Below are 57,671 nucleotides of genomic sequence, written 5' to 3' on the forward strand. Positions count from 1 at the left end.
AGGAGGGGTTTACGGCGACCCGGCGATCTGCCCGTAACGGTCGCCCCGTTCACGGATCTCACCGCGAAAAATCTCTGCACCATCAGATTAGCGATTATCCTCTGGCAACATTTTGGCGCTGCATGTTTGGTGTCTGGCGTATCGGGTGCATCCGGAACGCGGACCCGCTGCCACATCCCTGTACGCTCGGCCTCGCACTTCCCTGTGCTCGGACGGTCCGCTTATCCGGATACCTCCGATTGCCTGCATGCTTTGGTGTTGCTGCTGGAAGAACTGATTTCATCTGGCAGCAACGCAATGATTTGAAAGGGGAACCGTGACGGGACAGGTTAGCCGGGTGTCTGCCGCAAGGATGCGGCAGCCAAGCCCCCAGGGAGGGGTTTACGGCGACCCGGCGATCTGCCCGTAACGGCCGCCCCTTTCACAGATCTCACCGCAACTTACAGCCCCAGCTTCGCAAAATCCGACGCATCATGCCGCTCGACCAGCTGCTGATCTTCCGGACCCCAGGTACGGTTCACGATCCGGCCGCGCTTCACCGCCGGACGCTGCGCAATCTCATCCGCCCAGCGCACCACGTTCTTGTACGACGCCGCATTCAGGAACTCTGCCGCCTCATATATCAGACCCTGCACCAGCGTGCCGTACCACGGCCAGATGGCGATATCCGCAATGCTGTACTCGTCACCCGCGATGTAACGATGTTCTCCCAGCTGCTTATCCAGCAGATCGAGCTGGCGCTTGGCCTCCATCGTAAAGCGGTCGATGGCGTATTCGATCTTCACCGGCGCATAGTGATAAAAGTGGCCGAAACCGCCGCCTACGTAAGGGGCGGCGCCCTGCAGCCAGAACAGCCAGTTCAGCGTTTCGGTGCGTCCGGCAGGATCTTTTGGCAGGAAGTGGCCAAACTTTTCCGCCAGATAAACCAGAATGGCACCGGACTCGAACACCCGGGTTGCCGGCGTGGTGGTCGTGTCCAGCAGCGCCGGGATCTTGGAGTTCGGATTTACCGCAACAAAACCGGATGAGAACTGATCGCCCTCACCGATGCGGATCAGGTGCGCATCATACTCAGCACCGTGTTCATTCAGTGCCAGCAGTTCTTCCAGCAGAATCGTGACTTTCTGTCCGTTAGGCGTGCCCAGCGAGTACAATTGCAGAGGATGTTTACCGATGGGCAGAGTGGCTTCGTGGCGTGCACCCGCCGTCGGGCGGTTGATGCTGCCCCATGTGCCGCCCAGTGCCTTATTTTCGCTCCAGACTTTTGCTGGCTGATAGTCGTTGGTGCTCATAACGCGATACCCTTGTTAAGAAGTGAGTCGGCTCTGATGCCGCAGGTGAAATAAAAATAGCGGACGGTCACGCTAAAAGCCAAATGCCGCATTTTTCTCTGCTTAGATATAGCATTGCTAACCGAACTGCATTTATCCGCAACGAGCACCGTAATGGAATGAGGTGAAGATGAAACACGAGAAGAACGATGCGCAACATGAAACGGGACTGATCGTTGATGCGCGAGGCCGCACCTGCTGCTACTGGCAGCCACAGATGCCCGATTACCACGACAGCGAATGGGGCAGGCCGGTCACTGACGATCGGCTGATTTTTGAAAAGGTCAGCCTGGAAGGTTTTCATTCCGGTATGTCGTGGCAGATGATCTACAACAAGCGAGAGAATTTCCGCCAGGCCTTTGCCGGGTTTGATTTCGAAATCGTGGCGGGCTTTAACGAGGCCGATATCGTCAGGCTGATGGTGGATAAAAGCATTGTTCGCAACCGGGCGAAGATCCTTGCCACCATTAATAATGCGCAGCGCGCGATTGAAATGGTGGCGGAAGCGGGGTCGCTGGCCGCCTGGTTCTGGCAGTTTGAACCGAAGCCGGAAGCGCGCCCGCAGACGGTCGATATTCACTACTGGCAGGGCAATAACACCTCGCCGGAAGCAGAAGCGATGTCGAAAGCGTTAAAAAAACGCGGCTGGCGCTGGGTTGGGCCAGTGACCACTTACGCGCTGATGCAGGCGCTGGGCTTGGTGAACGACCACCTGGAGGGATGCTGCGTGCGCGGTATCTGCGAGGCTGAAAGAGGGCGGCTTAAAAGGCCTGGTTGAGCAGCGGCGAGTCTTTCGGGCGATTAAGCGGCGTTCTGCATTGTTTCTGACGACAGAATCGGCGAAAATGCCGGCCATTAACGATTAATTGGCTCAGAAGAACTTCATGTCTAATGCACCCTTTATGCAAGAGGTGGCCCGCCGCCGCACTTTTGCCATCATTTCCCACCCGGATGCCGGTAAAACCACTATCACTGAAAAAGTGCTGCTGTTCGGACAGGCAATCCAGACTGCCGGTACGGTAAAAGGCCGCGGTTCTAACCAGCACGCGAAATCGGACTGGATGGAGATGGAAAAACAGCGTGGTATTTCAATCACCACCTCCGTGATGCAGTTCCCGTATCGCGAATGCCTGGTTAACCTGCTGGATACCCCGGGGCATGAAGACTTCTCGGAAGATACCTATCGTACATTGACGGCAGTGGACTGCTGTCTGATGGTGATCGATGCCGCGAAAGGTGTTGAGGATCGTACCCGCAAGCTGATGGAAGTGACCCGTCTGCGCGATACGCCGATCCTGACCTTTATGAACAAGCTGGACCGTGATATCCGCGATCCGATGGAAGTCATGGATGAGGTGGAAAACGAGCTGAAAATCGCCTGTGCGCCTATCACCTGGCCGATTGGCTGCGGCAAGCTGTTTAAGGGCGTTTACCACCTCTACAAAGACGAAACCTACCTGTATCAGACCGGTAAAGGCCACACTATTCAGGACGTTCGCATCGTGAAGGGGCTGGATAATCCTGAGCTGGATACGGCGATTGGTGAAGACCTGGCCGCGCAGCTGCGTGACGAGCTGGAGCTGGTGCAGGGCGCTTCCCACGAGTTCGATCGTGATGCTTTCCTTGAAGGCCAGCTGACGCCGGTCTTCTTCGGTACCGCGTTAGGTAACTTTGGCGTGGATCATATGCTGGACGGTCTGGTTGAGTGGGCGCCATCACCGATGCCGCGTGAAACCGATCAGCGCACCGTCACCGCTGCCGACGAGAAATTCAGCGGCTTCGTGTTCAAGATTCAGGCCAACATGGACCCGAAACACCGCGACCGCGTGGCATTTTTGCGTGTAGTGTCCGGCAAGTATGAAAAAGGCATGAAGCTGCGTCAGGTTCGCATCGGTAAAGATGTGGTGATTGCCGACGCACTGACCTTTATGGCCGGTGACCGCTCCCACGTGGAAGAAGCCTATCCGGGCGATATCATTGGCCTGCACAATCACGGCACCATCCAGATTGGCGACACCTTTACCCAGGGTGAGAACATGAAGTTCACCGGTATTCCGAACTTCGCGCCTGAACTGTTCCGCCGTATTCGCCTGCGCGATCCGCTGAAGCAGAAGCAGCTGCTGAAGGGGCTGGTTCAGCTGTCGGAAGAGGGTGCCGTTCAGGTATTCCGTCCCGTTCACAACAACGATCTGATCGTGGGGGCTGTGGGTGTGCTGCAGTTTGACGTGGTGGTTGCGCGCCTGAAAAGTGAATACAACGTCGAAGCGATTTACGAATCGGTGAACGTCTCTACCGCTCGTTGGGTGGAGTGCAGCGACGTGAAGAAATTCGATGAGTTCCAGCGTAAAAATGAAGTTAACCTCGCGCTCGATGGCGGTGACAATCTCACCTACATTGCACCGACGATGGTGAATCTGAATATCACCCAGGAACGCTATCCTGATGTGGTGTTCCGTAAAACCCGCGAGCACTAATCCCGGGGTTTACGCACCTGCTGGTTAGCAGGAAATGATATGAAAGGGGGGCGATCTGCACAGCAGGCCGCCCCCTTTTTCGTTACAGACTACTCCTAAAACCCCTTTATTTTGCTGTTTTAGCCATCAATTCCTCTGTCTTATCCGGTGAAATCCTGATTCCTGACTATATTCATTTCTACAGGACGCAAAAAGGACCGCAGCGACTGCTGCGATATTAACGGTGATGGACAACCGAAACTGAGAACTGTAGCTACGCCGTTTGTAGCTGAAAAGCTCACGGTTGTGAGTGATGAAGATAAAAGGAACGAATCGATGATGAAGACTAAGATTGCAAAAACTCTGATGGCTGTACTGGTAGGTTCTGCGCTGGTGTGCGGTTCTGCAATGGCAGAAGAGTCCATGATGAATAAAGTGCAAAGCTCAGCTGACAGTGCGGGTTCAAAAATCGATAGCTCTATGAAGAAAGTCGGTAACTACATGGATGACAGCGGCGTGACGGCGAAAGTTAAAGCGGCGCTGGTAGATGATGAAGCGATTAAAAGTACGGATATCTCCGTTAAAACCCATGAAGGCGTGGTGACGCTAAGCGGCTTTGTATCCTCTCAGGATCAGGCCGAAAAGGCAGTCGCGCTGGCTAAGGGAATTGAGGGCGTCAAATCCGTCAGCGATAAACTGCACGTAAAAGACAGCACCAAACAGAGCGTAAGCGGTTTTGCCGGTGATGCGGCAACGACCAGCGAAATTAAAGCTAAACTTTTAGCTGATGACATCGTGCCGTCACGCAATGTGAAAGTTGAAACCACCAACGGTGTGGTCCAGCTTTCCGGTACGGTGAAAACTCAGGCGCAGTCCGAGCGCGCTGAAGGAATCGCCAAAGCCATTGATGGCGTTAAAAGTGTGAAGAACGATCTGAGCGTTAAATAGCAAAAAGGATATTCAGTCAGCCTGTTGTTGCTGAGCTGAATGACATCCCGGACTGATTCCGGCGGAGGTTAGCCGATGCCGGATCGGGAAGAGATGCAAGCCGTTCGATTTCAACTTTGGTGGTAAGGAAAAGCTTATGTTTCGTTGGGGCATTATCTTTCTGGTTATCGCGCTGATTGCAGCTGCGTTAGGTTTTGGTGGTCTGGCTGGTACTGCGGCGTGGGCGGCAAAACTCGTCTTCGTTGTAGGTATTATTATCTTCCTGGTGAGTCTGTTTACCGGACGTAAGAAGCTCTAGTAGCCAAAACAATTAAATCGAATTGCAACAAAAAGCAAAAAGCGCCTTACGGGCGTGACTGAGACCAGGTATCCTCTGGGGTTCTTGTGTTAAGAGGATACCTGACTTGGGCAAACGCATCCCGATAACCCTCGGCAATATAGCGCCGTTGGGCCTTAAACCTTTCCGACCGGGCACCCTTGCCCTGGTGTGTGAAGGCGGTGGGCAGCGCGGTATCTTCACCGCTGGCGTACTGGATGAATTCCAGCGTGCTCACTTTAATCCTTTCGATCTCCTGCTTGGTACCTCCGCCGGTGCGCAAAATCTTTCTGCCTACGTCTGCGGCCAGCCTGGCTACGCCCGACGGGTGATCACCCGCTACACCACCAGCAGTCAGTTCTTTAATCCGCTGCGCTTTGTACGCGGCGGCAATCTGATTGACCTCGACTGGCTGGTGGAAATCACCCGCAAGGAGTTTCCGCTGGCGCTGGATGCCGGGGAAAAACTGTTCCGTTCCGGCCGTGAATTCTATATGTGTGCCTGCCGCAGCGACGATTACGCGGCGAACTACTTCTCGCCCGACGCCGACAGCTGGCATGATATTATTAAGGCTTCAAGTGCGATCCCGGGGCTGTATCGCAACGGTGTGGATCTGTCCGGCGTCAGCTATCTGGACGGCGGCATCAGTGATGCCATCCCGGTGCGTGAAGCCGCACGTCTGGGAGCTGATACCATTGTAGTGATCCGCACCGTGCCGTCGCAGATGACCTATACGCCGCAGTGGGTGAAGCGCATCGAGCGTTGGCTGAGCGACAGTGCGCTCCAGCCATTGGTGAACATCCTGCAGCTGCACGAGGATAGCTATCATCAGATCCAGAGCTTTATTGATTCCCCGCCCGGTGGACTGCGCGTTATTGAAATCTATCCGCCGCGCGCGCTTGCCAGTAACGCGCTGGGCAGCCGGGTGGTTTCACTGAATCAGGATTATCATCTTGGCCGTCGCTGCGGGCGTTATTTCCTCGCCACGCTCGGCCAGTGGCTTGGCGGCGGGCAGTTGCATCCTAAGGCCGTCGTTCCACCTGCTCCGGTGGCGAACGAACCCGATCGTCAGGGGATCGTTGTCGATCCGGCCGCGGGTTTTGACAGCGAACTGGATAAAGGGTCCCTGGCATGAGCCTGCAATTTGTTGATACCCACTGTCATTTCGATTTTCCCCCTTTTGTCGGCAACGAGCGGGAAAGCCTGCGGCTGGCGGCGGAAGCCGGCGTGGAGAAAATTATCGCCGTCAGCGTGTCGGCTGAGCGTTTCGATCGCGTGCTGGTGCTGGCTGCCGGTTATCGCCCGGTATATACCGCACTGGGGCTGCATCCGATGGCGATCGATGAGCATGACGATCGGGCGCTGGCTTCCCTGGAGCAGATCCTGCGCCAGCGGCCTGACAAGCTGGTCGCGCTGGGTGAGATGGGGCTCGATCTATATATCGATAACCCGCAGTTTGAGCGCCAGCAGATGGTACTGGATGCTCAGCTTCGCCTGGCGCGTGATTACGATCTGCCGGTCATCCTGCATTCGCGCCGCACGCACGATCGGCTGGCGCAGCATCTCCGCCGTCTTGAAGTACCGCGCCGTGGCGTCGTCCACGGTTTTGCCGGTAGCGAGCAGCAGGCGCTGGCGTTTATTCGTGCAGGCTATGCTATCGGCGTTGGCGGTACCATTACCTACCCTCGCGCCAGTAAAACCCGCAACGCCATCGCCCGTCTGCCGCTGAGTTCGCTGCTGTTGGAAACGGATTCGCCCGATATGCCGCTGCAGGGCTTTCAGGGACAGCCTAACCGGCCTGAACGCGTGAAAAACGTCTGGCAAAGCCTGTGCGAGCTACGTTCTGAATCCCCCGAGCTTATTGCTGAAACCATCAGAGAAAACACCCGCGCGCTGTTTGCCCTGTAACCACTATCCTGATAGCAGGGGCAGTGCAGTTCACTTTCCTTGTCACACTAAATGTTATTATTGTAACATTACAATGTTATGTTGCCCGAAACAGGCCGATAACAGGGATCGAACACGGATAATGCGTGATTTATCTAACATTAAATGCAATAATTCTGAAAGATAAAGCGCCTTATTGTGAGCCATGATACAAAAATCACTCTATCGTAGTGTTACTATTCTAACATTGCAGGGTGGTGGTTGCGTCAGGCCTGACCCTTAATCCCCCTTTTCTGGAGAGAACCATGTCCGATGTGAAAACGCAGGCGCTGCGCGCGCTGAAGCTGATGGATTTAACCACCCTGAACGAAGATGACACCGACGCGAAGGTCATTGCCCTTTGCCATCAGGCGAAATCCCCGGCGGGTAACACGGCGGCAATCTGTATTTACCCACGCTTTATTCCGGTAGCTCGTAAGGCGCTGCGTGAGCAGGGCACGCCGGAGATCCGCATTGCCACGGTGACCAACTTCCCGCACGGCAATGACGATATTGAGATAGCTCTGGCGGAAACCCGTGCGGCTATTGCCTACGGCGCTGATGAAGTCGATGTGGTATTCCCGTATCGCGCGCTGATTGCCGGTAACGAAACCGTCGGTTTTGAGCTGGTTAAAGCCTGTAAAGAGGCCTGCGTGGCGGCTGGCGTACTGTTGAAAGTGATTATCGAAACCGGAGAACTGAAAGAGGCAGAACTGATCCGCAATGCATCTTCTATTGCGATCGATGCGGGTGCTGATTTTATTAAAACCTCAACCGGTAAAGTGCCGGTGAACGCCACGCCGGAAGTGGCCGAGATTATGATGCGGGTGATTGCCGAGAAGGGCGTGCAGCAGCAGGTTGGCTTTAAGCCAGCGGGCGGCGTGCGTACTGCTGATGATGCGGCACTGTATCTGAAGCTGGCCGATGACATTCTGGGCAGCGGCTGGGCCGACGCGCGTCATTTCCGCTTTGGCGCATCAAGCCTGCTGGCCAGCCTGCTGAACGCGGCGGGTTTTGCCGGTGCGAGCAGCGATAGCAAATATTAATCGCGTATTCGTTTTGATGGGGCGGGTTTCGTTGGCGTAGCGGATACGGTTGGTCTTGGCTGTAGCGCTAAGGTTATTGGGTCGGAAGGTCGATTTAGTCGCTTTGGTTGCTGAGAGTGTTTCGTGCCTCTGCGGTGGCTTGATGGCGGTCCTCGCGCCGCGCTTTGCGCGGTGCCCTCGGCTCCGGCATCTGGCCTTACGGATCAGCAATGAGCGGGCGTCCTGCCCGCGCATCGCCTGACGTCAGCGTCCCTGCTGCCGTCTCCGGGCCAGCTGCCTTCGCCTCAGCGCTGCGGATTGCCATCAAGCCACCGCAGAGGCCCGTCACCATCACGCATCTCGGTTGCTGTTTTTCAAAGACGAAACCAGCGGAACAAAGCGGACTGACGGGTTCCTGGATCGAGTCAATCCGGTGTGCCGATCGTTGAGTGCATTAGAAATTCGATGCAGTAGACACAGCATGCAAACAAGCATCAGACCTGGTGTTTCACAAAGACGACACTAACGAAACAAAGCGGGCTGGCGGTGTCTGTGGCAAGGGCAATCCGCAGCGCTGAACGGAGAGAGGAAGCCAGGATGCGCCCGCAGGACGCGGGGGCAAGGCTCGGTCGGCACAAGGATGTGCCGTCTGAGCCGGTCCGACAGGCTGACGAGCGGAGTGAAGGCACCGCAAAACGGCGTGAGGACCGGCCCGGACCACAGACACCGCCAGCCAGCGTAGATCGCCATTCCGGCAGGCGACGCAATGTAATGTACACAACAAGCACCGAGCCGCCCGGCGGCCACACTAAACTTATTGGGGGTTACCGTGTTTCTGCCACAGGAAATTATTCGAAAAAAACGTGACGGACAGGTGCTGAGCGAAGAAGAAATCCGCTTTTTCATCAACGGCGTGCGCGATGATACCGTCTCTGAAGGGCAGATTGCCGCGCTGGCAATGACCATCTACTTCCACGATATGACACTGCCGGAGCGCGTGGCGCTGACCATGGCCATGCGTGATTCCGGATCGGTGCTGAACTGGAAGTCGCTGAACCTCAATGGCCCGGTCGTAGACAAGCACTCCACCGGCGGCGTTGGCGACGTCACCTCACTGATGCTGGGGCCGATGGTCGCGGCGTGCGGCGGCTATGTGCCGATGATCTCCGGCCGCGGCCTCGGCCATACCGGCGGCACGCTGGACAAGCTGGAAGCGATCCCTGGCTTTGATATCTTCCCGGCGGACGATCGCTTCCGTCAGATCATTAAAGAGGTTGGCGTAGCGATCATCGGGCAGACCAACTCGCTGGCACCGGCGGATAAGCGCTTCTACGCCACACGCGATATTACCGCTACCGTGGATTCGATCCCGTTGATCACTGCCTCGATCCTGGCCAAAAAGCTGGCCGAAGGGCTGGATGCGCTGGTGATGGATGTGAAAGTCGGATCGGGCGCGTTTATGCCAACCTTCGAACAGTCCGAACTGCTGGCGCAGTCCATCGTCGGCGTGGCGAACGGCGCCGGATGCAAAACCACCGCGCTGCTGACCGACATGAACCAGGTACTGGCTTCTACCGCCGGTAACGCGCTGGAAGTGCGTGAAGCGGTGCAGTTCCTGACCGGTGAATATCGCAACCCACGCCTGCTGAAAGTCACCATGGCGCTGTGTGCCGAGATGCTGATTTCCGGTGGCCTGGCCAATTCGGTGGAAGACGCTCAGACAAAACTGCAGACTGTACTGGATAACGGCCGCGCCGCGGAGATCTTTGCCCGTATGGTGGCCGCGCAGAAAGGCCCGACCGATTTTATCGAGCGTATGGACAGCTATCTGCCCGCACCGACGCTGAGCAAAGCGGTTTACGCCGATCGAGCCGGTATCGTCAGCGCAATGGATACTCGTGCGCTGGGCATGGCGGTGGTGTCAATGGGCGGTGGCCGCCGCAGCAGCAGTGACAGTATTGACTACAGCGTTGGTCTGAGCGACGTCGCGGCCCTTGGCACGGGGGTGGACGGCCAGCAGCCGCTGGCTGTGATCCATGCTTCCAGCGAAGAGAGCTGGCAGGAAGCGGCTACTGCTGTCAAAGCGGCGATCGCGCTGTCTGAAACGCAGCCCGAGAAAACACCCGTTATCTATCGCAGAATCTCGCAATAAGCGGTATTCTGTTCTGATCGCATTTTTTTAACGCTCATCGCGAAAATCGCGCAGGAGATCAGGATGAAACGTGCATTTATTATGGTGCTTGATTCCTTTGGAATAGGCTCCAGTAAAGACGCCGATAAATTCGGTGATAAAGGCTCGGATACCCTCGGACACATTGCCGAGGCGTGCTTCAAGGGTGAAGCAGATAAAGGGCGTAAAGGCCCACTCAACCTGCCTAATCTGACTAAACTGGGTCTGGGTAAAGCCGCAGAAGCCTCGACGGGGAAATTCCCGCTGGGTCTGGATAAAGACGCGGAAATCATTGGCGCTTACGGCTACGCCAGCGAGCTTTCCTCCGGTAAAGATACGCCTTCGGGCCACTGGGAAATCGCCGGTGTGCCGGTGCTGTTTGACTGGGGCTACTTCAGCGATCTGGAAAACAGCTTCCCGCAGGATCTGCTGGATCTGCTGGTGGAAAAAGCTAACCTGCCGGGCTATCTCGGTAACTGCCACTCTTCCGGAACGGTGATCCTCGACAAGCTGGGCGAAGAGCATATGAAAACCGGCAAGCCGATTTTCTACACCTCTGCCGACTCGGTGTTCCAGATTGCCTGCCACGAAGAGACATTTGGCCTCGACCGCCTCTACGAACTGTGTGAAATCGCCCGCGAAGTGCTGACCGAAGGCGGCTACAACATTGGCCGCGTGATCGCGCGTCCGTTTGTAGGCGATAAGGCCGGGCACTTTGAGCGTACCGGCAATCGCCATGATCTGGCGGTAGAGCCACCTGCACCAACCATCCTGAAAAAACTGGTGGATGAGCAGGGCGGCGAGGTGATCTCGGTGGGTAAAATTGCCGATATTTATGCGCACGTTGGTATCACTAAAAAAGTGAAAGCCACCGGTCTGGACGCGCTGTTTGACGCCACCGTGACGGAAATGAAAACCGCGCCGGACAACAGCATCGTGTTCACCAACTTCGTTGACTTTGACTCTACCTGGGGCCACCGTCGCGATGTTCCGGGCTATGCGGGCGGGCTTGAGCTGTTTGACCGCCGTCTGCCGGAGCTGATGGAATGGGTGAAAGAGGGCGATATTCTGATCCTCACCGCCGACCACGGCTGCGATCCGACCTGGGCCGGAACCGAACACACCCGCGAACATATTCCGGTGCTGATCTATGGTCCTGGCGTGAAGCCGGGCTACCTGGGCTATAGCGACACCTTTGCTGACATTGGCCAGACGGTAGCCAGCTATTTTGGCCTGTCACCGATGGACTACGGCAAAAACCTGTTGAAGTAATGCTGGCGCCCGAACGGGCGACAACACGTAATACTACTCATAACCGGCCGGGCATAAGCCTGGCCTGATTAATAAGGATTAAAACATGGCTACACCTCATATTAACGCTGAGATGGGTGATTTCGCTGACGTGGTTCTGATGCCGGGCGACCCGCTTCGCGCGAAGCATATCGCGGAAACCTTCCTGCAGGACGCGGTAGAAGTAAACAACGTGCGCGGCATGTTGGGCTATACCGGCACCTATAAGGGCCGCAAAATCTCCGTAATGGGCCACGGTATGGGCATTCCATCCTGTTCAATCTATGCGAAAGAGTTGATCACTGAATTCGGCGTGAAAAAAATTATTCGCGTAGGTTCATGCGGTGCGGTACGCGCCGACGTTAAACTGCGCGACGTGGTGATTGGTATGGGTGCTTCCACCGATTCCAAAGTGAACCGTATGCGTTTCAAAGACCATGATTTTTCAGCCATTGCTGACTTCGATATGGTGCGCAACGCGGTGGATGCAGCGAAAGCGCTGGGTGTGGATGCTCGCGTCGGTAACATTTTCTCCGCCGACCTGTTCTATACCCCTGACCCACAGATGTTCGACGTGATGGAAAAATACGGCATCCTGGGCGTGGAAATGGAAGCGGCCGGTATCTACGGCGTTGCCGCCGAGTTCGGCGCAAAAGCGCTGGCGATTTGTACCGTGTCCGATCATATCCGCACTCACGAGCAGACTACTGCTGCCGAGCGCCAGACGACCTTCAGCGATATGGTTGTGATCGCGCTGGAGTCGGTTCTGCTGGGTGATAAAGAGTAATTCCCCGCTGAGGCTGGCATTCGCCAGCCTCGCTATTTCCCTGTGTCTTGCGCGTTTTTAGCTGCAGTTATGTGCGATCTTCAACTGATTGACGTCGAAAACGCTGTCATCAGCCGCGGAGAATACTGCCAGGCCGGTCACTTTTTTCTGCGGTTTAAGCTTACCTTTGGTCAGAGCCTCCTGAACCCGGGCAACCGGAAATTCTTTGCCCTCGTGGGAATAGCCGCGCAGGCAAATAGTATTCAGATCGACCGAATTTGACGTCAGGTTTTCCAACGTGACCTCGAAGGTTTTACCGTAGTTGTTAAGATCGCCCTCAGACCTTGAGGTCTGCCCTTTCTCGGTCGCGTAGACGGTGAGGCCTTTTGGAACGCTGTCAGCAAAGGCTGCGCTTGAAAAATACAAGCCGGCGGTGGCGATCAGAACGGCAATCAGAGAGTTCCGTTGCATATGTTTCTCCTTAAGTTTACTGGGTGCACAAAGGCGGCGCTTATGCGCCTTACCGGTAAACAACATGCTGCGGAACGGAAAATCTGTACAGAACAGGACGGGCTATCCCTGAGGAATAGCTCTATTTGCTTGCAGGGCCGCCAGACGCGTCTTTTGTCGCATCGCCGGTAGAAGAATCATTTTCACTCTTAGTGTCGCTGTCTTCACTGAGGGGATTATTCGCGGTCAGCAGGAACGGCGACTGCTGCCAGCGGGTGCGGCGATCGCGCAGCAGAGTACGGCTGAGAATAATGCCGATAGCCAGCGCCAGCAGCATCATCAGCCGCAAAATATTGGTGGTGTTATCCACCTGCTTGGCTTCAGTGACCAGTACGTGGGTATCCAGGGTAACGCGCAGAAAGCCGCGTGGGCCCTCTTTACTGGTCAGCGGCTGGACAATCTGGTGATTGAAATAGCTGCCGGCGCGCTGGCCGTCCAGCGCCAGGCGATCGCGCACGTTAATGGTTTCACCGCTGCGGGCGATCAGGCCGCCGGCATCATCGTAGACCGCGGCGTCGAGAATGCGGCTTTCATGGGTGAGCTGGTCGAGGGTATCAACGATTTTCTGGTGATTATCGTCAGCGTTTTCCATCAGCGGCGTCAGGGTCCAGGCTACCTGCCGGGTCAGCGTCTGGGCCAGTTCTTCAACCTGCCCCGAGCGGGCCATCTGGCGGCCAAGACTGAACCAGGACGCGCCCTGCATCAGCACTACCAGCAGCGCCAGGCAGATCAGCACAATCACCGTTCGATGCAGGCGGAATTTAAGTTTGGCTTTTGCCATCGTGACCCTTCAAAAAATAGACAGACAGACCTGCTTTATGTTGCCAGAAGGCGGGCTAACAGGGTAGCCTCTTGCCAGCTTTATCGTCGTTCTGTCGTAGTTATTAAGTCCCTACAGGAGCTGTAATGCCAAATAGTCTGACCTGGTGCGACCTGCCTTCCGATGTCTCTCTCTGGCCGGGGTTACCTCTTTCTCTCAGCGGTGATGAAGTGATGCCTCTGGACTACCGCGCGAGCCAAACCGGCTGGCTGCTGTATGGGCGTCAGCTCGACAAAGCCCGCCTGACGGATTATCAGCATCGTCTGGGTGCGGCGATGGTGATCGTCAGTGCCTGGGGTGTGGAAGATTATCAGGTGCTGCGCCTGGCCGGTTCACTCACGCCGCGCGCCACTAAGCTTGCCCATGAACTGGATCTGGACGTTGCGCCGCTGGGGCGCATTCCCCATCTGAAAACGCCGGGTCTGCTGGTGATGGATATGGATTCGACGGCGATTGAAATCGAGTGCATTGATGAAATTGCCAAGCTGGCTGGCAGCGGCGAGCTGGTGGCTGAAGTTACCGAACGCGCGATGCGCGGCGAGCTGGACTTTGCCGCCAGCCTGCGCCAGCGCGTGGCCACGCTGAAAGATGCCGATGCCAATATTCTCAAACAGGTGCGCGATGTGCTGCCGCTGATGCCGGGCCTGACTTCGCTGGTGCAGAAACTGCAGGCGCTGGGCTGGGAGGTAGCGATCGCCTCCGGCGGCTTTACCTATTATGCCGAACACCTGCGCGACACCCTGCACCTGTCGGCCGTTGCCGCCAACGTGCTGGAGATCCGCGACGGTAAACTGACCGGTGAAGTACTGGGCGATATCGTTGATGCGCAGTATAAAGCCGATACGCTGAAGCGCCTGGCCGAGCGGTTTAACATTGCGCCGGAGCAAACGGTCGCGGTGGGTGACGGTGCGAACGATTTACCGATGATCAAGGCCTCTGCGCTGGGCATTGCCTACCACGCTAAGCCAAAAGTTAATGAGCAGGCCGCGGTGACCATTCGCCATGCGGATCTGATGGGTGTGTTCTGTATTCTCAGCGGCAGCCTGATTCACGAAGAGCGTTAAGGGGAAGTTTTGGCTAAAGCGGTAAAACGCGCCTTTGTCTGTAACGAATGTGGCGCAGACTATCCGCGCTGGCAGGGGCAATGCAGCGCCTGCCATGCCTGGAATACCATCACCGAGGTGCGGCTGGCCGCGTCTCCTGCTGCTGCGCGCAACGAGCGCCTGTCAGGCTACGCCGGCAGTGCCGGTACCAGCCGCGTGCAGAAGCTGTCGGAAATCAGCCTTGAGGCGCTGCCGCGCTTCACCACCGGGTTTAAAGAGTTTGACCGTGTGCTGGGCGGCGGCGTGGTGCCGGGCAGTGCGATTCTGATCGGCGGTAACCCGGGGGCGGGCAAGAGTACGCTGCTGCTGCAAACCCTCTGTAAGCTGTCGGAGGGAATGAAAACCCTCTATGTTACGGGGGAAGAGTCACTGCAGCAGGTGGCCATGCGCGCGTATCGTCTGGGGCTGCCGACCGAAAATCTGAATATGCTGTCGGAAACCAGCATTGAGCAGATCTGCCTGATCGCCGAGCAGGAACAGCCGAAGCTGATGGTGATCGACTCCATTCAGGTGATGCATATGGCGGACATCCAGTCGTCGCCGGGCAGTGTGGCGCAGGTGCGTGAAACCGCTGCCTATCTGACGCGCTTCGCCAAAACCCGCGGCGTGGCCATCGTGATGGTCGGCCACGTCACTAAAGACGGATCGCTGGCCGGTCCCAAGGTGCTGGAGCACTGCATCGACTGTTCGGTACTGTTGGACGGCGATGCCGATTCCCGTTTTCGTACGTTACGCAGCCATAAAAACCGTTTTGGCGCGGTGAATGAACTGGGCGTGTTTGCCATGACCGAGCAGGGCCTGCGTGAAGTCAGCAACCCGTCGGCGATTTTCCTCAGTCGCGGTGATGAAGTCACTTCGGGCAGCTCGGTAATGGTGCTGTGGGAAGGAACGCGGCCGCTACTGGTAGAGATTCAGGCGCTGGTCGATCACTCGATGATGGGCAATCCGCGCCGCGTGGCGGTGGGGCTGGAGCAGAACCGCCTGGCGATCCTGCTTGCGGTGCTGCATCGCCACGGTGGTCTGCAAATGGCCGACCAGGATGTCTTTGTTAACGTGGTGGGCGGTGTGAAGGTCACCGAAACCAGTGCGGATCTGGCGCTGATGCTGTCGATGGTCTCCAGCCTGCGCGATCGTCCACTGCCGCAGGATCTGGTGGTGTTCGGTGAAGTTGGCCTGGCCGGGGAGATCCGTCCGGTGCCGAGCGGCCAGGAGCGAATTTCTGAAGCGGCTAAACACGGTTTCCGCCGTGCTATCGTTCCCGCTGCTAACGTACCGAAGAAAATGCCGGAAAATATGAAGGTTTACGGAGTGAAGAAGCTGGCGGACGCGCTGGCGATTCTTGACGACCTATAATAAGACAGGACGGGCCGAACTGGCCCACCGATCGCGCAGGAGGCATGTTGTGTCGTCGTTTGATTATCTGAAAACCGCCATTCGCCAGCAGGGCTGCACGCTGCAGCAGGTTGCTGACGCCAGCGGCATGACCAAGGGCTACCTGAGCCAGCTGCTGAATGCCAAAATCAAAAGCCCCAGCGCGCAAAAGCTGGAAGCGCTGCACCGCTTCCTGGGCCTGGAGTTTCCGCGCTGCGAAAAGACCATTGGCGTGGTGTTCGGTAAATTTTATCCCCTGCATACCGGCCATATTTATCTGATCCAGCGTGCCTGCAGTCAGGTAGACGAGCTGCATATCATCATGGGCTATGATGAACCGCGCGACAGAAAGTTGTTTGAAGACAGCGCGATGTCGCAGCAGCCAACCGTCAGCGACCGCCTGCGCTGGCTGTTGCAGACCTTTAAGTACCAGAAAAATATCCGTATCCACTCGTTTAACGAAGAGGGTATGGAACCTTATCCCCACGGCTGGGATGTGTGGAGTGAAGGCGTCCGCGCCTTTATGGACGATCATGGTATCGTGCCCGACCGCATCTATACCAGCGAAGAGGGCGATGCGCCGCAGTTTAAAACGCATCTGGGCGTAGATACGGTGGTTATCGATCCGCAGCGATCGTTTATGAGCATCAGCGGCGGGCAGATCCGCCAGGACCCGTTCCGTTACTGGGAATACATTCCCACCGAAGTGAAGCCGTTCTTCGTGCGCACCGTGGCGATCCTCGGCGGCGAGTCCAGCGGGAAATCGACGCTGGTCAACAAGCTGGCGAACATCTTCAACACGACCAGCGCATGGGAGTTTGGCCGCGATTATGTCTTCTCGCACCTTGGCGGCGATGAGATGGCGCTACAGTATTCCGACTACGATAAAATTGCGCTGGGGCAGGCTCAGTACATTGATTTCGCGGTGAAATACGCCAATAAAGTGGCCTTTATCGACACTGATTTTGTCACGACTCAGGCCTTCTGCAAGAAGTATGAAGGGCGCGAACATCCTTTTGTGCAGGCGCTGATCGATGAGTACCGCTTCGACCTGGTGATTCTGGTGGAGAACAACGTACCGTGGGTGGCCGACGGCCTGCGCAGCCTGGGGAGCTCGGTCGATCGCAAAGAGTTCCAGGAACTGCTGGTATCGATGCTGAATGAGAACGGCATCAGCTTTGTTCACGTCGAGCAGGATAATTATGACGAACGCTTCCTGCGCTGCGTGGATCTGGTGAAGGAGATGCTGGGCGCGCAGTAAAGGCGGCAATACCCGGGGGCTGTAAACGTTTCCTGCTGCAACCGGCAGCGGTGGAAGGGTTTCATTGCTGCCGTAAACTCTCTCCACCGCATTGTCACGGTGGAGAGATAGACGGATTCCGCATTACGGTGCCGCTGTCATTGGGCCCGGCCTCAATCTGACGAGCGGCAATCGGCATGAGCCCAAATGCTGAACCTGCTCCGACTCAATACACAATCACCACTTTGCCACGCATATGGCCTTCCAGCACCAGATGATGTGCCTCGGTCAATGTCTCCACACTCAGGCCATGCAGCATTTTGCTGAGTGAGGTAGCAATTTTCCCCTCATCCAGCAGTTTAGCCGTCGCGTCCAGGATCTCGCCCTGACGAGCAATATCGTCGGTAGTGAACATGCTACGGGTGTACATAAACTCAAAATGCAGCGCCGCGCTTTTCAGCTTCAGCTGATCCATGCTTAGCGGCTTCTCGTTTTCCACGATGGTACAAATCTGGCCCTGCGGCGCGACGATCTGGCTCATTGCATCCCAGTGTCCGTCGGTATCGTTCAGGCAGAAGATGTAATCCACGTATTTGAGTCCGTGCTTCGCCAGCTCCGCCGCCATATCTTTATAGTCAATCACCAGGTCGGCACCGCGATCCTGACACCACTGTGCGGAATCCGGGCGTGAAGCGGTGGCGATCACTTTTACTTTGCTGTGCAGTTTAGCAAACGGGATCGCCAGCGATCCCACGCCGCCCGCACCGCCGACGATCAGCAGTGTTTTACCTTCTGCTGCTTTGTCGATCTGCAGACGATCGAACAGGCCTTCCCACGCGGTCAGCGCGGTGAGCGGGATCGCCGCCGACTGCGCCCAGTCGAGATTACGCGGCTTGTGGCCGGTAATACGCGCGTCAATCAGCTGTTGCGTGGCGTTGCTGCCGGGGCGGGTGATATCACCGGCGTAGTACACTTCATCACCGATAGTAAAGCCGCTGACCTTGCTGCCAACGGCCAGCACCACGCCGCTGGCGTCCCAGCCGAGAATACGCGGCTGCTGCAAACCGTTCTTCTGAGCGCCTTTATGTACTTTGGTATCGACCGGGTTAACCGATACGGCCTTAACTTCCACCAGCAAATCGTACTCGCCGGGAGTTGGCTGCGGCTGCTGGATTTCAATGAACTGCTGCGGGTTTTCCGGGTTAATGGCAATGGCTTTAATGGTCATGCTGTTCTCCTTAGTGAGTTAACACCAGTGTAGAAGCTCAGCGCGATGATGATAAGATGGACAATAACGCACTCAGTGTTCTTCTCAGGTGAACAATTATGTTCAGACAGCTTCAGGATATGGCGCTCTTCGCGTTGGTGGCCGAATGCGGCAGCTTTACCGCCGCAGCAAAACGGGCCGGGCTGCCGAAATCCAGCGTCAGTCAGCGCATCAGCCAGCTAGAGCAGGCGCTGGGCCTGAGGTTGCTTAACCGCACAACTCGCCAGCTGAATTTGACCTTTGCCGGTGAACGCTATCTGGTTCACTGCCAGGAGATGATGCAGGCCAGCGAGCGGGCCGGGCAGGCGATTGAACGTCTGAGAGAAAACCCCAGCGGCCGGCTGCGCATCACGTCCCCTGCCGGAATCGGCGCTACGCTGCTGGCGCGGTTTAACGCGGCGTTTCAGCTGGCGTATCCCGATGTCACGCTGGAGGTGCTGGTTTCCGATCAGATCCGCGATTTGGTCCATGAAGGATTTGATATCGCGTTGCGCACCGGGCAGCCGCAGGATTCATCGCTGATTGGCCGCCGGATTGGCTACTGCGAGCGGCTGCTGGTGGCTTCGCCCGAGTATCTTTCTCAACATGTGCAGCTGCGCGATCCTGGGCAGCTTTCAGAGCACCGCTGCATTGCCCATCATGCCTGGAGCGAATGGGGGCTGAAGCATGGGAATGACTTTTATCGCTGGCTGCTGCCGCCCACCCATATGACCGATAATCTGGTGTATGCCCGCGAGTGTGCGCTGAATCATGCCGGGATCACGCTGCTGCCGCGCTTTCTGACCGAGGAAGCGATAGCCGCAGGCACATTAAAGCAGGTGCTGCCGGAATGGGAAGTGGAAGGCAATGAACTGTGGCTGGTTTATCCGGGGCGGAAGCTGAATACACCTGCACTGGCGAGCTTTATTGAGTTTGCAATGAAGTCACCGGTGTTTGGGGATTTTTATCGCTAGCGAACATGTCTGCTGCAGAGTGCCATGCCAGCCACCTCAATAACACTATTATTAGGCTAAAGGCAGTGAGAATATGGTATTTTCTACCATCTTATTAAGACATCTTTATGTTTTTACTGAAATTCAATTTGATTAATAATTTAACTATTTATTGTGTTTTCTCAAAAGGTTAAAGTTAAGCCCTATTGCTGTATTAATTTATCTTCTGGTTAGAAAGGATGCCCTATGTCTCATCATAAAGCATTACGACTTGCCCCTGCCTGTATCAAGACCCTAACCCGTGTTGAAGTTGATAAATCGTCTTCCCATCAAAGAGAGTTTAATGGTGTTTTTGAACTTCAACAGATATTTGGCGGCGAAAAAAAATAATTCGAAGCTATATTTTCTGTTCGTGGTGAGAGAATATCTGAAATAGCTGGGGTAACATGGTATGAAGCAAGGGAAAAACATCCCACTCGAAGCGAGTACCGTCTTTACTTTCAGTCAAACTCAGTAATGGACATCGCAAATATTGGAGATAATATTATTATAGGTTTCGACAGTGATGGAAAGTTGCATTGCATTTTAATAAGAAAAGGCGGAGAGGAGCATCAAGGTCAAATAACAGGATGGCAGCGGATTTGAAAAACCAGGCGGGTTTCAGCTTCACCTTTATTTTACATAAAAATACGATTTTATTTGGTTTTATCTGGCAATAGTACTTCTACATTCCAAATGGTTCATGGTCGCTTAGTGCGTAAACTTACATTTAACGAGAACACTTTTCGATACGAAAAGAATATCAGTATTCTCGTTCGTTTACTGAGTGTTATGGGTATTGTCATCAAACTGCCTGTTTACCATCTTTAGAAAATAGCGGTAATGGTGGTAAAGCAGGCAGCCTGAATTAATCCGCTGCGGCTTCCCCAACGTTAAGCGCGATATACGCGGGTTCGGTTAACGAACACTCTGCAGCCGAAACGATCGCCGTGACAATATAGCTCACGGGTTTCTGCTGATTGCTGGACCAGGGAATGGTCACCGCGGTGGTCTGCGTATACAGCGGCCCCCAGCCGGGCAGAATGATCGGGCCGTTTTCTTTCACCAGCGCCGTGCGGTTAATCAGTACCGAGGTGGCTTTCTCGCGTTGCAGCCGGTTATTTTTTAAATATTCGGCCTGAATCACTCTCTGTGCGACCCATGATTTTGCGGTGGCACAGTAATCCAGATCTTTTTCGACGCTATTGCGGGTGGCTGCTTGTGCCATGGCGGTACTGCCGATTAGCGCCAGCAAAAGAAACTTTTTCATCGTTACTCCACGATTAACTCTCTGTCTACGGAATGAATGATTTCCCTTCTCGCCTCGGGCCAGATAATAATGCAGCCTTCGGAGGCTTCCCCCGGATGTTCTCTACTGTCGCCGTGGATCCTGAACAGGCTTCTGCCATACATAGCGTTGCCGCTGTTTGGTTCCAGGATAATGGTCATCGGGCCTTTGCTATTGGTATATCCGCCGATTGTGTATCTTCCGCGTGGGATCGGCCCCTCTCCTTTTACCGATTCGGATGCTGGCGAATTTTTATGGAGTCCTTTGCCGCTGTATCCTCCGTGAAAAACTAACCGGCCATTGTGATATAAATCCCCTGAATATTGCTGGTAAGTTCATGCCATAATCCATTTCCATTTTCGCTGTGTTAGTTATTAATATCGTTCCCAGTCTGACATTTTGTCCGCTGGTGGAACCATACTAAGCGCATCCATTTATGCGGTCGCCGACAGCCATTGCGGCAGGCGATAGCACGACAGCAAAAAAAACCGCCCCGGTAACAGGGCGGTTTTCTGGGTTCCGGGCCGGCAGGTTGTCACCCGCCGCCTGAAATCACTTAATCATACGCTTATACTTGATTCGCTTCGGCTCCAGCGCGTCTGCGCCCAGCGTGCGTTTCTTGTACTCTTCGTATTCGGTGAAGTTACCTTCGAAGAACTCGATCTTACCTTCATCCTGGTAATCCAGAATGTGGGTGGCGATACGGTCAAGGAACCAGCGGTCGTGCGAGATAACCATCGCACAGCCCGGGAACTCCAGCAGGGCGTTTTCCAGCGCGCGCAGGGTTTCGATATCCAGGTCGTTGGTCGGTTCATCGAGCAGCAGCATGTTACCGCCAACCTGCAGCAGCTTCGCCAGGTGCAGACGACCGCGCTCACCGCCGGACAGTTCGCCTACGCGTTTGCCCTGATCGACGCCTTTAAAGTTAAAGCGGCCAACGTAGGCGCGGCTTGGCATCTCGGTGTTACCGATGCGCATAATATCCTGCCCGCCGGAGACTTCTTCCCACACGGTTTTAGAGTTGTCCATGCTGTCGCGGAACTGATCGACCGAGGCCAGCTTGACGGTTTCACCCAGCACGATTTCACCGGAATCAGGCTGTTCCTGGCCGGACATCATGCGGAACAGCGTGGATTTACCCGCGCCGTTCGGGCCGATGATGCCGACGATGGCGCCCTTCGGTACGGAAAAGCTCAGATCGTCAATCAGCAGGCGGTCGCCGTAGGATTTACGCAGGTTGCTGACTTCCAGCACTTTGTCACCCAGACGGGCTCCAGGTGGAATAAACAGCTCGTTGGTTTCGTTCCGCTTCTGGTATTCGGTGTTGTTCAGCTCTTCGAAGCGAGCCAGACGTGCCTTACCTTTCGACTGCTGGCCTTTGGCGCCTTTACGCACCCACTCCAGCTCTTTCTCAATCGATTTACGGCGTGCGGCTTCGCTTGATGCTTCCTGCGCCAGACGCGCGTCTTTCTGCTCCAGCCATGAGGAGTAGTTGCCTTCCCATGGAATACCCTCGCCACGGTCCAGCTCCAGAATCCAGCCCGCCACGTTATCCAGGAAGTAACGGTCGTGGGTAATCGCCACAACGGTGCCTTCGAAGTCGTGCAGGAAGCGTTCCAGCCAGGCTACGGACTCGGCGTCCAGGTGGTTGGTTGGTTCGTCCAGCAGCAGCATGTCTGGTTTTTCCAGCAGCAGGCGGCACAGCGCCACGCGGCGGCGTTCACCACCGGACAGATTAGCAATTTTCGCATCCCAGTCCGGCAGGCGCAGCGCATCGGCGGCACGTTCCAGCTGAGTGTTGAGGTTATGGCCGTCGTGCGCCTGGATAATCTCTTCAAACTTGCCCTGCTGTGCGGCCAGTTTATCGAAGTCTGCATCCGGCTCTGCGTACTTCGCGTACACCTCGTCCAGACCTTTCAGCGCACTCACCACTTCGGCAACCGCTTCTTCCACCGATTCGCGCACGGTGTGTTCCAGATTCAGCTGCGGTTCCTGCGGCAGATAGCCAATTTTGATGCCAGGCTGCGGACGCGCTTCGCCTTCGATATCTTTATCGATGCCGGCCATGATACGCAGCAGGGTAGATTTACCCGCGCCGTTCAGGCCGAGCACGCCGATCTTGGCGCCCGGGAAGAAGCTGAGTGAGATGTTCTTTAGAATATGACGCTTCGGCGGCACGACTTTGCCAACACGATGCATGCTATAGACGAATTGAGCCACGTAGATTGAGCCTCTTATGGTCTGAGTTATTAGCAGGGCGCACTGTTGCCCCTTCAAACCACGGAGTTTAGCTGTTTTCCCCGCTTAATCACAGCCACCTTGCAGCGGATTATCCCGATATCGCTTCAACATTCGGATATCTGTTTGATTTCTCACCATGTAACGCTATGCTAATTTTTTTGCCTTATAAACCATGGAGATATCGATGAGAGTCCTGATCGCAGCGCAAGAAAATGCCTGGGGCGGTATGATCCAGCAGCTTCGTGAGACGCTGCCCGACGTTGAGTTTATCGCTTCCGCAGAGCAGGCCGGGAAAAGTCTGGCCGGGTTTGATGCGCTGATCCCGACCATGACCCAGGTGAGCGAGCCGCTGCTGCACTCCGCCGATCGGCTGAAGCTGATCCAGCAGTCGGGTGCCGGGCTGGAGCGGGTGGATATCGCCGCCGCCCGCGCCCGTGGCATCGCGGTGGCCAATGTGCCGACCGATATCTCCGGCAATGCGGATTCGGTTGCCGAGCTGGCAATCTGGATGATGCTGGGCCTGGCGCGCAAGGCGAGCGAAGTGCCGCAGATGCTGGCGGATCGTCGGCTCGGGCAGCCGATTGGCCTTGGGCTAAAGGGAAAAACCGTTGGCCTGGTGGGCCTCGGCGGCATCGGCAAGGCGCTGGCGCAGAGGCTGGCGGCGTTTGAGATGCGGACGATTGGCGTAAAGCGCAGCGTGGAAGCGGAGTTTGCCCGCCGCCATCGGCTGGACTGGCTGGGCACTATGGAACAGCTCCCGCAGCTGCTGGCTGAGTCTGATTTTGTGGTGCTGAGCCTGCCGGATAACCCGGAAACGCATCATATTATTGACGAACCTGCGCTGGCGAAGATGAAGCCCGGCAGCTTCCTGATCAACGTGGGCCGTGGTGGATTGATTGAGAAGGGCGCACTGCTGGCGGCGCTCGATAGCGGACAGCTGGCCGGAGCCGGGCTGGACGTGTTCTGGCAGGAACCGCCGGACCCGCAGGACGTATTATTCTGCCACAACGTGATTGCCACGCCGCATATCGGTGGCGTGACCGATATTTCCATCAGCGGGATCGTCGCTGGCGTGTGTGAAAATCTGCGCCGTCTGCGCGACGGCGAGGCGATCCTTAACGATCAATCTTAAAGCCTGAGGGGCTATCGGTCGCCGTGCCGTACAGCCGGACCGACCTTCCGTTTCGGATAAGCCTGCTTGAAAATCAGACTATTTAGCGTGCAGGGAATAAATGGCTGCCGAGAGGGAGGTCAGCTTTACGGGCAGATCACCGGAATTCCCAGATCCTGCGGTGGAGCGGCATCGCTGATCAGCCCGTCGAAGGCGCTGAGATCGGCGATACGCGCCGGAAGCACCTTGCCAAATTTGCTGCTGTCAGCCACCAGCAGCCGCTGATGTGCACGCTGAAGCGCCAGCAGCTTTACCGGCAGTTCGTTGAGGTTATAGCAGCTGGCACCCTGTTTTATATCCACCCCAGCGGCGGAGATAAAGGCTTTATCCGGGCAGAGATTATCCATCACCGACAGCTGGCCCAACGGGGTAAACATCGCATTATCGGGGTGGAACTCACCGCCGCAGAGGATCACCCGGCAGGCCGGTTTTTCCTTAAGGGCGAGGAAGGTATTCACCGCACAGCAAACGGCGGTAAACGGCATATCGTCATCAATAGCATCAATAATCCACGGAATAGTGGTTCCGCAGTCAAAATAGATCGTCTCATTGGGATTAATCAGTGCCGCCGCCCGCAGACCAAGTAGCCGTTTTTGTTCAACGTGCTGGCTCATCTGGTCGGAGACAAAGTAGTGGCTCTGATTGCGAATGGGATCGGCAACGATATAGCCACCGAGCAGTACCACCGCGCCGGGACCTTCATTCAGATCGCGGCGGATGGTCATCTCAGAGACGCCCAGTAGTTGAGCCGCCTCTTTCAGATGGATTTTATCGGTGCGCTTCAGCGCCTGGGCCAGCTTGTTTATGCGCTCGTCGCGCCGGGTTTCCATGATGGTTCTTCCAATGTGGCGAATGACGATAAAGGTCAACATTAACCTGGCCATTTCAGACAATTTGGAGTGTACCTTCAATAGGATAGCGCCGCAAATGGCGCGCCCCGTTAAATTGCTACCAGCCCGCGCACGCCGTCCGCTTCCATATCCTCGCCGCGACCGCGCTGAACGATCTCCCCGCGCGACATCACCAGATAGCTGTCGGCCAGCTCGGCGGCGAAGTCGTAGAACTGCTCCACCAGCAGGATCGCCATATCGCCGCGTTTCGCCAGCCCGGCGATCACCGCACCGATCTCTTTAATCACCGAAGGCTGGATACCTTCGGTGGGCTCATCAAGGATTAGCAGCTGGGGTTTACAGGCCAGCGCCCGCCCGATCGCCAGCTGCTGCTGCTGGCCGCCGGAAAGATCGCCGCCGCGCCGCTGCCGCATCTCCAGCAGCACCGGGAACAGCTGCCAGATCTCCTCCGGGACCTTAGCCCCCTGCGCGCCGGAAAAGCGCGCCAGACCCATCAGCAGATTCTCTTCCACCGTCAGACGGGGAAAGATCTCACGGCCCTGCGGCACGTAGGCAATCCCGGCCTGCACCCGCTGGTGCGGTTTGCGGCTGTTGATGGTCTTATCCTGCCAGCTGATGGTGCCGGATTTGGCGGGGATCAGGCCCATCAGGCATTTCAGCAGAGTGGTTTTACCGACCCCGTTACGGCCCAGCAGGCAGGTGACCTCGCCCGGGCGAGCCTCAAACGACAGTCCGCGCAGGATGTGGCTGCCGCCGTAGTACTGATTCAGTTCCGATACTTTTAACATGTCAGCGCCCCAGATAGACTTCAATAACCTGCTCGTTGGCCTGCACCTGGCGCAGCGATCCTTCCGCCAGCACCTGCCCCTGATGCAATACCGTCACGTGATCGGCGATGGTTTCCACAAAGCCCATATCGTGTTCCACCACCATCAGCGAGTGCTTCCCGGCCAGGCTCCGAAACAGCTCAGCGGTGTACTCGGTTTCCGCATCGGTCATACCCGCAGCCGGTTCGTCCAGCAGCAGCAGATGCGGTTCCTGTACCAGCAGCATACCGATCTCAAGGAACTGTTTTTGGCCGTGGGAGAGCAGCCCGGCGGTACGCTGGCGGCTGCCACCAAGGCGCAACAGCTCAAGCACTTCATCAATCCGATCCTGCTGCTCGCCGTTCAGTTTTGCCCGCAGGCAGGCCCAGACGGATTTATCGGTCTTCAGTGCGATTTCCAGATTTTCAAACACCGTCAGCGCTTCAAACACCGTCGGTTTCTGGAACTTGCGGCCAATCCCAATACGGGCGATGTCCGACGGCGACAGCGCTGTAAGATCGGTATCCTGGTCGTAGATCACCCGGCCATTGTCAGGGCGAGTTTTCCCGGTGATCACGTCCATCAGCGTGGTCTTGCCTGCACCGTTGGGGCCGATAATGCAGCGCAGCTCGCCCACGCCAATCTGCAATGACAGGTCGGTCAGCGCCCGGAAACCGTCAAAGGAGACGTTGATCTTGTCCAACTGGAGGACCGGATCGGTTTGCGCACGGTGGCGGTCGGACGGGTGGGGCTGAGTAAACAGTTGTTCAGTCATGTTTCCTCCTGCGCAGCAGGCCAATCACGCCACGCGGCAGGAACAGCGTAACGAGGATAAACATCAGGCCCAGGAAAAACAGCCAGAACTCCGGGAAGGCAACGGTGAACCAGCTCTTCGCGCCGTTGACGATGGCCGCACCCAGCATCGGACCAATCAGCGTGCCGCGCCCGCCCAGGGCGACCCAGATGGCGGCCTCAATCGAGTTGGTCGGCGACATTTCGCCGGGATTGATAATGCCGACCTGCGGCACATACAGCGCGCCGGCCAGGCCGCACAGCACCGCCGACAGCGTCCAGACAAATAGCTTAAAACCGCGCGGATCGTAGCCGCAGAACATCAGGCGGTTTTCCGCATCGCGCACCGCGGTCAGCACGCGACCAAACTTGCTGCGGGCCAGCGCAAAGCCGATGCCGAGGCTGATAACCAGCAGCAGAACCGTGGCGACAAACAGCCCGATGCGTGTTTCGGTAGCGGTAATTGGGAAGCTGAGCAGGGTGGTAAAACCGGTAAAGCCATTGTTACCGCCAAAGCCGGTTTCATTGCGGAAGAACAGCAGCATCCCGGCGTAGGTCAGTGCCTGGGTCATGATCGAAAAGTAGACCCCTTTGATCTTCGAACGGAAGGCAAACCAGCCGAATACCAGCGCCAGCACGCCCGGTACCAGCACGATCAGGCACAGTGCCCAGGCGAAGTGCTGCGTGCCTGCCCAGAACCACGGCAGCTCGCTCCACGACAGGAAGGACATAAAGGCGGGCAGGCCATCGCCGGCGGCCTGGCGCATCAGGTACATGCCCATGGCATAGCCGCCCAGCGCGAAGAACAGGCCGTGGCCGAGCGAGAGCAGCCCGGCGTAGCCCCACACCAGATCCAGCGCCACCGCCACAATGGCGTAGCAGAGGATTTTACCGATCAGCGTCAGGGTATAGGTCGAGAGCGCCAGCGGGTTATCCTGCGGTAGCAGCGCGAAAAACGGCAGGGCCAGCAGGGCCAGCATCAGCACTGTACCCAGCCCAAGGGTCAGGCGCGGTGCTTTCTGCGCCACGGTTAACGTCATGGGTTGCGTCATCAGTCAATCACCCTTCCTTTAAAGGCGAACAGCCCCTGCGGCCGTTTCTGGATAAACAGCACGATCAGCACGAGGATCAGGATTTTGCCGAGCACGGCCCCGATCTGCGGTTCCAGTAACTTACTGAGAATACCAAGGCCGAGCGCGGCCACCACCGTGCCGGCCAGCTGGCCAACGCCGCCGGTCACCACCACCAGGAAGGAGTCGATAATATAGCCCTGACCCAGCTCCGGCCCGACGTTGCCCAGCTGCGAAAGCGCCACGCCGCCCAGCCCGGCAATGCCGGAGCCGAGGCCGAAGGCCAGCATATCGACACGCCCGGTAGGCACCCCGCAGCAGTCTGCCATCGCGCGATTTTGCGTCACCGCCCGCACGTTCATGCCCAGACGGGTTTTATTCAGCAGGAGCCAGGTCAGCACCAGCACGCCAATCACAAACACCATCACCGCAAGTCGGTTATACGGCAGGACGAGGTTCGGCAGCACCTGCATGCCGCCGGAGAGCCAGGCCGGATTAGCGACCTCCAGGTTCTGGGTACCGAATATCACGCGCACCAGCTGGATCAGCATCAGGCTGATGCCCCAGGTGGCCAGCAGTGTTTCCAGCGGCCGGCCATAGAGATGGCGAATGATGGTGCGTTCCAGCGCCATGCCAATTGCGGCGGTGATAAAGAAGGCTACCGGCAGCGCCAGTAGCGGATAAAACGCCAGCCACTCCGGGGCAAAGCGCTGAAACAGGTTCTGTACCATCCAGGTGGCGTAGGCGCCAAGCATCAGCATTTCGCCGTGGGCCATGTTAATCACCCCCAGCAGCCCATAGGTGATCGCCAGGCCGAGCGCCGCCAGCAGCAGTACGGAACCCAGCGACAGGCCGGTAAACGCCTGGCCGAGCACCTCACCCAGCATCAGACGGTGGCGGATCTGCTTCAGGCTGTCGGCGGCGGCGGCCCGCACGCCGGCATCCGCTTCATTTTGCGGTGACAGCAGGTGTTTCAGGCTGGCCTGGGTTTGCGGATCGCTGGTTTCGCCCAGCACTCTGACCGCCTGCAGGCGCACCTGCGGATCGCCGTCGGTCAGCTGCAGCCCGGCAATGGCCTGGGCTAATACTGCGTGGACATCGCTATCCTGCTCTGTCGCCAGCCGCTGGCGCAGCAGCGGCAGCTGATCGGGCTGGGCATCATTTTGCAGCGCACGGGCTGCCTTCAGCCGCGTCGCGGCCTGCGGGCTGACCAGCTGGTGAGCGGCAAGCGTGGTGGCAATCATCGTGCGCAGCCGGTTATTCATAAACAGCTTTTTGGTGGTTCCCGCAGGCGCTGCGCTGTCTGCCAGCGGAATAAGCTGGTTATTAATCTGGTTGAACGGCCGTTTGTTCTCGTCGAGAACCACGGTTTCACCGTGCAGGGCCTGCAACAGCGGCAGGCGGGCAGGGTCCGGCGCGGCGGCCCACTGCTGGAGGATCTTCAGCTGATCGCTGCGGCTGGCGGCGGAAAAGTCCGCTGCCGGTCCGGCCACGGCAAGGCATGGCAGGCTGAACAGCAGTATTAGCAGCAATCGCATCATAGTGTGCTCTCTCGCTTTTCTTGGGTGCGATGAATTTCAGCGGGCCAGGCAGCGCCTGGCCCTTCGGAACGGGACAATCAGTGAGTGGTTTTTACCGGGTGATCGGGTTTTTTGTCGTTACCGGCGATGTACGGGCTCCACGGCTGGGCGCGAACTGGTTTATCGGTCTGCCACACCACGTTGAACTGGCCGTTATCTTCGATTTCACCAATCATTACCGGTTTGTGCAGGTGGTGGTTGGTTTTATCCATGGTCAGGGTGAAGCCGTCCGGTGCGACAAAGGTCTGTCCGGCCATCGCGGCACGGACTTTATCCACGTCGGTGGTGCCCGCTTTCTCTACGGCCTGCGCCCACATATGGATACCGACATAGGTCGCTTCCATCGGGTCGTTGGTCACGACGGTATCGGCGTTCGGCAGCTTGTGCGCTTTGGCATAGGCTTTATACGCCGCGACGAATTTGGCGTTAGCCGGATTATCCACCGATTCGAAGTAGTTCCACGCGGCCAGGTTGCCGACCAGCGGTTTGGTATCAATTCCGCGCAGCTCTTCTTCCCCTACCGAGAAGGCGACGACCGGCACATCGGTTGCTTTGATGCCCTGGTTCGCCAGCTCTTTGTAGAACGGCACGTTAGAGTCGCCGTTGATGGTAGAAACCACCGCCGTTTTGCCACCGGCAGAGAACTTTTTGATGTTGGATACGATAGTCTGGTAGTCGCTGTAGCCAAACGGCGTGTAGACCTCTTCGATATCGCTGTCCTTCACGCCTTTAGAGTGCAGGAAAGCGCGCAGGATCTTGTTGGTGGTGCGCGGATAAACGTAGTCGGTACCCAGCAGGAAGAAGCGTTTTGCCGAGCCGCCATCTTCACTCATCAGATACTCGACTGCCGGGATCGCCTGCTGATTTGGCGCCGCACCGGTGTAGAACACGTTCGGTGACATCTCTTCACCTTCATACTGCACCGGGTAGAACAGCAGGCCGTTCAGCTCTTCAAAGACCGGCAGAACGGACTTGCGTGATACCGATGTCCAGCAGCCAAACACCACGGCGGCTTTATCCTGGGTCAGCAGCTGGCGGGCTTTTTCGGCAAACAGCGGCCAGTTAGAGGCGGGATCGACCACCACCGGTTCCAGTTTTTTACCCAGCACGCCGCCTTTGGCGTTGATCTCATCAATGGTCATCAGCGCCACATCTTTCAGCGGCGTTTCGGAAATCGCCATGGTGCCGGAGAGTGAGTGCATAATGCCGACTTTAATGGTGTCGGCCGCCTGAGCGTTCCAGGATAATCCCATGCCAATAACGGTGGCAGAAAGTGCAAAGGCCTTGAGCAATGAACGTCTTTTCATCAGTAATCCCCTGAAATTATTTAAAAGATTATGTGGGTGAAACCGTGTGTAGCCTCGCCTGCTGGAGCATATGCAATGTGATTTTTCTGACCTCTGCCCGGCTGACGGCAATATGGTCGGTCAGAATTTTTTGGGCCTCCTCGCTTTGCTGGTGTAGTACCGCGTCTAAAATTTTCGCGTGTTCGTTCCAGGTGGCATCAACGCGATCCTCGCGGGTGAAGTCGAGGCGGCGGATGATGCGGATTTTTTCGGTTAACTCACGGTGGATACGGGCCATCTCTTCGTTGCCTGCGGCAGACACCAGCGCCATATGGAAGGCTTCGTCATGCAGCGAAACGGCGATAAAGTCCGCCAGGCGCGGTTCATCGATCCAGAAGCGCGTCAGACGGTCGAGCAGCTTGCTGCACTGGCGGGCAGGCAGACGGCACAGCCGTTTCACCGCCTCACATTCCAGCACCGTGCGCAGGTCGTACAGCTCCTCGAAGTACGCAAAGTCAAACTGACGGACCTGCCAGCCCAGGCGGTTCCACACTTCGACATAGCCTTCACGCTCCAGGCGAAACAGCGCCTGACGCACCGGGGTACGGCTGACCGCCATACGTGTGGCGATCTCGCTTTCGCTGAAGCGGTCGCCCGGCATCAGGCGAAAGTCGAAAATGTCATTCTTCAGCGCGTGGTAGACGCGATCGGCCAGCACTTCCGGCCGATCTTTGCTGTTTTTCTGCGGCGATCCCGGCATATTCAAATCCCTACTCCAGCCACAGCAGCGCATCGCCCGGGCTGACCGGACGGCCTGACTGACAGGCGATGCGTTTTACCCGACCGGCCTGCGGTGCGTTAATCGCCAGCTCCATTTTCATCGCCTCTACCACGATCAGCGGCTGCCCGACCTCAACGACGTCGCCTTCCTGCACCAGTATTTTCCAGATGTTGCCATTCATATCGGCGCTGACCTGCAGGGCGCTGTCGTCTTCTTCCGGCGGCAGCAGATTTTCGCTGCTGCTGTGCGGCGCACCTTCCTCTTCCTGCGCCCACAGAGCGACTTCGGTATCAAAGGCGCTGGCCTGGCGCTGGCGGAAGGCGGCGATGGACTCGGCGTTATCGGCGAGGAACTGCGTGTGTTCCGCAAAGTCGAATTCGCTGTGTTCAATACGCACGCTGGCGCGACCTTCGCGGAAGTCATCACGCAGCACGTCCAGCTCGGCTTCGCTGACCGGATAAAAGCGCACCTGGTCGAAGAAGTGCAGCAGCCAGGGTTCGTTCGCGGCAAACTGATCGTTTTTCAGGAATTTGTTCCAGATAGGCAGCGTGCGGCCCACCAGCTGATAGCCGCCGGGGGAGTCCATGCCGTAGATGCACATGTACATGCCGCCGATGCCGACGGTGCCTTCGGCGGTGAAGGTTCGCGCCGGGTTATATTTCGAGCTCAGCAGACGATGGCGCGGATCGATCGGCACCGCACAGGGCGCACCGAGGTAAACGTCGCCCAGACCGAGGATCAGATAGCTGGCGTCAAAGATCGTGTCTTTCACTTCATCCCGGCTGCTGAGGCCGTTAATGCGCTGAATGAAATCGACGTTGTTCGGCAGCCACGGCGCGCTGGCGCGTACAGTCTCCTGGTAACGTTCCACTGCGCCCAGCGTGGCGCTGTCTTCGAAGGCCATCGGCAGATGCACGATGCGCGACGGCACTTTCATCCGGCTGACGTCGCCGAGGTTTTTCTCCAGCTCCTGCAGCAGCGTCATCAGCTGTTTCTGGCTGAGAATGCGGCTGTCGTAGCGAATTTGCAGCGAGCGTACGCCGGGCGACAGCTCTTCGACGCCGGGCTGGCCGAACTCGCGCAGCGCGGTCATCAGCAGGTGGATACGCAGGCGTAGCGCCAGGTCCAGAACGTTATCGCCGTATTCCAGCAGGATGTAGTTGTCGCCCGCCTGGCGCCAGACCACCGTCGGTGTGGTGGCAGTGGCTTTACGTGCGGCGAGGATGGTGGCGGAGCCGTGGACGGTTTCCGCCAGCGACGGCACCGCAAAGCTCTGCAGATGCAGCGCGCTCAGGTTTTCCACGCTGCGTGCCTGAGCCTGTTCTAATGCGTGGGCTTCTTCCGCACTAATCGGGTGGAAGCGCAGGCGGTCGCCCGGTTTTACCTGACCGACTTTCCACAGTTCGGCCTTGGCGATGGTCACCGGGCAGACAAAGCCGCCCAGGCTCGGTCCGTCGCGGGTGAGGATCACCGGGAAGTCGCCGGTAAAGTTGATCGCGCCGATGGCGTATTCGCAGTCGTGAACGTTGGAAGGATGCAGACCGGCTTCGCCGCCGTTAATCCTCGCCCAGCCGGGTTTTGGCCCGACCAGACGCACACCAAGGCGGTTTGAGTTGTAGTGGACGTGCCAGTCGCTGGCGAAGAATTCATCAATAGACTGCTGGGTAAAGAAGTCGGGCGCGCCGTGCGGCCCGTACAGCACGCCGATGCGCCACTCATCGCCGTAGACCGGCTGGGCGCGAGCCGCCAACGCCTGAGGTTCGCTGACCGGGGCCGGCGTGGTGCAGGCTTCAAGTTCGGGCTGCGAGATAGCCAGCATATCGGCCACGCGGAGGGTGCGCCCGGCATGGCCGCCAAATTGCCCCAGGGCAAAGGTCGAACGGCTGCCGAGGTATTCCGGCACGTCGAAACCGTTACGTACCGAAAGATAGGTACGACAGCCCTGCTGCGCGCGGCCCAGCGTCAACGTCTGGCCCGCTTTTACCGCCAGCGGCTGCCAGTAAGCAACATCTTCATCGTCCAGCGCGGCCGGGCAGCGGGCACCGGTCAGGGCGATCAGCGCATCGCTGTGGAAGCGTAAAGTCGGTCCCTGGAGAGTAAATTCCAGCGCCGCGGCTTCTTCCGCGTTGCCGACGATGCGGTTTGCCAGACGGAAAGCGTAATCATCCATTGGCCCGGAGGGCGGCACGCCGATATCCCAGTAGCCGAGGCGGCCCGGATAGTCCTGGATGCTGCTCCAGGTGCCCGGCTGAATGACTTCAATTACTGGCGATGCGGGGCTGAAGCTGTCCAGCATGCGCGTCCACACGTTGCCGCTGTGGAAGGCGTCCGTGGCGACGACCTGGCGCAGATAGTCGAGGTTGGTGGCGATGCCGTGCAGCCGGGTCTGATTCAGCGCGATCTGCATTTTCTTCAGCGCCGCCTCGCGGTTTTCCGCGTGAACGATCAGCTTGGCGATCATCGGATCGTAGAAGGCGGAAACTTCAGTACCGGTGGCGATCCAGCTGTCCACGCGCACGTCGTCCGGGAAGCTGACTTCGGTCAGTACGCCCGGGCTGGGCTGGAAGTTCCTCAACGGATCTTCCGCGTAGATGCGCACTTCAATCGAGGCGCCCTGCGGTGCCTGGGCCATACGCGCCCAGTCGGGCTGCTCGCCTGCGGCCACCTGCAGCATGCATTCCACCAGGTCCAGACCGGTCACGCATTCGGTGACCGGATGTTCCACCTGTAAACGGGTATTTACTTCCAAAAAGTAGAACTCGTCGCGGGCGGCATCGTAGATATATTCCACGGTGCCGGCGCTGCGATAGTTAACCAGCTCGCCCAGCTTCACCGCCGATTCAAGCAGTGCACTTCGCGTGGCGGCAGGCAGGCTCGGTGCCGGGGTTTCCTCCACCACTTTCTGGTTGCGTCGCTGTAAGGAACAGTCGCGTTCGCCGAGGGCGACCACTTTGCCGTGGCCGTCGCCGAAGATTTGCACCTCAACGTGGCGGGCGCGATCGATGCAGCGTTCCAGGAACACCCCCGCATCGCTGAAGAACTGCTCGCCGAGGCGGCGCACGCTCTCCCAGGCGCTGCACAGCGCTGCGTCGTCGGCACAGCGGGTCAGGCCGATACCGCCGCCGCCTGCGGTACTTTTCAACATAATCGGGTAGCCAATCCGCTCTGCGGCGGCCAGCGCCTCCTCCAGCGAGGCGAGCAGGGGCGTGCCCGGCGTCATCGGTACGCCTGCGGCGGCGGCCAGTTCACGCGCCCGGTGCTTCAGGCCAAATTCGCCGATCTGATGTGCGGTTGGGCCGACAAAGACAATCCCGGCCTCCTCGCAGGCGGCGGCAAACGGCAGGCTCTCTGACAGAAAGCCGTAACCCGGCCAGATAGCCTGAGCGCCGGTTTCCACTGCTGCGTTGAGGATTTTGTCCATTCTCAGATAGCTGTCGCTGGCCTTCTCGCCGCCCAGCGCAATAGCAATATCAGCATCTCTCACATGCTCGGCGTTACGGTCCGCGTCGGAGAACACTGCCACGCTGGTCATTCCCAGCCGCTTCAGGGTGCGGATGGCGCGGCAGGCGATTTCGCCGCGGTTGGCGATCAGTACGGTATTAAACATGTGATGTCTCCTGACGGGCCAGCCAGTTGCGCCAGCCTCCGAATGCGGTGATTTCAGTTGCTTCAGCCAGCGCTGCCGGTTCGCAGATAAAGCCCTTCACCGTGCGGCCGTCGGCCAGTTCAAGCGTTCCGATTCCCAGCGGTGCCGGAATTTCTGCAACGAATTCACCGAAGCGGGCCAGCGGGATATCCCACAGCTCAACGGTGATGGCTGCACCCGCGCTGTCTTTCACCAGACCGGGTTTCGCTGGCGTGGTATTGGCCAGCGCGTACAGCCGGTAGCAGGCGGCGGTGGTGGTTTCTTCTACCAGCACGGCATCGCGACGGGTCAGCTGAGGGTTCAGCGGCATGCCTGTCAGGTGTGCGCCCACCACGGCAACGCGCACGTGTAGCGGTGACGCGGGCAGAGGGGTAGCGCTTGCAGGCTGCGGCAGGCCGGTTGCACCAAGGCTTAACGCCTGCTGCTGCTGCCAGCGGCGGCCAAAACCTGCCAGTGCGCGGTCGTACCAGGCCGGTGCGATAATGGTTATCCCGGCAGGCAGGCCGTCGGCACGGAACGGGCCGGGCAGCGCCAGCGCGGACAGGTCGGCGAGGTTGGTAAAGTTGGTATAGGTGCCGAACTGCGAGTTGTAGCGCACCGGCTCCTGCTTCATCTCTTCGAGGGTGTGAATGGTCGGTGATGTTGGCACCACCAGCGCATCAAACTGGCTCAGGGTTTGCTGGATCTGACGGGTGAGTTCGGCGCGCAGGTATTCGGCCTTAAAGGTATCCACGGCGCTGTAGTTATGGCCGCTGTTGACGATGCCGAAGACCACCGGGTCCATCTCATTCGGCCTGTTCAGCATGTCACCGACCGCCACGGTACGTTCAGCCACCCACGGGCCATAGTAAAGCTGCTCGGCCAGCTGGTGGAATGGGGTGAAATCAATCGGGTGCAGCGTCGCGCCTCCGGCAGTCAGTTCTGCCAGTGCCGCTTCCCACGCGGCGGCGGCCTGTGCATCACCGAAGAACTCTGGAATAGCAGGGATGGCGAGGCGCGGCGTTAATGACATAGCAGCCGGAGCCAGGCCCGGGTCGGTGCGGGAGTAGGCATCCTGGCTGTCGTAGCCACCGGCGCAGCTGGCGACGAGGAAGGCATCCTCAACCGTCAGAGCGAAAATCGAAATGGTGTCGTTCAGGCGGCAGGCGGGCAGCATGCCGGTCGCCGACAGCCAGCCTTTGGTCGGCTTCAGGCCGACGATGTTGTTGAACCCGGCGGGAACGCGACCGGAACCGGCGGTATCTGTGCCGAGGGCAAAGCCGACCAGGCCGCGGGCGGTCACCGAGGCGGAACCGGAGCTGGACCCGCCGCTGACGTATTCCGGGTTAAAGGTGTTGCTGACCACGCCGAACGGTGAGCGCGTGCCGACCAGCCCGGTGGCGAACTGATCGAGGTTAGTTTTGCCAATCACCACGGCACCGGCCGCTTTCAGCTTCGCGACTGCAGTGGCATCGGCCTCGGCCTCGTAGGTTAAGGCCGGGCAGGCGGCGCTGGTCGGCCAGCCAGCGACGTCAATATTGTCTTTAACCGCGAAGGGCACGCCAAACAGCGGCAGCGATTTGGGGTTCTGTTGCCAGGCCGTCAGCAGCGGTTCAATCTGCGCCCGCAGTTGAGCAGAGGAGGCAAGGTACAGCCAGGCATTATCCGCCGTGGAAAGCCCGGAGAGCAGCGACTCCAGTGTGGACAACACCGCGTCAGGATGCTGCTGATAATGATGCTGCCAGTCCTGTAACGTAAATCCTGTGGTTAAAGCCATATGTTGAATTCCGTCTGGTATACAAGATGGAATTCAACATGGCAAAGTGCGTGCCAATTTTTAATTTATTGAATATTAACGAATTTAACCTGGTAGGATATGTGTCATGCACAACCAGCGCGCAGCGAATGAACAAAAATGGGGCGCTGAACGGATTTCGGTAAATATTTGTTCGCCACGTGGCACAACGGGCCGTACCTGGTTAGCATGAAGGGGTAGTTTCGGGTGTTCAGGAATAACAAAGTAAGGTGGGGAAGGTCATGGCGGACAAGTGGCAGTTGTGGACAGTAGCATCCTGTTTGGTAATGGCAGCAGGCAGCGTGCAGGCGGATTCGCTGGATGCACAGCGTACCCGGTATTTGCAGATTAAGCAGGCCTGGGATAGCAAACAGATGGATACCGTGGCGCAGCTGATGCCCACCCTACGGGACTATCCGCTCTATCCCTATCTGGAGTATCGCCAGCTCGCTCAGGATTTGGGCCAGGAAACCGGGCTGGCGGTGAACGCGTTTATTCAGCGCTATCCGACGCTGCCACCCGTGCGTTCGCTGCCCGCCCGCTTTGTCAACGAGCTGGCGCGCCGTGAAGACTGGCGTGGGCTGCTGGTGTTCAGCCCCCAGGCTCCGAAACAGGTAGCCGCGCGCTGTAACTGGTACTACGCCAAATGGGCAACGGGAGAGCAGCAGGTCGCCTGGCAGGGGGCAAAAGAGATCTGGCTGACCGGTTCGTCGCTACCCGCCACCTGCGACAAACTGTTTAGCGTCTGGCAGCAGGCGGGGCAGCAAAATCCTATCACTACGCTGGAGCGTATTCGCCTGGCGATGAAGGCGGGCAACGGTAGCCTGGTTAACTATCTGGCGAAGCAGCTGCCGGAGGATTATCAGACGATTGCCAGCGCGGTGATGAATCTGCAAAACGACCCGATGACCATTCAAACCTTTGCGGCCAGTGTAGGACCGACGGAATTTACTCGCCAGGCGACGGCGATTGCTTTTGCCAGCGTGGCGCGCAGCGATGCGGAGCAGGCCCGGCAGATGATCCCGTCGCTGGCCGTGCAGCAAAAACTGGACGAGCAGCAGGTGCAGGAGCTGAAAGAAGCGGTAGCCTGGCGGCTAATGGGCAACGATGTTACCAGCGAGCAGGGCCGCTGGCGTGATGGCGTGGTGATGCGCAGCGATTCAACCTCGCTGATTGAGCGCCGGGTGCGGATGTCGCTGGGCAATAACGATCGCCGTGGCTTAAATACCTGGCTGGCTCGCCTGCCGGTGGAAGCCAAGGAAAAAGACGAGTGGCAGTACTGGCAGGCCGACCTGCTGCTGGAGCGCGGGCGCAATGATGAAGCAGAAGGCATTCTGCGTAAGCTGATGCAGGAGCGCGGCTTTTATCCGATGGTGGCCGCACAGCGCCTGGGCGTGGAGTATCCGCTGCAGATCGATAAGGCTCCGGCAATTGACGGCGCACTGACCACCGGCCCTGAAATTGCCCGCGTACGCGAGCTGATGTACTGGGGTATGGATAATCTGGCGCGCAGCGAGTGGAGCTATCTGATCGGCAGCCGTACCGCCGGTCAGCAGCAGATGCTGGCCAGCTATGCCCTGAAGCAGGGCTGGTGGGATCTTAGCGTGCAGGCGACCATTGCCGGTAAGCTGTGGAACAGCCTGCAGGAGCGATTCCCGCTGGCCTGGCAGAGCCAGTTTGAGCGCTACATCAGTGGCAAAGGTATTCCGCAAAGCTATGCGATGGCCATTGCGCGCCAGGAGAGCGCCTGGAACCCGAAAGCCCGCTCGCCGGTGGGGGCATCCGGTTTGATGCAGGTGATGCCTGCAACCGCGCAGCATACGGTGACCAAATTCGGTATTAGCGGATACAGCAACAGTAGTCAGCTGTTAGATCCGGAAACCAACATCCAGATTGGTACGCAGTATCTGGAATCGGTCTATCAACAGTTCGGGCAGAACCGTATTTTCGCTTCAGCGGCCTACAACGCCGGTCCGGGGCGGGTGAGAACCTGGCAGGGTAACAGCGCCGGGCGTTTAGATCCGGTGGCCTTTATCGAAACGATTCCGTTTTCAGAAACGCGCGGCTATGTGAAAAACGTGCTGGCGTATGACGCTTACTACCGCTATTTCCTCAATAAGCCGGACAAGCTGTTTGCCGACAGCGAGTGGCAACAGCGTTATTAAGGTGCTTTCCGGGCCGCAGCGGCTGATAGCAGTTGCGGCTTCAAGTATGGCGGGGATGATGCTACACTTCTGTACTAGTTAAATAGTATGGTTGCCCATCATGACCGATGATTCTCCTGTTCCGGTATCCGTTGAACCCCCAAATGAAGACTGGCTGCGCTTTGTTGTGTTGATGCAGCGCGCCTATCAGAGTGAGCTGCACCTGCCGCTGCTACAGCTGATGCTGACCCCGGATGAGCGTGAAGCATTGGGTACCCGGCTGCGGATTGTGGAGGAGCTGATGCGTGGTGAAATGAGCCAGCGCGAGCTGAAAAATGAGCTGGGCGCCGGTATCGCCACCATTACTCGGGGTTCGAACAGCCTGAAAAGCGCGCCACCGGCCCTGAAAGCCTGGCTGGAAGCGCAGCTGCTGAACGGCAGCGATCGGGTTTAAACCGGCTGGCTGTAGATGTCGTTATGGAACGGGCAGAGGGCGAGGATCAGCGCCTGATGGTAAACGCTGGTGCGGGTCAGATGCCCTGCGGTAAAAGCTCCAATAGCGCCGCCTTTCTGTTTGATATTATCAATGCCGCTCAGGCGCGCCATCTCTTCGCCCAGCTCACGCCCTCCATGAATGCCTTTCATTACGATCGCCGGCAACGTAAAGCTGGCAGAGCGGGATTCGCCGCGTAGCTTATGGTTCTCAATTACCATCCAGGCAAACGCCGTATCATCTTCGATTCCGGCCTCAATCGCCACCCAGAAGTCGGCTTCAGGTCGGACTTGTCTGGCATTCATTACTCGCTGGCGTGCGCCAGTTCGCGTTTCTGTATTTGTTATGGGCTGCGCCGCTACGCCACTATCGACCTCAACACCCTCAATATGGCAGGATCCTTCTCCGAAAATATCGCTGAAAGCCTGGGAAATTGCCTTAATTTTGGCTGGATTGCTGGTAGCAGCGACAACATGGTACATAATTGGTTGAACCCTTTACGTAAATAATCGCAGTATAACGGAAAAACGTATGTTACAGGTCTATCTTGTTCGCCACGGAGAAACGTTGTGGAATGCCGCGCGGCGCATTCAGGGGCAGTCAGACAGCGCGCTGACTGCAAAAGGAGAATTACAGGCGCATCAGGTGGGAGAGCGGGTTAAAAGCTTCGGCATTACCCATGTCATCGCCAGCGATCTGGGCCGTACCCGCCGTACCGCTGAGATTATTGCCGATGCCTGCGGTTGCGATGTTACCGTCGATTCGCGCCTGCGCGAGCTGAACATGGGCGTACTGGAACAGCGTGCGCTGGATTCCCTCACACCGGAAGAAGAACGTTGGCGTAAGACGCTGGTGGACGGCACCGTGGATGGGCGTATCCCTGAGGGAGAATCGATGAGCGAGATGGCCGAGCGTATGCATCAGGTTCTCAACGCCTGCCTTGAACTGCCTGCCGGGAGCCGTCCGCTGCTGGTCAGCCACGGTATGGCGCTGGGCGTATTGCTGAGTACCATTCTGGGCCTGCCTGCTAATGCAGAGCGCCGGCTGAGGTTACGCAACTGCTCAATCTCACGCATCGAACATCAGGAAAGCCCGTGGCTGGCATCCGGCTGGGTGGTGGAAACCGCAGGCGATATCACTCATCTTGACGAACCTGCGCTTGACGAGCTGCAGCGCTAAACAGAAAGGGCCGGGGCGACTGGCCCTTTCTGTTTCCCATTTATTCCGGCGCACGCCGGATAGGGATCAGATATTCGCAGCGAATTTCAGTCGGTGGTTCAGCGCGCTTTTTACCACCGTGGGTGTAAAAGCGCTCAATATCCTGACCATTGCGTCGTGTGAGGTGCAGCATTGGCATACAGGTGCCATACAGCAGCAGTACAAATTCCTGCAATCCGCCGGTCGAACCCTCATAGGTAAACTGTACATAGTCTCCCCCTTCCAGTGTGACCTGCTGTGCCGATTGTAGCTGGCTTGTGTTCTGGTCGGGCATGACGGCTGTCGTATAAAGTATTTCCTGTTCATCATCCTTTTCAGAACTGGGGTGCGACTGGTGCAGGCCATACAGCACCGGTGGAACCGTATCCGTTTCGGTCAGAAACTGGCGCCAGAAATGCACGCGCATATCATCACGAAAACGGGAAATCTGTTCCAGCGTGCAGGTATAGCTCTGCGTTTGTCCCAGTAATGTTGTTTCAGGCATGCTAACCCATGTTGGTTCCGGAAGTTTAAATTCTCCCAGGCGGATGGGCGGGCGAAGCCCTGAAGCATTCCAGTCAGATGAACGGCGATACCACGCTGGAGTCTGGCTAAACTGCTTTTTGAAGGCCCGGGTAAAGGTTTGTTGAGAATCAAAACGATACTGCAAAGCAATGTCCAGAATCGGACGGCTGGTCAACCGCAGGGCAACCGCCGCTTTTGACAAACGACGCGCACGAATATATGCACCAATGGCATGCTCCGTGACATCTTTAAACATTCTTTGCAAATGCCATTTTGAATAACCCGCCTTTGCCGCGACGTTATCTAACGACAGCGGTTGATCCAGGTGGCTCTCCAGCCAGACAAGCAAATCTCGAATGATACTGGCTTGGTCCATTAAATCGTCCTCATTCTACTCAGTTCAGTTTTGCAATAAATAAAGCAAAGTCGGTGGATAGTAGCACTAAATGTAAAATTAAAGTACGCGGTTATAGTTTTAAGAATGTGCTAAATCAATTGCTCATTGAATAGTTCGCGTGAGTAGCTGTGAGCTATGTATGTCACCCAAGATGACTTATAATGTCAGCTATTTTCTTTGAAATGGTAACGTCATGACAATTAAAAAATTGTTAATAGTCGCTTCAGTCGTACTGGTTTCCTTCTCTTTACAGGCTGAAGAGGTTGGTTCAGTTGATACAGTTTTCAAATTATTTGGCCCCGATCATAAAATTGTTGTAGAAGCATTTGATGACCCGGATGTGAAGAATGTGACCTGCTATCTGAGCCGGGCGAAAACCGGTGGCATCAAGGGGGGGCTGGGGCTTGCCGAGGATACGTCGGACTCGGCAATTTCCTGTCAGCAGGTTGGTCCTATTACGCTTTCCGATAAAATCATGCAGGGGAAATCAAACGGAGAAGTGGTTTTCCGCAAGCGTACTTCGCTGGTATTTAAAAAGCTGCAGGTTGTCCGTTTCTATGACAAAAATCGTAATGCTTTAATCTATCTGAGTTATTCCGATAAAGTTGTTGACGGCTCGCCAAAAAATGCACTTAGTGCGGTACCAATTATTCCGTGGGGAGGAAAGTAATCTGCGGAACCATTTGATTTCCAGATGATAAAAAGGAGCCGAATAATTTCGGCCCCTACATATTTAATACGTTTTCCGTTAATCTTCCAGGTCGCCACAGAAGCGATAACCTTCACCGTGAATAGTGGCGATAATCTCAGGTGTATCAGGAATTGATTCGAAATGTTTACGAATCCGGCGGATGGTGACATCAACGGTGCGATCGTGCGGTTTCAGTTCACGACCGGTCATTTTTTTCAGCAGGTCCGCGCGGGTTTGGATTTTTCCCGGGTTTTCGCAGAAGTGCAGCATCGCACGGAACTCGCTGCGCGGCAGTTTGTACTGTTCGCCCTGCGGGTTGATCAGCGAGCGGCTGTTAATATCCAGCTCCCAGCCGTTAAAGCGGTAGCATTCTACCAGTTTACGCTCTTCGCTCACCGCGGCCAGATTCATGGTACGCGACAGCAGATTGCGGGCACGGATGGTCAGTTCACGTGGATTAAACGGCTTGGTGATATAGTCATCTGCGCCAATTTCCAGACCAAGGATTTTATCGACTTCGTTGTCGCGCCCGGTCAGGAACATCAGAGCTACATTAGCCTGCTCACGCAGTTCACGAGCCAGCAACAGGCCATTTTTACCGGGCAGATTGATGTCCATAATCACCAGATTGACGTCATTTTCCGTCAGGATCTGGTGCATTTCGGCACCATCCGTAGCTTCATAAACCATGTAGCCTTCGGCTTCAAAAATACTTTTGAGTGTATTACGAGTGACTAATTCGTCTTCAACGATAAGTATGTGCGGGGTCTGCATGTGTTCGCTACCTAAAATTGCTAACAAAACTGGAACAGGACATACCGCCGTCGCGAGGCTGATGTTAAAAATCAGCGATAAAAGAACAGCAGTACAGAATAATTTTCTTGATACACCTTAGTTACTGTCAACAACATGATCAGCGTAGCCAAACGGGTGGCGTCTGAATGCCCCGGCAGTGCAAATACGGCATATATCCTAACTGCAATAACGGCAACATAACAGCACTGGCAACATCCATTAAGCAATAAAGTAACGCTTAGTTGACTTATATCAAACCAATTGTAGCACGTTAACAGTTTTGTGAAAAACTCTTCCCAGAATGCCAGCTTAGCTCACAAACAGAGCCAAATGCTAACGATTAAGCATGAGAGGTTAATCTAACGTCTGTTATACATTTAATGATTGTTAATTAGTTGATAAAATTGGTTTTATTTGCGTAACATCAGGTTTTTGTTGCTTATTCAACAGATTGCTAGTGTAACATCATATTTTCATCTTTTAAATTGCTACCACACTGCTGTTGGCGAGTTGTTAAATATCAGCGTCTGTCATTTGCGCCTTCGGCATGGCAAAGTATCCGTCCTGGTTTTGTCAATAATAAAGGCAGTTATGCGTTTCCCTCTTATTCTTGTTTCTCCTGCTCGTCCCGAAAATGTTGGTGCCGCTGCGCGCGCGATGAAAACCATGGGATTTAGTGAGTTACGTATTGTCAGCAGCGATGTACATCTTGATGATGCGGCCAGACGGGTTGCCCACGGGGCCAGTGAGATCCTCGAAAATGCCACCCGCTGGGATTCGCTTTCGGCCGCGCTGGAGGATATCGATTTCAGTATTGCCACCACGGCCCGCAGCCGCGCAAAGTTCCGTTACTACGCCACGCCGCAGCAGGTACAAACCGTGCTAGAAGAAAAGCAGCAGTGGATTGGCAGCGCCGCGCTGGTATTTGGCCGCGAGGATAGTGGCCTGACCAATGAAGAGCTGGATCTGGTCGATCTGCTGACCGGGGTACCGATGGCCGGGGATTACCCGTCGCTGAATCTGGGCCAGGCGGTGATGGTGTACTGCTATCAGCTGTCCGCACTGCGCCAGGTCAGCGCGGCGGAAGAGCCCGTGGCAGAAGTTCCTCAGCTTGCCGCTCTGCGCCAGCGTGCGCAGCAGCTGCTTGAGACGCTGGAGGTGGCGGGGGATGTTAAACTGGCGGACTGGCTTCAGCAGCGTCTTGGTCTGCTTCAACAGCGCGATACGGCGATGCTGCATCGTTTACTTCACGACGTGGAAAAAAAACTGGCAGATAAAAACGCTGGATAATACCGGATTGATGGCGTGAATTACTGCCATCCTCCGCAGAGATAACAGAACAGATCGGCATCAAACTAAATTTGTCTCAACTGACATCGCCGCACCGATAAGGCACTGGCGATAAAAAAATTGACTTAGAGGGGCAATTGCTTTACTTCTGAAGGCCGACAGATTTTACAGACAGACGATAAATCTAAAATGCGTAAAAACAGCCTGATTACCACAATCATTATTACCATCACCATTACCACTGGTAACGGTGCGGGCTGACGCATAAAGAGTAAAATAGGAAAAAGCCCGCACCTGAACAGTGCGGGCTTTTTTTTCGTGAAAATTCAGGAGAGTTTGAACATGCGAGTGCTGAAATTCGGTGGAACCTCGGTAGCCAATGCGGAAAGATTTCTGCGTGTGGCTGACATTCTGGAAAGCAATGCACAGCAGGGACAGGTTGCTACCGTATTGTCCGCGCCAGCAAAAATTACCAATCATCTGGTGGCGATGATTGAAAAAACCATCGGTGGTCTGGATGCCACGCCGAATCTCAGCGATGCCGAGCGTATTTTTGCTGAGCTGTTACAGGGACTGGCCGATGCCCAGCCGGGCTTCGACTTTGACCGCCTGAAGGGCGTGGTCGATCAGGAGTTCACCCAGCTTAAGCAGGTTCTGCACGGGATTAGCCTGCTGGGACAGTGCCCGGACAGCGTTAATGCTGCAATCATCTGCCGCGGTGAAAAACTCTCTATTGCTATTATGGAAGGCCTGCTTCAGGCGCGCGGCTACGGCGTCAGTGTGATCAATCCGGTAGAGAATCTGCTGGCGATTGGACATTATCTGGAATCGACCGTAGATATTGCGGAATCTACCCGCCGCATCGCTGCCTGTAAAATCCCGGCCAGCAATATGGTGCTGATGGCCGGTTTTACCGCCGGTAACGAGCGCGGTGAACTGGTGGTGCTGGGCCGTAACGGCTCCGACTATTCAGCTGCGGTGCTGGCTGCGTGTCTGCGCGCCGACTGTTGCGAAATCTGGACTGACGTTGACGGCGCCTATACCTGCGACCCGCGTCAGGTTCCAGATGCGAGGCTGTTGAAGTCGATGTCGTATCAGGAAGCCATGGAGCTTTCCTACTTCGGCGCTAAAGTTCTCCATCCCCGCACCATCGCTCCTATCGCCCAGTTCCAGATTCCCTGCCTGATAAAAAATACCGCTAATCCACAGGCTCCCGGTACATTAATCGGCGACAGTGCCAGCGATGACGATACGCCTGTGAAGGGCATCACCAACCTGAATAATATGGCGATGTTCAACATTTCCGGCCCGGGAATGAAAGGCATGGTTGGCATGGCGGCGCGCGTATTTGCCACCATGTCCCGAAGCGGTATCTCGGTGGTGCTGATCACTCAGTCCTCATCCGAATACAGCATCAGCTTCTGCGTGTCCCAGAGCGAGCTGTCGCGGGCCCGTAAGGTGCTGGAAGATGAATTCTATCTGGAGTTGAAGGACGGCCTGCTGGAGCCGCTGGATGTGATGGAGCAGCTGGCGGTGATCTCCGTGGTCGGCGACGGCATGCGTACGCTGCGCGGCATTTCGGCCAAGTTCTTCTCCGCGCTGGCGCGTGCCAACATTAATATCGTCGCTATCGCCCAGGGGTCTTCCGAGCGCTCTATTTCGGCGGTGGTCAGTAACGATGAAGCGACCACCGGCGTCCGCGTGGTGCACCAGATGCTGTTCGCCACCGATCAGGTGATTGAAGTGTTCGTCATCGGCGTTGGCGGCGTCGGCGGTGCGTTAATCGATCAGCTCCACCGCCAGCAGGCGTGGCTGAAGAATAAACATATCGATCTGCGCGTTTGCGGTATTGCTAATTCACGCGCGCTGCTGACCAATGTGCACGGTATTCAACTGGAAAACTGGCAGGAACAGCTGCAGGCGGCAAAAGAGCCGTTCGATCTGGACAGGTTGAAGCGCCTGGTGAAAGAATATCATCTGCTGAACCCGGTGATCGTTGACTGTACCTCCAGCCAGCAGATTGCCGATCGGTATGCCGGTTTCCTGGCCGATGGTTTCCACGTAGTAACGCCGAACAAAAAAGCCAACACCTCGTCGTATAGCTATTACCAGCAAATGCGCGCGGCGGCGGCGAAATCGCGCCGTAAGTTCCTGTACGATACTAACGTCGGTGCCGGTCTGCCGGTGATTGAGAACCTGCAAAATCTGCTGAATGCCGGTGACGAACTGATTCGCTTCTCCGGTATTCTCTCCGGCTCGCTCTCGTTTATTTTTGGTAAGCTGGACGAAGGCGTGTCGCTGTCTGCGGCCACGAATATGGCGCGTGAGATGGGCTTTACCGAGCCAGATCCGCGCGACGACCTTTCCGGGATGGACGTGGCGCGTAAGCTGCTGATCCTCGCGCGTGAAGCGGGGTATCAGCTGGAACTGGAAGATATTGAGATCGAAGCCGTGCTGCCGGAAGAGTTTACCGCCATTGCCGATGTCGATACCTTTATGGCCCGTCTGCCGGAACTGGACGATGTGTTTGCCGCAAGGGTGGCAACGGCGCGTGACGCGGGTAAAGTTCTGCGCTTCGTCGGTGCGATTGAAGAGGGCGGCGTCTGTAAAGTGAAGATCGATGCCGTGGACGGTAACGATCCTCTGTTTAAAGTGAAAAACGGTGAAAACGCGCTGGCCTTCTACAGCCGTTACTATCAGCCAATTCCGCTGGTGCTGCGTGGTTACGGTGCCGGTAATGATGTGACCGCGGCGGGCGTGTTTGCCGATCTGTTACGCACTCTGTCGTGGAAGTTGGGAGTTTAAACATGGTTAAGATTCATGCCCCTGCCTCAATTGGCAACGCCAGCGTCGGCTTCGACGTGCTGGGGGCGGCGGTATCGCCGATCGATGGTACTCTGCTGGGCGATTGCGTCAGCGTGGAAGCGGCTGACGAGTTCAGCCTGCGCAATGAAGGCAGTTTCGTCAGCAAACTGCCTGCCGATCCGAAAGAAAATATTGTTTATCAGTGCTGGGATCGCTTCTGTGAAGCCATCGGCAAGCGCGTACCGGTGGCCATGACGCTGGAAAAAAATATGCCGATTGGTTCCGGCCTCGGTTCCAGTGCCTGCTCGGTGGTTGCCGGTCTGATGGCGATGAACGAGTTCTGCGGTAAGCCGCTGAATGATACCGAACTGCTGGCGCTGATGGGCGAGCTGGAAGGGCGCATTTCCGGCAGCGTGCACTACGACAACGTGGCTCCGTGCTTCCTGGGCGGTATACAGCTGATGCTGGAAGAAAACGGCATTATCAGCCAGCCCGTGCCAGGCTTTGATGACTGGCTGTGGGTGATGGCGTATCCGGGGATCAAAGTCTCTACCGCTGAGGCGCGGGCAATTTTACCCGCGCAGTATCGCAAAGAGGATATTATTCGCCACGGCCGCTACCTCGGCGGCTTTATTCATGCCTGCCACACGCAGCAGCCGGAACTGGCCGCGAAGCTGATGCAGGATGTGATTGCTGAACCTTACCGTACCCGACTGCTGCCGGGCTTTGCCGAAGCGCGTGAGGCCGCTGCCGATATCGGCGCGCTGGCCTGCGGGATCTCGGGTTCAGGGCCGACGCTGTTTGCCGTATGCAATCAGCTGGATACGGCTCAGCGGATGGCGGACTGGCTTCGCCAGAACTATCTGCAAAATGATGAAGGCTTCGTTCATATTTGTCGTTTAGATACGGCAGGCGCACGTAAACTGGGATAACGCATGAAACTGTACAATCTTAAGGATCACAACGAGCAGGTTAGCTTCGCCCAGGCGGTGAAGCAGGGTCTGGGTTCACAGCAGGGCCTGTTCTTTCCGCTGGAATTACCGGAGTTCGAGCTGACCGATATTGATGCACTGCTGGAGGAGGACTTCGTCACTCGCAGCAGCAAGATCCTGTCGGCGTTTATCGGCGATGAAATTCCAAAAGAACAGCTGCTGGCGCGTCTGAAGACCGCCTTTACCTTCCCGGCACCGGTTGCCAGCGTAACTGACGATATCGCTGCTCTGGAGCTGTTCCACGGCCCGACACTGGCCTTTAAGGATTTCGGCGGCCGTTTTATGGCGCAGATGCTCTCCCACGTCAGCGATTCAGATGAGAAAATCACTATTCTGACCGCGACCTCGGGTGATACCGGTGCCGCCGTGGCGCATGCTTTCTACGGCATGGAAAACGTGCGCGTGGTGATCCTGTATCCGCAGGGTAAAATCAGCCCGTTGCAGGAAAAACTGTTCTGTACCCTGGGTGGTAACATCCAGACTATCGCTATCGACGGTGACTTCGATGCCTGTCAGGCGCTGGTTAAGCAGGCCTTTGACGATGAAGAACTGAAAAAGGCGATTGGCCTGAACTCGGCGAACTCGATCAACATCAGCCGCCTGCTGGCGCAGATCTGCTACTACTTTGAAGCTGTTGCTCAGCTGCCGCAGGAAAAACGCAATCAGCTGGTGATCTCGGTGCCAAGCGGTAACTTTGGCGACCTGACCGCGGGTCTGCTGGCTAAATCACTGGGCCTGCCGGTGAAGCGTTTTATCGCCGCCACCAATGCCAACGATACCGTGCCGCGCTTCCTGGTTGATGGTCAGTGGACGCCAAACGCCACCGTTGCCACGCTGTCTAATGCTATGGATGTGTCGCAGCCAAACAACTGGCCGCGCGTGGAAGAGATCTTCCGCCGTAAAACCTGGCGTTTGCAGGATCTGGGCTTTGGTGCGGTGAGTGATGAAACCACCAAAGAGACCATGCGTGAGCTGGCCGAGCTGGGCTATATCTCTGAACCGCACGCGGCGATTGCCTACCGCCTGCTGCGCGATCAGCTGCAGGATGGGGAGTTTGGTCTGTTCCTCGGCACGGCACACCCGGCGAAGTTCATTGAAAGCGTGGAAGAGATTCTCGACCGCAAAATCCCTCTGCCGAAAGCACTAGCCGAGCGTGCCGATCTGCCGCTGCTGTCGCATAAGATGAAAGCCGGGTTTGCCGACCTGCGTGAGTTCCTGCTGAAGAAGTAATTTGTGCCGGGGCGGAAACTTCGCTATCTCGCTGATTAGTCGCTCACAGTCGGTTAACCAGCGACAAAACGGAGAGGGTATCGCCCACTCCGTTTTTTTCAAGCTACTTCACGCCGCTTAAACACCAACTCATTCCCCTTGCTGCCGTCGGCATCATAAACGTATCCATCGACATCAAACTTTTTCAGCTGCTCGGGTTTCGTTAACCGGTTCTGGATAATGTATCGGCTCATCAGGCCGCGTGCTTTCTTGGCGTAGAAGCTGATGACTTTGAACTTGCCGTTCTTTTCATCGAGGAACACCGGCTTGATAATCTCGCCGTTCAGCTGTTTAGGTTTTACTGACTTGAAGTATTCATCGGAAGCGAGATTCACCAGCACATTATCGCCCTGCGCGGCCAGTGCATCGTTCAGCGCCAGGGTCAACCGCTCGCCCCAGAAGCTGTAGAGATCTTTTCCCGCCGGGTTTTCCAGCTTGATACCCATCTCCAGACGATAGGGCATCATTAAGTCCAGCGGGCGCAGCAGGCCATACAGGCCGGAGAGCATGCGCAGATGCTGCTGGGCATAGTCGAAGTCGGCTTCACTGAAGCTTTCCGCCTGCAGGCCGGTGTACACGTCGCCTTTAAACGCCAGAATAGCCTGTCGCGCGTTTTCCGGGGTGAATTCCGGCTGCCAGTCATTGAAGCGTTCCGCGTTAAGCATCGCCAGCTTGTCACTGATATGCATCAGTGAGCCAATCTGCGCAGGTGAAAGCTGACGCGCAACGGCGATCAGTTTTAGTGACTCCTCAAGCAGTGCGGGCTGGGTAAAACGTTTGGTCGCCAGTGGGCTTTCATAGTCCAGCGTTTTTGCGGGGGAAATTACCATCAACATGATCGGGGGGTCCTTGTGCATCGCGAAAAATTGCCAGAGCATACTGTAGCAAAAAAGTGTTAACAGAGGACAAATCGCTGTCATTGGTAGATCTGCTGCTTCATCGTAAAGAAACGGAAAAAGCCCGTTTGTGTTGAGGTTTTATCCCCCTGTGGCACAGGGTTTTATGGTTGTTGCATGGCAGGGTACGCGTGCTATCATCCGGGGCAGACATTTTCAACACCCTGACAAATCAACCTTGTTTCAACCTTGATGAGAATGACAACTATGACGGACAAATTATCCTCCCTGCGTCAGATCACTACCGTTGTTGCCGATACCGGCGACATCGCAGCGATGAAACTCTACAAACCGCAGGATGCAACCACCAACCCTTCTCTGATCCTCAGCGCCGCCCAGATCCCAGAATACCGTAAGCTTATTGATGAAGCCGTGACCTGGGCGCGTGAGCAGAGCAGCGACAAAGAAGCGCAGGTTTCTTTCGCTGCGGACAAACTGGCCGTCAACATTGGTCTGGAGATCCTGAAACTGGTTCCGGGCCGTATTTCTACCGAAGTGGATGCACGTCTGTCTTACGACACCGAAGGCAGCATCGCGAAAGCGCGTAGCCTGATCAAACTGTACAACGATGCCGGCATCAGCAATGACCGCATTCTGATCAAACTGGCTTCGACCTGGCAGGGCATTCGCGCCGCCGAGCAGCTGGAAAAAGAAGGCATCAACTGTAACCTGACCCTGCTGTTCTCCTTCGCCCAGGCGCGTGCCTGTGCCGAAGCCGGTGTATACCTGATTTCTCCATTCGTTGGCCGTATCCTCGACTGGTACAAAGCCAACACCGATAAGAAAGAGTACGCGCCGGCTGAAGATCCAGGCGTGATCTCCGTGACTGAAATCTACGAATACTACAAGCAGCACGGTTACGAAACCGTGGTGATGGGTGCAAGCTTCCGTAACGTAGGTGAAATCATTGAGCTGGCCGGCTGCGACCGTCTGACCATCTCTCCGGGCCTGCTGAAAGAGCTGGCTGAGACCGAAGGCAGCATTGAGCGCAAACTGTCTTACACCGGTGAGGTGAAAGCTCGTCCGGCGAAAATGACCGAGTCTGAGTTCCTGTGGCAGCACAACCAGGACCCAATGGCGGTTCAGAAACTGGCTGAAGGCATCCGTAACTTTGCCGTTGACCAGGGCAAACTCGATAAGATGATTGCTGACCTGCTGTAATATTTCCGCTAGCTCTTACGGTGGCCCGTTCGGGCCACTGTCTTATTCCTCAGTCATAGACAAAATTGACCACCGCCGTTGTGCGAATAGGCCCACTGCTTAGCTGTCGTCTGTTGTAAACGTAGTACCAGGCAAACATCGGTATCGTTAAATTCGTTGGAACCTGCTCCTGAGCGGCATAAGCAAATAGTGGCGTCGCATCACCGATGTCCGTTGTTGACGCGCTGAATTTTATCGGCGTTGCACTGGTGGCTTTCTGAATGCGAATGCCTACACCGGTGGCGCTGCCAGGATCGGGAGAAATCAGCGTGGTGTTATCGTTGGGTAAAATATTGTTGCTGCTCAGATAGGCACTGATCGCCCTCGACGTTGTGCCGTAAACCTGTCCGGCACAGCTAAAATTAAGCGTAAATAACTTTTTGGCATTTTCTCCTGCAATCAGGGAGGACATGTTAATGTCATTCATCACGATAGTCTTATTATCATCATCAAAACTGCAGGTGGTAACGCGCTTAATGAACCGGACCATCAGTGGCTTGTAGTAAATATCGTAGTTATGAGTAGGCCACGTCCAGTTGAAAACAAAATAGGCGAAATCGCTAATCATGCGGGTAACGTTTTGAAGAACTGTTAATCCGGTGCTGTCCTGGGCAATAACAACGGGGGCTATTCTGGCAGTATCATCATTGACCACCATGACGTTTTTTGTTGGTACTGTTTTCATTAATTTCAGCGTAACAGTAAAATTGGCGTCAATATCTGAACCTTTATTTACTCCGACCTTAGGATGGGTTTCCTGCGGAGATATATTGCTGATATGCAGGCTGACATAAGCATCACCAGGAAACTTAAGATAAAGCGTTTGTTGAGTATAAGGCGAAGAGTTATCGACCGAATTCTTGCCACCAATGATCCCCCATGCTGGCATCGTACAGGTGAAGGTATCTGGATACTGGGTTGTTTCTGAGAAAGAAGAAGATCCGGTAAAATTCAATGCATCACTGGCGTCATAGTAGGCTGGCATCGCTGAAATGGGATGTTTTTGTATACAGTTAGCCCAGGATTTTATTGGAAATGAGATAAACAGTAACAGTAGTGTGAAAAAAATTATCCTTACTCTGTCTGCCGGGAAACGGGTAATACTATACATTCGGAGTCTCACTGTTGTTTACAGACAATGATTAATATTCCCGGATAGTTTCGTATCCGGATGGCTAACCGTGCAGGTACGATCGTTACTGCTGCTCAGACGAACAATGACCTGTGCGGGTAGCTGTTTGCTGCGGATGAAAATAATGCTACCCTGGCCAACGTATCCCAGCTCATCGCCTCGACTATTCGTGACGCTGGTACCAAAAGGTAATGGTGTATTACTGCCTTCTACCGCATGGAAAATAAACGTTTTTCTCTGGTCTGTTTCAAATTTAATGTAATTAATCGATCCGGAATAGGGCACGATGTCCTTACGATTTCCGACCAGTTGAGTACCGTCGCCAGGATTTGTTGTATCGAGGGTTAAAGCATTTTTACGGTAGGGGGACATATAGGGAATTAAGGCTTTCCCCTGGCTGTTTGTCATAATGGTGGCATCGCTGTTTACCATTGCGTTGGCTACCCCGGGGGCATCAACGATAGCATAGGTATCACCCATCTGATTAGCAAAGAGCACACCTCCCCGCCACGCCACCAGACTCCCCGTCATACCAACTCCGGTCTGATGAAAAGAAGAGGACTGGCTGTATGAGGCATTCAGCGTTGAAGCGTTAGCACGATAGCTGGCGCTAGTATTCACCATAGTGCCACCACCATGGTTATTCGCCATATCAAGATTATAATTCCATTCATTGCTTTTTCCGGCGGTACCGCTGATGCCAAGATCGCTGTTGGTATAATTTTTTCCATCCATCGTGGCGTTGGTCGTCAAATAGACGGGAGATGAAAATACGCTAAATGGAATTGATAGTCCGGCATAGTAGCGCATCTCTTCACGATACTTATTATCCCGTGTTCGGCTGACTGAAGTATTGTAAGAAATATCATGGAAGGTGTTGGAATAACCAACCTGGTACTCTTTACCTGGCTTTCTGTTTCCCCAATAGTTTCTGAACGTCCCCGAAAAGAAGAAGGAACCTGCTGCACCGCCGAGATTCTGGTTAATATTGAAATTGAGGCTGTTCTTCTGATTGATCGTACTGTAATCCATATTTTTACTATCGTTACTTTCTCTTTGCACTGCATCCTCTAGGGTAAGAAACCCTCCGGTGGAATAACGATAAGCAGCTACCGCAATATTAGTTCCTGAACTGGCGATGAATTTACTGAAAGCCAGTCGATAACTCTGGCCAGTGTTTTTTGGCTGATGCCGTGTGGAGTCCTGGCTGGCCCAGGTGGCATCCAGTGAAATAGCACCAAAAGGCAGGTTTAAGCCTGTGCCAATCAGGGCGGAGTGATAATGATTGCTGCCAATGCCGCCGGTATAAAGGGTAAAGAGGTTTGAGATCCCCCGACGCCAGATCCCCTGAAGGAAATTCGGATGCGATCCAACTCCGGGAATACGCACTTGTCCCATGGCGAGGTTGTAAACGTTGACTCCCGGCTTTAACATATCGGGGACCGAAGAATAGGGAACAATAAAGCGCTGTACTCGCCCATCAGCTTCGTCAACTTCAACGTGTAAATCCCCGCCGGAGCCCGTTGGCAGAATATCATTTATCGCAAAGGGACCTGGAGAAACGGTCTGTTGATAGATAGATACGCCATTTTGAATGATTTTAACCAGCGCGTTGGTTTGAGCTACGCCGTGAACTACGGGAGCAAAGCCTTGCAATGAGTCGGGGAACATGCGGATATCGGTACCCAGGCTGACACCACGAAAGCGATAGGAATCAAATAGATCAGATGTAGTATAGCTGTCACCAGCGCGAAGTTGTGAGTCAATTTCACTAAAATTACGCTGTATGTAGCGCGTATTGTTGCTCCACCGGGATTTACCCGAAGATGAATAGTTGTAAACGCTGTTATCCCGCAGTTGCCAGCCGAGCAGATTAAAGCCACTATTCAACGATATATAAGCACTATCTTCACTTTTTTGATGATGCGAGGCAGCATGATAATAATTTGCCTGATAGGACAAAAGATAACCGGGTATTCCCTGTTGCCAGAATTTAGGATCAACGTAGCCTTCCCATTTTGTGTTCAGTGACTCCTGAGGAACGGTAAGATTGACGCGCAACTGACCAGAGTCAAAACTACTTTTGATACCGTTCGGGAGTTTGTAGATATTCACTGAATTTCCGGAATTTTTTTTCTTATCCTGCCAGAGTTCCTTAATGCCTAAACGATCGAAATCTGTTTTACTTATGCGAATATCAGTAGTGCTATTGACGACTTTACTTTTATAATTCCCCTTCCATTCACTGTTTACGTAAATATCAACCTCATACATACCTGGCGGCACGTCACCGTCTTTATAAAACTGTGACAGATCCGAGTTTTTGGATCTCCCCTGAAGAAAGTCAGTATTAAATGATAGCCCGTAAGCAGTGTGCTGAATCAGAAGGATTAAAAATAATATTTCTTTTCTATTAATTAAACGACAAGTCATTATCTTATTTCTTTTTCAGAACTTATACTTGCGCCATAGTCATTGATATAAATAACAGAAACTCGACTTCCTACTGATAACGTGTTTTTAATGGTGACCGATTTCTGAGAAAACGGGGAAATCATTAATCCTTCATGTAGCAGGTTTTTTTTTGATGAATCTGGGGAGATTGCAGAAATTGTTAAGAAATAAGGTGTTGGGTTATCAATGGTTAACTGACCACCTTTGTTATAGAGGTTGATTTTTTTTATCATGTTGTTGGCGGAGATTTTTAGTCCCGTCGGTCGGAAGAAGAACTTTATACGCGATTTTATGGCTAATTGCATAACGCTTCTTCCTCGCAGGTTTTCTGGTTCAGGAGGAATATCCAAAACATTTAAATAAAAAATAGACTCGCGATCTTTAGCTTGATTTCCCCCGATATATTTTACTTTAAGCTGTTGCCCGCTGTGCCCTGAAACCTTAACTACAGGGGGCATGAGCAAAAACGGTACGTTTGCTGTTTCTGGGGTAGAGTTTGCGTCTCCATCATCAATCCACGCCTGAACCAAAGACGGTTCTGAGCCGTTATTGAGCAATTGTACTGAGATCTCTTTGCTATCAGAGGGGTAAATCTCTCTCGTCGCACTAATAATGACGTTGGCGTGAGAAATAGAAGGAATAAATGCTGCTACCAGTAAGAATTTTCTCATGAAACAATCGCTCAGTTTATAGAAGAGGATAATTAAAGGTATGAAACGCTGTAAGTTACCATTGTTCTGACCGTTCCGGCCTGAGCAGGTTTAGTATCAACTTTATAGTATTTGGCATAAAAGTTTAGCGTGTCGGGTTTTGATGTATTACCTGCCAGCTTTGTATCCAGTGCCTGGTTTAACATTATGGGTTGAGTTTCTGAATCTTGTAAAACGATGGCAATTCCGACATTATTTGTCTGTCCATTAGCCCCATTCTCCTGATTAATAAGATATTTTCCATCGTTAGAAATTGTATTGGATGATGAGAATTGAATTTTCAATGTTGATGCGGGTTTCGTTTCTCCAGCACCAGCTGTCTGCGCGGAAGAACAATTAGAGAAATCCAAAGAGAATGCTTTCTTCTCAGCATCAATTAGTCCTTCAGCTGTACCGGCTTGCTCGGTGGTAATTGGATTCAGTGCAACTGAAAGCGAAGCTGGATTATTACCATTTATAGTGCAGGTTGAATCCGTTACCGCTCCGGTAAAGTTAATTGTTCCCCCGGATACGTTTGTTGAAGCTAAAGATGTATAACTGAAAATTGTTAAAGACGCTGCCGTACTAAACGTAATGATCTTATTCATTTCTGATTCCTGATTAATAAGATTATTCCTTTTCGGGAATTTATCTTTCTTTGCCATTTGCTAATGAAAAGTACCTGATTTTTTCTAATTCATTATGGTTATATAAAATCACACCTCCTGAAATTAACATGATATAGGTATATTAGTTAATGTTGTCTTTTGTTCTGCGCAAAAAAAGCGTTTTTATAACTTTTACGAAAGAGGGATGTTGTTAATTTTCTTATGATGTTTTTTTGTTTTGTTATTTGATGTGTTTTTATGTTTTTAAAAATATACAGTGTAAAAGCCTGCTCTGATTTTTTTTTAAGTTTATCATAATTCAGTGTATTATTTAGCGAAGATAAACTTACAAACACCGACCTCATTGATTTCAGTCGGTATAAATGGTGATAACGCAATGAATACACTACGCATAGGATTGATTTCCGTATCCGATCGCGCGGCAAATGGCATCTATCAGGATCTGGGCCTGCCGGCGCTGGAAACCTGGCTTTCTGAAGCGCTATCGACGCCGTTCAAAATTGAGAAGCGGCTGGTTCCCGACGAGCAGCCGATGATTGAGCAGGCAATTTGTGAGCTGGTTGATGAACTGTTTTGTCATCTGGTGCTGACCACCGGTGGCACCGGGCCTGCTCGCCGCGATGTGACGCCCGATGCCACACTCGCGATTGCCGATCGCGAGATGCCTGGGTTTGGCGAACAGATGCGGCAGATCAGCCTGAACTTTGTTCCTACCGCTATCCTTTCCCGTCAGGTTGGTGTGATTCGCAAACAGTCGCTGGTGATTAATCTGCCGGGCCAGCCGAAATCGATCAAAGAGACGCTGGAAGGGCTGAAGGATGAGCAGGGCGAGACGGTTGTGCACGGTATTTTTGCCAGTGTGCCCTACGGCATTCAACTGCTTGACGGGCCTTATATAGAGACCAATCCACAGGTAGTAGCAGCATTTAGGCCAAAAAGCGCCCGGCGCGAGACAAACAGCTAAAAAACAGGATTCTCAGGTATAAGATTCAGTGCCGTATGGTGTAGAAGATAATTGCCGTTATAGTAAGCATAGCTTTACAAGGTGAATTATTTTTCTTCTCTCTGACTATGGATTTACTCGAAGAATCATGGCTCAAGAACAAGCTCGACCTCTGAACCGACAGGATTACAAAACCCTGGTTCTGGCGGCGCTCGGTGGCGCGCTGGAATTCTATGACTTTATTATCTTCGTCTTTTTTGCAGCGGTAATCGGCGAACTGTTTTTCCCCGCCGATATTCCTGAATGGCTACGCCAGCTGCAAACTTTTGCCATTTTT

Annotated in this window: 52 protein-coding genes, 1 pseudogene and 1 other annotated feature (1 of these 54 cut by a window edge); of the genes and pseudogenes, 29 read left to right on the top strand and 24 right to left on the bottom strand. The window is 55.2% G+C overall.

The features are described from left to right. On the top strand, positions 1-306 hold a 306-nt coding region (locus AC07U6_RS05865; RefSeq protein WP_494764792.1), incomplete at its 5' end, for a hypothetical protein. Positions 307-440: 134 nt separating this feature from the next. Here AC07U6_RS05865 and yghU read toward each other — a convergent pair. Then, positions 441-1,292, bottom strand: coding sequence for a glutathione-dependent disulfide-bond oxidoreductase (yghU, locus tag AC07U6_RS05870; RefSeq protein ID WP_494761471.1), 852 nt, complete (start codon positions 1,290-1,292; stop codon positions 441-443). A gap of 169 nt (positions 1,293-1,461) precedes the next feature. Between yghU and AC07U6_RS05875 the strand changes: the two genes are divergently transcribed. The 10 genes from AC07U6_RS05875 to deoD all read left to right on the top strand — a co-directional run bounded on the left by AC07U6_RS05875 (position 1,462) and on the right by deoD (position 12,246). Then, positions 1,462-2,109 carry a DNA-3-methyladenine glycosylase I gene (locus AC07U6_RS05875; protein ID WP_494761472.1) on the top strand — a complete coding sequence of 216 codons (648 nt, stop codon included), beginning with the start codon at positions 1,462-1,464 and terminating at the stop codon, positions 2,107-2,109. Positions 2,110-2,215: 106 nt separating this feature from the next. Beyond that, entirely contained in the window at positions 2,216-3,805 is a 1,590-nt protein-coding gene (gene prfC / locus AC07U6_RS05880; RefSeq protein WP_494761473.1) for a peptide chain release factor 3, read from the top strand. Positions 3,806-4,120: 315 nt separating this feature from the next. Continuing rightward, positions 4,121-4,732: a molecular chaperone OsmY gene (gene osmY / locus AC07U6_RS05885; RefSeq protein ID WP_494761474.1), complete on the top strand. Its 612-nt coding sequence runs from the start codon at positions 4,121-4,123 to the stop codon at positions 4,730-4,732. Between the two features lie 136 nt (positions 4,733-4,868). Beyond that, positions 4,869-5,030 (top strand): DUF1328 domain-containing protein, encoded by a 162-nt coding sequence (locus tag AC07U6_RS05890; protein ID WP_105594818.1) that lies wholly within the window; start codon positions 4,869-4,871, stop codon positions 5,028-5,030. Between the two features lie 106 nt (positions 5,031-5,136). After that, positions 5,137-6,183: a patatin-like phospholipase family protein gene (locus AC07U6_RS05895; RefSeq protein WP_494761475.1), complete on the top strand. Its 1,047-nt coding sequence runs from the start codon at positions 5,137-5,139 to the stop codon at positions 6,181-6,183. Continuing rightward, positions 6,180-6,956, top strand: coding sequence for a TatD family hydrolase (locus AC07U6_RS05900; RefSeq protein WP_494761476.1), 777 nt, complete (start codon positions 6,180-6,182; stop codon positions 6,954-6,956). The genes AC07U6_RS05895 and AC07U6_RS05900 overlap by 4 nt, the downstream gene beginning before the upstream one ends. A 284-nt stretch (positions 6,957-7,240) precedes the next feature. After that, positions 7,241-8,020, top strand: a complete 780-nt coding sequence (deoC, locus tag AC07U6_RS05905) for a deoxyribose-phosphate aldolase (protein WP_494761477.1) — start codon at positions 7,241-7,243, stop codon at positions 8,018-8,020. 808 nt (positions 8,021-8,828) lie between these two features. Continuing rightward, complete coding sequence (gene deoA, locus AC07U6_RS05910) at positions 8,829-10,151, top strand: thymidine phosphorylase (RefSeq protein WP_494761478.1); 1,323 nt, start codon at positions 8,829-8,831, stop codon at positions 10,149-10,151. A 63-nt stretch (positions 10,152-10,214) separates the two neighbouring features. Then, positions 10,215-11,441: a phosphopentomutase gene (gene deoB / locus AC07U6_RS05915; RefSeq protein ID WP_494761479.1), complete on the top strand. Its 1,227-nt coding sequence runs from the start codon at positions 10,215-10,217 to the stop codon at positions 11,439-11,441. A gap of 85 nt (positions 11,442-11,526) precedes the next feature. After that, positions 11,527-12,246: a purine-nucleoside phosphorylase gene (gene deoD, locus AC07U6_RS05920; RefSeq protein WP_105594813.1), complete on the top strand. Its 720-nt coding sequence runs from the start codon at positions 11,527-11,529 to the stop codon at positions 12,244-12,246. A 57-nt stretch (positions 12,247-12,303) separates the two neighbouring features. Here the strand turns inward: deoD and AC07U6_RS05925 are convergent, their stop codons facing one another. Further along, positions 12,304-12,696: a DUF4354 family protein gene (locus AC07U6_RS05925; RefSeq protein WP_494761480.1), complete on the bottom strand. Its 393-nt coding sequence runs from the start codon at positions 12,694-12,696 to the stop codon at positions 12,304-12,306. Positions 12,697-12,817: 121 nt separating this feature from the next. Beyond that, positions 12,818-13,516 (bottom strand): YtjB family periplasmic protein, encoded by a 699-nt coding sequence (locus AC07U6_RS05930; RefSeq protein WP_494761481.1) that lies wholly within the window; start codon positions 13,514-13,516, stop codon positions 12,818-12,820. 125 nt (positions 13,517-13,641) lie between these two features. Between AC07U6_RS05930 and serB the strand changes: the two genes are divergently transcribed. From serB to nadR, 3 genes are read left to right on the top strand one after another with little or no spacing between them, the layout of a single operon-like run. Then, positions 13,642-14,619, top strand: a complete 978-nt coding sequence (gene serB, locus AC07U6_RS05935; protein WP_494761482.1) for a phosphoserine phosphatase — start codon at positions 13,642-13,644, stop codon at positions 14,617-14,619. Between the two features lie 9 nt (positions 14,620-14,628). Then, positions 14,629-16,011: a DNA repair protein RadA gene (gene radA, locus AC07U6_RS05940; protein ID WP_494761483.1), complete on the top strand. Its 1,383-nt coding sequence runs from the start codon at positions 14,629-14,631 to the stop codon at positions 16,009-16,011. A gap of 49 nt (positions 16,012-16,060) precedes the next feature. Next, positions 16,061-17,290 (top strand): multifunctional transcriptional regulator/nicotinamide-nucleotide adenylyltransferase/ribosylnicotinamide kinase NadR, encoded by a 1,230-nt coding sequence (gene nadR, locus AC07U6_RS05945; protein WP_494761484.1) that lies wholly within the window; start codon positions 16,061-16,063, stop codon positions 17,288-17,290. A gap of 205 nt (positions 17,291-17,495) precedes the next feature. Here nadR and AC07U6_RS05950 read toward each other — a convergent pair whose 3' ends face one another. Beyond that, positions 17,496-18,497, bottom strand: a complete 1,002-nt coding sequence (locus AC07U6_RS05950; RefSeq protein ID WP_494761485.1) for a zinc-binding alcohol dehydrogenase family protein — start codon at positions 18,495-18,497, stop codon at positions 17,496-17,498. Positions 18,498-18,592: 95 nt separating this feature from the next. Between AC07U6_RS05950 and AC07U6_RS05955 the strand changes: the two genes are divergently transcribed. Next, positions 18,593-19,489 carry a LysR family transcriptional regulator gene (locus AC07U6_RS05955; protein ID WP_494764431.1) on the top strand — a complete coding sequence of 299 codons (897 nt, stop codon included), beginning with the start codon at positions 18,593-18,595 and terminating at the stop codon, positions 19,487-19,489. Between the two features lie 225 nt (positions 19,490-19,714). Next, positions 19,715-19,858 (top strand): hypothetical protein, encoded by a 144-nt coding sequence (locus AC07U6_RS05960; RefSeq protein WP_494761486.1) that lies wholly within the window; start codon positions 19,715-19,717, stop codon positions 19,856-19,858. A gap of 517 nt (positions 19,859-20,375) precedes the next feature. On the opposite strand, the gene AC07U6_RS05965 is transcribed toward AC07U6_RS05960, so the two are convergent. The 3 genes and pseudogenes from AC07U6_RS05965 to ettA form a co-directional block, all read right to left on the bottom strand. Beyond that, complete coding sequence (locus tag AC07U6_RS05965; RefSeq protein ID WP_494761487.1) at positions 20,376-20,777, bottom strand: hypothetical protein; 402 nt, start codon at positions 20,775-20,777, stop codon at positions 20,376-20,378. 2 nt (positions 20,778-20,779) lie between these two features. Then, positions 20,780-21,061: pseudogene (locus tag AC07U6_RS05970) on the bottom strand (tlde1 domain-containing protein); the annotation flags it as partial. A gap of 286 nt (positions 21,062-21,347) precedes the next feature. Next, positions 21,348-23,015 carry an energy-dependent translational throttle protein EttA gene (ettA, locus tag AC07U6_RS05975; RefSeq protein WP_200545115.1) on the bottom strand — a complete coding sequence of 556 codons (1,668 nt, stop codon included), beginning with the start codon at positions 23,013-23,015 and terminating at the stop codon, positions 21,348-21,350. 205 nt (positions 23,016-23,220) lie between these two features. On the opposite strand from ettA, the gene AC07U6_RS05980 reads away from it, so the two are divergent. Next, positions 23,221-24,168 (top strand): NAD(P)-dependent oxidoreductase, encoded by a 948-nt coding sequence (locus AC07U6_RS05980; RefSeq protein WP_494761488.1) that lies wholly within the window; start codon positions 23,221-23,223, stop codon positions 24,166-24,168. 125 nt (positions 24,169-24,293) lie between these two features. Here AC07U6_RS05980 and deoR read toward each other — a convergent pair whose 3' ends face one another. The 9 genes from deoR to atzF form a co-directional block, all read right to left on the bottom strand. Then, positions 24,294-25,037 carry a DNA-binding transcriptional repressor DeoR gene (gene deoR / locus AC07U6_RS05985; protein WP_494764432.1) on the bottom strand — a complete coding sequence of 248 codons (744 nt, stop codon included), beginning with the start codon at positions 25,035-25,037 and terminating at the stop codon, positions 24,294-24,296. Positions 25,038-25,147: 110 nt separating this feature from the next. Continuing rightward, on the bottom strand, positions 25,148-25,846 hold the full coding sequence (urtE, locus tag AC07U6_RS05990) for an urea ABC transporter ATP-binding subunit UrtE (protein ID WP_494761489.1): 699 nt from the start codon (positions 25,844-25,846) through the stop codon (positions 25,148-25,150). A gap of 1 nt (position 25,847) precedes the next feature. Next, positions 25,848-26,639, bottom strand: coding sequence for an urea ABC transporter ATP-binding protein UrtD (gene urtD, locus AC07U6_RS05995; RefSeq protein WP_494761490.1), 792 nt, complete (start codon positions 26,637-26,639; stop codon positions 25,848-25,850). Continuing rightward, complete coding sequence (gene urtC / locus AC07U6_RS06000) at positions 26,632-27,708, bottom strand: urea ABC transporter permease subunit UrtC (RefSeq protein WP_494761491.1); 1,077 nt, start codon at positions 27,706-27,708, stop codon at positions 26,632-26,634. The genes urtD and urtC overlap by 8 nt, the downstream gene beginning before the upstream one ends. Next, positions 27,708-29,267 (bottom strand): urea ABC transporter permease subunit UrtB, encoded by a 1,560-nt coding sequence (gene urtB / locus AC07U6_RS06005; RefSeq protein ID WP_494761492.1) that lies wholly within the window; start codon positions 29,265-29,267, stop codon positions 27,708-27,710. The genes urtC and urtB overlap by 1 nt, the downstream gene beginning before the upstream one ends. A gap of 77 nt (positions 29,268-29,344) precedes the next feature. Beyond that, complete coding sequence (urtA, locus tag AC07U6_RS06010) at positions 29,345-30,613, bottom strand: urea ABC transporter substrate-binding protein (protein WP_494761493.1); 1,269 nt, start codon at positions 30,611-30,613, stop codon at positions 29,345-29,347. Positions 30,614-30,641: 28 nt separating this feature from the next. After that, on the bottom strand, positions 30,642-31,352 hold the full coding sequence (locus AC07U6_RS06015; RefSeq protein WP_494761494.1) for a GntR family transcriptional regulator: 711 nt from the start codon (positions 31,350-31,352) through the stop codon (positions 30,642-30,644). Between the two features lie 10 nt (positions 31,353-31,362). Then, positions 31,363-34,980, bottom strand: a complete 3,618-nt coding sequence (gene uca, locus AC07U6_RS06020; RefSeq protein ID WP_494761495.1) for an urea carboxylase — start codon at positions 34,978-34,980, stop codon at positions 31,363-31,365. Further along, the gene (atzF, locus tag AC07U6_RS06025) at positions 34,973-36,775 is read right to left on the bottom strand and encodes an allophanate hydrolase (RefSeq protein ID WP_494761496.1); all 1,803 of its coding nucleotides are present in this window, start codon (positions 36,773-36,775) and stop codon (positions 34,973-34,975) included. The genes uca and atzF overlap by 8 nt, the downstream gene beginning before the upstream one ends. Positions 36,776-37,035: 260 nt before the next feature. On the opposite strand from atzF, the gene sltY reads away from it, so the two are divergent. Both sltY and trpR read left to right on the top strand, forming a co-directional pair. Then, positions 37,036-38,958 carry a murein transglycosylase gene (sltY, locus tag AC07U6_RS06030; protein WP_494761497.1) on the top strand — a complete coding sequence of 641 codons (1,923 nt, stop codon included), beginning with the start codon at positions 37,036-37,038 and terminating at the stop codon, positions 38,956-38,958. A 100-nt stretch (positions 38,959-39,058) separates the two neighbouring features. Beyond that, complete coding sequence (gene trpR, locus AC07U6_RS06035; protein WP_123336420.1) at positions 39,059-39,391, top strand: trp operon repressor; 333 nt, start codon at positions 39,059-39,061, stop codon at positions 39,389-39,391. On the opposite strand, the gene yjjX is transcribed toward trpR, so the two are convergent. Further along, entirely contained in the window at positions 39,388-39,912 is a 525-nt protein-coding gene (gene yjjX, locus AC07U6_RS06040) for an inosine/xanthosine triphosphatase (protein ID WP_494761498.1), read from the bottom strand. The genes trpR and yjjX overlap by 4 nt on opposite strands. Before the next feature lie 49 nt (positions 39,913-39,961). On the opposite strand from yjjX, the gene gpmB reads away from it, so the two are divergent. Further along, the gene (gene gpmB, locus AC07U6_RS06045; protein WP_494761499.1) at positions 39,962-40,609 is read left to right on the top strand and encodes a 2,3-diphosphoglycerate-dependent phosphoglycerate mutase GpmB; all 648 of its coding nucleotides are present in this window, start codon (positions 39,962-39,964) and stop codon (positions 40,607-40,609) included. A 40-nt stretch (positions 40,610-40,649) separates the two neighbouring features. Here the strand turns inward: gpmB and robA are convergent, their stop codons facing one another. Next, positions 40,650-41,528 carry an MDR efflux pump AcrAB transcriptional activator RobA gene (gene robA, locus AC07U6_RS06050; protein WP_494761500.1) on the bottom strand — a complete coding sequence of 293 codons (879 nt, stop codon included), beginning with the start codon at positions 41,526-41,528 and terminating at the stop codon, positions 40,650-40,652. A 214-nt stretch (positions 41,529-41,742) separates the two neighbouring features. On the opposite strand from robA, the gene creA reads away from it, so the two are divergent. After that, on the top strand, positions 41,743-42,219 hold the full coding sequence (creA, locus tag AC07U6_RS06055) for a protein CreA (RefSeq protein WP_494761501.1): 477 nt from the start codon (positions 41,743-41,745) through the stop codon (positions 42,217-42,219). Between the two features lie 78 nt (positions 42,220-42,297). On the opposite strand, the gene arcA is transcribed toward creA, so the two are convergent. Further along, a complete protein-coding gene (gene arcA / locus AC07U6_RS06060; RefSeq protein WP_105594790.1) occupies positions 42,298-43,014 on the bottom strand; it encodes a two-component system response regulator ArcA in 717 nt (238 codons plus the stop codon). Positions 43,015-43,626: 612 nt separating this feature from the next. Here arcA and AC07U6_RS06065 point away from each other — a divergent pair. The 5 genes from AC07U6_RS06065 to thrC all read left to right on the top strand — a co-directional run bounded on the left by AC07U6_RS06065 (position 43,627) and on the right by thrC (position 49,352). Beyond that, positions 43,627-44,325 carry a tRNA/rRNA methyltransferase gene (locus AC07U6_RS06065; RefSeq protein WP_494761502.1) on the top strand — a complete coding sequence of 233 codons (699 nt, stop codon included), beginning with the start codon at positions 43,627-43,629 and terminating at the stop codon, positions 44,323-44,325. A 189-nt stretch (positions 44,326-44,514) separates the two neighbouring features. Then, positions 44,515-44,586, top strand: a complete 72-nt coding sequence (thrL, locus tag AC07U6_RS06070; RefSeq protein ID WP_494764433.1) for a thr operon leader peptide — start codon at positions 44,515-44,517, stop codon at positions 44,584-44,586. Then, positions 44,522-44,643: a sequence feature (Thr leader region), on the top strand. (Overlaps the previous gene by 65 nt.) 24 nt (positions 44,644-44,667) lie before the next feature. Next, on the top strand, positions 44,668-47,130 hold the full coding sequence (gene thrA / locus AC07U6_RS06075; RefSeq protein ID WP_494761503.1) for a bifunctional aspartate kinase/homoserine dehydrogenase I: 2,463 nt from the start codon (positions 44,668-44,670) through the stop codon (positions 47,128-47,130). Between the two features lie 2 nt (positions 47,131-47,132). Continuing rightward, positions 47,133-48,062, top strand: coding sequence for a homoserine kinase (gene thrB / locus AC07U6_RS06080; RefSeq protein WP_494761504.1), 930 nt, complete (start codon positions 47,133-47,135; stop codon positions 48,060-48,062). A gap of 3 nt (positions 48,063-48,065) precedes the next feature. Further along, entirely contained in the window at positions 48,066-49,352 is a 1,287-nt protein-coding gene (thrC, locus tag AC07U6_RS06085) for a threonine synthase (protein ID WP_494761505.1), read from the top strand. A 98-nt stretch (positions 49,353-49,450) separates the two neighbouring features. On the opposite strand, the gene yaaA is transcribed toward thrC, so the two are convergent. Next, complete coding sequence (gene yaaA, locus AC07U6_RS06090) at positions 49,451-50,227, bottom strand: peroxide stress protein YaaA (protein WP_494761506.1); 777 nt, start codon at positions 50,225-50,227, stop codon at positions 49,451-49,453. Positions 50,228-50,494: 267 nt separating this feature from the next. Between yaaA and tal the strand changes: the two genes are divergently transcribed. Next, positions 50,495-51,448, top strand: coding sequence for a transaldolase (gene tal, locus AC07U6_RS06095; protein ID WP_105594784.1), 954 nt, complete (start codon positions 50,495-50,497; stop codon positions 51,446-51,448). A 49-nt stretch (positions 51,449-51,497) separates the two neighbouring features. On the opposite strand, the gene AC07U6_RS06100 is transcribed toward tal, so the two are convergent. From AC07U6_RS06100 to AC07U6_RS06115, 4 genes are read right to left on the bottom strand one after another with little or no spacing between them, the layout of a single operon-like run. After that, entirely contained in the window at positions 51,498-52,598 is a 1,101-nt protein-coding gene (locus tag AC07U6_RS06100; RefSeq protein ID WP_494761507.1) for a fimbrial protein, read from the bottom strand. A gap of 18 nt (positions 52,599-52,616) precedes the next feature. After that, positions 52,617-55,052: a fimbria/pilus outer membrane usher protein gene (locus AC07U6_RS06105; RefSeq protein WP_494761508.1), complete on the bottom strand. Its 2,436-nt coding sequence runs from the start codon at positions 55,050-55,052 to the stop codon at positions 52,617-52,619. After that, positions 55,052-55,744 (bottom strand): fimbrial biogenesis chaperone, encoded by a 693-nt coding sequence (locus AC07U6_RS06110; RefSeq protein ID WP_494761509.1) that lies wholly within the window; start codon positions 55,742-55,744, stop codon positions 55,052-55,054. Before AC07U6_RS06110 ends, AC07U6_RS06105 begins: the two co-directional genes overlap by 1 nt. A gap of 32 nt (positions 55,745-55,776) precedes the next feature. Continuing rightward, the gene (locus AC07U6_RS06115; protein ID WP_494761510.1) at positions 55,777-56,370 is read right to left on the bottom strand and encodes a fimbrial protein; all 594 of its coding nucleotides are present in this window, start codon (positions 56,368-56,370) and stop codon (positions 55,777-55,779) included. Between the two features lie 397 nt (positions 56,371-56,767). On the opposite strand from AC07U6_RS06115, the gene mog reads away from it, so the two are divergent. Both mog and AC07U6_RS06125 read left to right on the top strand, forming a co-directional pair. Next, positions 56,768-57,355 (top strand): molybdopterin adenylyltransferase, encoded by a 588-nt coding sequence (gene mog / locus AC07U6_RS06120; RefSeq protein ID WP_494761511.1) that lies wholly within the window; start codon positions 56,768-56,770, stop codon positions 57,353-57,355. Between the two features lie 127 nt (positions 57,356-57,482). Then, a protein-coding gene (locus tag AC07U6_RS06125; protein WP_494761512.1) for an MFS transporter crosses the window boundary here: on the top strand, positions 57,483-57,671 show its beginning. The gene runs 1,116 nt beyond the window's last position; only the first 189 of its 1,305 coding nucleotides appear in the window; it begins with the start codon at positions 57,483-57,485; its stop codon lies beyond the right edge, outside the window.

The organism is Erwinia sp. GW821-FHT03D09 (genome assembly GCF_059420805.1).

Bases quoted from the DNA above. Each gene is read 5' to 3' on its own strand.
- yghU (WP_494761471.1), bottom strand. From the start codon at position 1,292: ATGAGCACCAACGACTATCAGCCAGCAAAAGTCTGGAGCGAAAATAAG.
- urtA (WP_494761493.1), bottom strand. From the start codon at position 30,613: ATGAAAAGACGTTCATTGCTCAAGGCCTTTGCACTTTCTGCCACCGTT.
- creA (WP_494761501.1), top strand. From the start codon at position 41,743: ATGACAATTAAAAAATTGTTAATAGTCGCTTCAGTCGTACTGGTTTCC.
- yaaA (WP_494761506.1), bottom strand. From the start codon at position 50,227: ATGTTGATGGTAATTTCCCCCGCAAAAACGCTGGACTATGAAAGCCCA.
- urtB (WP_494761492.1), bottom strand. From the start codon at position 29,267: ATGATGCGATTGCTGCTAATACTGCTGTTCAGCCTGCCATGCCTTGCC.
- AC07U6_RS06115 (WP_494761510.1), bottom strand. From the start codon at position 56,370: ATGAATAAGATCATTACGTTTAGTACGGCAGCGTCTTTAACAATTTTC.
- AC07U6_RS05980 (WP_494761488.1), top strand. From the start codon at position 23,221: ATGAGAGTCCTGATCGCAGCGCAAGAAAATGCCTGGGGCGGTATGATC.
- atzF (WP_494761496.1), bottom strand. From the start codon at position 36,775: ATGGCTTTAACCACAGGATTTACGTTACAGGACTGGCAGCATCATTAT.
- yjjX (WP_494761498.1), bottom strand. From the start codon at position 39,912: ATGTACCATGTTGTCGCTGCTACCAGCAATCCAGCCAAAATTAAGGCA.
- deoC (WP_494761477.1), top strand. From the start codon at position 7,241: ATGTCCGATGTGAAAACGCAGGCGCTGCGCGCGCTGAAGCTGATGGAT.
- AC07U6_RS05900 (WP_494761476.1), top strand. From the start codon at position 6,180: ATGAGCCTGCAATTTGTTGATACCCACTGTCATTTCGATTTTCCCCCT.
- AC07U6_RS06015 (WP_494761494.1), bottom strand. From the start codon at position 31,352: ATGCCGGGATCGCCGCAGAAAAACAGCAAAGATCGGCCGGAAGTGCTG.
- AC07U6_RS05890 (WP_105594818.1), top strand. From the start codon at position 4,869: ATGTTTCGTTGGGGCATTATCTTTCTGGTTATCGCGCTGATTGCAGCT.
- arcA (WP_105594790.1), bottom strand. From the start codon at position 43,014: ATGCAGACCCCGCACATACTTATCGTTGAAGACGAATTAGTCACTCGT.
- prfC (WP_494761473.1), top strand. From the start codon at position 2,216: ATGTCTAATGCACCCTTTATGCAAGAGGTGGCCCGCCGCCGCACTTTT.
- AC07U6_RS06065 (WP_494761502.1), top strand. From the start codon at position 43,627: ATGCGTTTCCCTCTTATTCTTGTTTCTCCTGCTCGTCCCGAAAATGTT.
- urtE (WP_494761489.1), bottom strand. From the start codon at position 25,846: ATGTTAAAAGTATCGGAACTGAATCAGTACTACGGCGGCAGCCACATC.
- urtC (WP_494761491.1), bottom strand. From the start codon at position 27,708: ATGACGCAACCCATGACGTTAACCGTGGCGCAGAAAGCACCGCGCCTG.
- robA (WP_494761500.1), bottom strand. From the start codon at position 41,528: ATGGACCAAGCCAGTATCATTCGAGATTTGCTTGTCTGGCTGGAGAGC.
- AC07U6_RS05875 (WP_494761472.1), top strand. From the start codon at position 1,462: ATGAAACACGAGAAGAACGATGCGCAACATGAAACGGGACTGATCGTT.
- thrC (WP_494761505.1), top strand. From the start codon at position 48,066: ATGAAACTGTACAATCTTAAGGATCACAACGAGCAGGTTAGCTTCGCC.
- osmY (WP_494761474.1), top strand. From the start codon at position 4,121: ATGATGAAGACTAAGATTGCAAAAACTCTGATGGCTGTACTGGTAGGT.
- sltY (WP_494761497.1), top strand. From the start codon at position 37,036: ATGGCGGACAAGTGGCAGTTGTGGACAGTAGCATCCTGTTTGGTAATG.
- tal (WP_105594784.1), top strand. From the start codon at position 50,495: ATGACGGACAAATTATCCTCCCTGCGTCAGATCACTACCGTTGTTGCC.
- AC07U6_RS06105 (WP_494761508.1), bottom strand. From the start codon at position 55,052: ATGACTTGTCGTTTAATTAATAGAAAAGAAATATTATTTTTAATCCTT.
- deoD (WP_105594813.1), top strand. From the start codon at position 11,527: ATGGCTACACCTCATATTAACGCTGAGATGGGTGATTTCGCTGACGTG.
- gpmB (WP_494761499.1), top strand. From the start codon at position 39,962: ATGTTACAGGTCTATCTTGTTCGCCACGGAGAAACGTTGTGGAATGCC.
- urtD (WP_494761490.1), bottom strand. From the start codon at position 26,639: ATGACTGAACAACTGTTTACTCAGCCCCACCCGTCCGACCGCCACCGT.
- uca (WP_494761495.1), bottom strand. From the start codon at position 34,980: ATGTTTAATACCGTACTGATCGCCAACCGCGGCGAAATCGCCTGCCGC.
- AC07U6_RS05950 (WP_494761485.1), bottom strand. From the start codon at position 18,497: ATGACCATTAAAGCCATTGCCATTAACCCGGAAAACCCGCAGCAGTTC.
- trpR (WP_123336420.1), top strand. From the start codon at position 39,059: ATGACCGATGATTCTCCTGTTCCGGTATCCGTTGAACCCCCAAATGAA.
- AC07U6_RS05965 (WP_494761487.1), bottom strand. From the start codon at position 20,777: ATGAAAAAGTTTCTTTTGCTGGCGCTAATCGGCAGTACCGCCATGGCA.
- AC07U6_RS05925 (WP_494761480.1), bottom strand. From the start codon at position 12,696: ATGCAACGGAACTCTCTGATTGCCGTTCTGATCGCCACCGCCGGCTTG.
- AC07U6_RS05960 (WP_494761486.1), top strand. From the start codon at position 19,715: ATGTCTCATCATAAAGCATTACGACTTGCCCCTGCCTGTATCAAGACC.
- thrB (WP_494761504.1), top strand. From the start codon at position 47,133: ATGGTTAAGATTCATGCCCCTGCCTCAATTGGCAACGCCAGCGTCGGC.
- deoB (WP_494761479.1), top strand. From the start codon at position 10,215: ATGAAACGTGCATTTATTATGGTGCTTGATTCCTTTGGAATAGGCTCC.
- thrA (WP_494761503.1), top strand. From the start codon at position 44,668: ATGCGAGTGCTGAAATTCGGTGGAACCTCGGTAGCCAATGCGGAAAGA.
- AC07U6_RS06110 (WP_494761509.1), bottom strand. From the start codon at position 55,744: ATGAGAAAATTCTTACTGGTAGCAGCATTTATTCCTTCTATTTCTCAC.
- deoR (WP_494764432.1), bottom strand. From the start codon at position 25,037: ATGGAAACCCGGCGCGACGAGCGCATAAACAAGCTGGCCCAGGCGCTG.
- serB (WP_494761482.1), top strand. From the start codon at position 13,642: ATGCCAAATAGTCTGACCTGGTGCGACCTGCCTTCCGATGTCTCTCTC.
- mog (WP_494761511.1), top strand. From the start codon at position 56,768: ATGAATACACTACGCATAGGATTGATTTCCGTATCCGATCGCGCGGCA.
- AC07U6_RS06100 (WP_494761507.1), bottom strand. From the start codon at position 52,598: ATGTATAGTATTACCCGTTTCCCGGCAGACAGAGTAAGGATAATTTTT.
- AC07U6_RS05930 (WP_494761481.1), bottom strand. From the start codon at position 13,516: ATGGCAAAAGCCAAACTTAAATTCCGCCTGCATCGAACGGTGATTGTG.